This is a genomic window from Streptomyces sp. NPDC050485, assembly GCF_044458185.1.
Taxonomy (GTDB): Bacteria; Actinomycetota; Actinomycetes; order Streptomycetales; family Streptomycetaceae; genus Streptomyces.
Map to the genome: position 1 here is coordinate 55,279 of NZ_JBITHR010000015.1, position 57,671 is coordinate 112,949.

The 57,671-nt window shown below is 71.9% G+C and carries 50 protein-coding genes and 1 tRNA gene (3 of these 51 cut by a window edge); 15 read left to right on the forward strand and 36 right to left on the reverse strand.

All coding sequences use genetic code 11. The features are described 5' to 3' along the window. On the forward strand, positions 1-7 hold the final stretch of the coding sequence (locus tag ACIBK6_RS27450; protein WP_399054047.1) for an AraC family transcriptional regulator. The gene continues 896 nt to the left of window position 1, outside the view; 7 of the gene's 903 nt are visible here — the last part of the coding sequence; its start codon lies off the left edge, out of view; the stop codon is at positions 5-7. On the opposite strand, the gene ACIBK6_RS27455 is transcribed toward ACIBK6_RS27450, so the two are convergent. Continuing rightward, positions 1-905 carry the 5' portion of an NADP-dependent oxidoreductase gene (locus ACIBK6_RS27455; protein ID WP_399054048.1) on the reverse strand. The gene continues 4 nt to the left of window position 1, outside the view, so 905 of the gene's 909 nt are visible here — the first part of the coding sequence; its start codon is at positions 903-905; its stop codon lies off the left edge, out of view. The two genes, ACIBK6_RS27450 and ACIBK6_RS27455, sit on opposite strands and share 11 nt — an antisense overlap. 187 nt (positions 906-1,092) lie before the next feature. On the opposite strand from ACIBK6_RS27455, the gene ACIBK6_RS27460 reads away from it, so the two are divergent. Beyond that, positions 1,093-2,811, forward strand: coding sequence for a bifunctional 3'-5' exonuclease/DNA polymerase (locus tag ACIBK6_RS27460; protein WP_399054049.1), 1,719 nt, complete (start codon positions 1,093-1,095; stop codon positions 2,809-2,811). A gap of 124 nt (positions 2,812-2,935) precedes the next feature. Here ACIBK6_RS27460 and ACIBK6_RS27465 read toward each other — a convergent pair whose 3' ends face one another. Continuing rightward, positions 2,936-3,607, reverse strand: a complete 672-nt coding sequence (locus ACIBK6_RS27465) for a histidine phosphatase family protein (RefSeq protein WP_399054050.1) — start codon at positions 3,605-3,607, stop codon at positions 2,936-2,938. An 83-nt stretch (positions 3,608-3,690) separates the two neighbouring features. On the opposite strand from ACIBK6_RS27465, the gene ACIBK6_RS27470 reads away from it, so the two are divergent. The 3 genes from ACIBK6_RS27470 (at position 3,691) to ACIBK6_RS27480 (ending at position 6,760) form a co-directional block, all read left to right on the forward strand. Next, positions 3,691-5,073, forward strand: coding sequence for a GH1 family beta-glucosidase (locus ACIBK6_RS27470; RefSeq protein WP_399054051.1), 1,383 nt, complete (start codon positions 3,691-3,693; stop codon positions 5,071-5,073). Further along, on the forward strand, positions 5,070-6,329 hold the full coding sequence (locus ACIBK6_RS27475) for an MFS transporter (protein WP_399054052.1): 1,260 nt from the start codon (positions 5,070-5,072) through the stop codon (positions 6,327-6,329). The genes ACIBK6_RS27470 and ACIBK6_RS27475 overlap by 4 nt, the downstream gene beginning before the upstream one ends. Before the next feature lie 134 nt (positions 6,330-6,463). Then, positions 6,464-6,760 (forward strand): hypothetical protein, encoded by a 297-nt coding sequence (locus tag ACIBK6_RS27480; protein ID WP_399054053.1) that lies wholly within the window; start codon positions 6,464-6,466, stop codon positions 6,758-6,760. A gap of 243 nt (positions 6,761-7,003) precedes the next feature. Here the strand turns inward: ACIBK6_RS27480 and ACIBK6_RS27485 are convergent. The 16 genes from ACIBK6_RS27485 to ACIBK6_RS27560 all read right to left on the reverse strand — a co-directional run bounded on the left by ACIBK6_RS27485 (position 7,004) and on the right by ACIBK6_RS27560 (position 27,055). Next, positions 7,004-7,077, reverse strand: a tRNA-Thr gene (locus ACIBK6_RS27485). A gap of 94 nt (positions 7,078-7,171) precedes the next feature. Continuing rightward, positions 7,172-8,734 (reverse strand): alpha/beta hydrolase, encoded by a 1,563-nt coding sequence (locus ACIBK6_RS27490; RefSeq protein ID WP_399054054.1) that lies wholly within the window; start codon positions 8,732-8,734, stop codon positions 7,172-7,174. Positions 8,735-8,872: 138 nt separating this feature from the next. Beyond that, positions 8,873-10,078, reverse strand: a complete 1,206-nt coding sequence (locus ACIBK6_RS27495) for a DNA polymerase III subunit delta' (RefSeq protein ID WP_399054055.1) — start codon at positions 10,076-10,078, stop codon at positions 8,873-8,875. Positions 10,079-10,165: 87 nt separating this feature from the next. Then, entirely contained in the window at positions 10,166-10,453 is a 288-nt protein-coding gene (locus tag ACIBK6_RS27500; protein WP_399054056.1) for a hypothetical protein, read from the reverse strand. 43 nt (positions 10,454-10,496) lie between these two features. After that, the gene (gene tmk, locus ACIBK6_RS27505) at positions 10,497-13,691 is read right to left on the reverse strand and encodes a dTMP kinase (RefSeq protein WP_399054057.1); all 3,195 of its coding nucleotides are present in this window, start codon (positions 13,689-13,691) and stop codon (positions 10,497-10,499) included. A gap of 291 nt (positions 13,692-13,982) precedes the next feature. Further along, a complete protein-coding gene (gene topA / locus ACIBK6_RS27510; RefSeq protein ID WP_399054058.1) occupies positions 13,983-16,808 on the reverse strand; it encodes a type I DNA topoisomerase in 2,826 nt (941 codons plus the stop codon). 188 nt (positions 16,809-16,996) lie between these two features. After that, positions 16,997-17,212, reverse strand: coding sequence for a hypothetical protein (locus ACIBK6_RS27515; protein ID WP_399054060.1), 216 nt, complete (start codon positions 17,210-17,212; stop codon positions 16,997-16,999). A gap of 131 nt (positions 17,213-17,343) precedes the next feature. Further along, positions 17,344-18,135, reverse strand: a complete 792-nt coding sequence (locus ACIBK6_RS27520; RefSeq protein ID WP_399054061.1) for an ABC transporter permease — start codon at positions 18,133-18,135, stop codon at positions 17,344-17,346. A gap of 12 nt (positions 18,136-18,147) precedes the next feature. Continuing rightward, entirely contained in the window at positions 18,148-18,921 is a 774-nt protein-coding gene (locus ACIBK6_RS27525; protein ID WP_399054062.1) for an ABC transporter permease, read from the reverse strand. Continuing rightward, on the reverse strand, positions 18,918-19,928 hold the full coding sequence (locus ACIBK6_RS27530) for an ATP-binding cassette domain-containing protein (RefSeq protein WP_399054063.1): 1,011 nt from the start codon (positions 19,926-19,928) through the stop codon (positions 18,918-18,920). Before ACIBK6_RS27530 ends, ACIBK6_RS27525 begins: the two co-directional genes overlap by 4 nt. 98 nt (positions 19,929-20,026) lie before the next feature. Then, a complete protein-coding gene (locus ACIBK6_RS27535; protein WP_399054064.1) occupies positions 20,027-21,031 on the reverse strand; it encodes an ArsR/SmtB family transcription factor in 1,005 nt (334 codons plus the stop codon). Positions 21,032-21,061: 30 nt separating this feature from the next. After that, a complete protein-coding gene (locus ACIBK6_RS27540) occupies positions 21,062-22,561 on the reverse strand; it encodes a methyltransferase (protein ID WP_399054065.1) in 1,500 nt (499 codons plus the stop codon). Between the two features lie 96 nt (positions 22,562-22,657). Next, positions 22,658-23,326: a small secreted protein gene (locus tag ACIBK6_RS27545; protein WP_399054066.1), complete on the reverse strand. Its 669-nt coding sequence runs from the start codon at positions 23,324-23,326 to the stop codon at positions 22,658-22,660. 168 nt (positions 23,327-23,494) lie between these two features. Next, positions 23,495-25,888: a sodium-translocating pyrophosphatase gene (locus tag ACIBK6_RS27550; RefSeq protein ID WP_399054067.1), complete on the reverse strand. Its 2,394-nt coding sequence runs from the start codon at positions 25,886-25,888 to the stop codon at positions 23,495-23,497. A 262-nt stretch (positions 25,889-26,150) separates the two neighbouring features. Beyond that, positions 26,151-26,597: an ATP-binding protein gene (locus ACIBK6_RS27555; protein ID WP_399054068.1), complete on the reverse strand. Its 447-nt coding sequence runs from the start codon at positions 26,595-26,597 to the stop codon at positions 26,151-26,153. Positions 26,598-26,701: 104 nt separating this feature from the next. Further along, positions 26,702-27,055, reverse strand: a complete 354-nt coding sequence (locus tag ACIBK6_RS27560) for an STAS domain-containing protein (RefSeq protein WP_053728100.1) — start codon at positions 27,053-27,055, stop codon at positions 26,702-26,704. 79 nt (positions 27,056-27,134) lie between these two features. Between ACIBK6_RS27560 and ACIBK6_RS27565 the strand changes: the two genes are divergently transcribed. Beyond that, entirely contained in the window at positions 27,135-29,612 is a 2,478-nt protein-coding gene (locus ACIBK6_RS27565) for a DEAD/DEAH box helicase (RefSeq protein WP_399054069.1), read from the forward strand. Here the strand turns inward: ACIBK6_RS27565 and ACIBK6_RS27570 are convergent. The 7 genes from ACIBK6_RS27570 to ssd form a co-directional block, all read right to left on the reverse strand. Then, on the reverse strand, positions 29,554-29,976 hold the full coding sequence (locus ACIBK6_RS27570) for an Rv3654c family TadE-like protein (RefSeq protein WP_399054070.1): 423 nt from the start codon (positions 29,974-29,976) through the stop codon (positions 29,554-29,556). The genes ACIBK6_RS27565 and ACIBK6_RS27570 overlap by 59 nt on opposite strands. 100 nt (positions 29,977-30,076) lie before the next feature. Then, on the reverse strand, positions 30,077-30,454 hold the full coding sequence (locus ACIBK6_RS27575; RefSeq protein ID WP_399054071.1) for a TadE family type IV pilus minor pilin: 378 nt from the start codon (positions 30,452-30,454) through the stop codon (positions 30,077-30,079). Next, positions 30,441-30,629, reverse strand: a complete 189-nt coding sequence (locus ACIBK6_RS27580) for a DUF4244 domain-containing protein (RefSeq protein ID WP_399054194.1) — start codon at positions 30,627-30,629, stop codon at positions 30,441-30,443. The genes ACIBK6_RS27575 and ACIBK6_RS27580 overlap by 14 nt, the downstream gene beginning before the upstream one ends. A gap of 219 nt (positions 30,630-30,848) precedes the next feature. Then, a complete protein-coding gene (locus ACIBK6_RS27585) occupies positions 30,849-31,673 on the reverse strand; it encodes a type II secretion system F family protein (RefSeq protein WP_399054072.1) in 825 nt (274 codons plus the stop codon). After that, positions 31,670-32,584, reverse strand: a complete 915-nt coding sequence (locus ACIBK6_RS27590) for a type II secretion system F family protein (RefSeq protein ID WP_399054195.1) — start codon at positions 32,582-32,584, stop codon at positions 31,670-31,672. The genes ACIBK6_RS27585 and ACIBK6_RS27590 overlap by 4 nt, the downstream gene beginning before the upstream one ends. Positions 32,585-32,595: 11 nt before the next feature. Further along, entirely contained in the window at positions 32,596-33,774 is a 1,179-nt protein-coding gene (locus ACIBK6_RS27595; RefSeq protein ID WP_399054196.1) for a TadA family conjugal transfer-associated ATPase, read from the reverse strand. Positions 33,775-33,833: 59 nt separating this feature from the next. Then, positions 33,834-34,937, reverse strand: coding sequence for a septum site-determining protein Ssd (gene ssd / locus ACIBK6_RS27600; protein WP_399054073.1), 1,104 nt, complete (start codon positions 34,935-34,937; stop codon positions 33,834-33,836). 456 nt (positions 34,938-35,393) lie between these two features. Between ssd and ACIBK6_RS27605 the strand changes: the two genes are divergently transcribed. Beyond that, positions 35,394-36,230, forward strand: coding sequence for an HAD family hydrolase (locus ACIBK6_RS27605; protein ID WP_399054074.1), 837 nt, complete (start codon positions 35,394-35,396; stop codon positions 36,228-36,230). Positions 36,231-36,647: 417 nt separating this feature from the next. Here the strand turns inward: ACIBK6_RS27605 and ACIBK6_RS27610 are convergent, their stop codons facing one another. Next, positions 36,648-37,466 carry an oxidoreductase gene (locus ACIBK6_RS27610; RefSeq protein WP_399054075.1) on the reverse strand — a complete coding sequence of 273 codons (819 nt, stop codon included), beginning with the start codon at positions 37,464-37,466 and terminating at the stop codon, positions 36,648-36,650. Positions 37,467-37,568: 102 nt separating this feature from the next. Between ACIBK6_RS27610 and ACIBK6_RS27615 the strand changes: the two genes are divergently transcribed. Further along, the gene (locus tag ACIBK6_RS27615) at positions 37,569-38,567 is read left to right on the forward strand and encodes an ATP-binding protein (RefSeq protein WP_399054076.1); all 999 of its coding nucleotides are present in this window, start codon (positions 37,569-37,571) and stop codon (positions 38,565-38,567) included. On the opposite strand, the gene ACIBK6_RS27620 is transcribed toward ACIBK6_RS27615, so the two are convergent. Then, entirely contained in the window at positions 38,545-39,846 is a 1,302-nt protein-coding gene (locus tag ACIBK6_RS27620) for a hypothetical protein (RefSeq protein ID WP_399054077.1), read from the reverse strand. The two genes, ACIBK6_RS27615 and ACIBK6_RS27620, sit on opposite strands and share 23 nt — an antisense overlap. 281 nt (positions 39,847-40,127) lie before the next feature. Between ACIBK6_RS27620 and ACIBK6_RS27625 the strand changes: the two genes are divergently transcribed. The 6 genes from ACIBK6_RS27625 to ACIBK6_RS27650 all read left to right on the forward strand — a co-directional run bounded on the left by ACIBK6_RS27625 (position 40,128) and on the right by ACIBK6_RS27650 (position 48,123). Then, complete coding sequence (locus ACIBK6_RS27625) at positions 40,128-42,485, forward strand: bifunctional SulP family inorganic anion transporter/carbonic anhydrase (protein ID WP_399054078.1); 2,358 nt, start codon at positions 40,128-40,130, stop codon at positions 42,483-42,485. A 245-nt stretch (positions 42,486-42,730) separates the two neighbouring features. Then, positions 42,731-44,686: an acetate--CoA ligase gene (gene acs / locus ACIBK6_RS27630; protein ID WP_399054079.1), complete on the forward strand. Its 1,956-nt coding sequence runs from the start codon at positions 42,731-42,733 to the stop codon at positions 44,684-44,686. A 241-nt stretch (positions 44,687-44,927) separates the two neighbouring features. After that, entirely contained in the window at positions 44,928-46,322 is a 1,395-nt protein-coding gene (gene nhaA / locus ACIBK6_RS27635) for a Na+/H+ antiporter NhaA (RefSeq protein WP_399054080.1), read from the forward strand. Positions 46,323-46,388: 66 nt separating this feature from the next. Next, entirely contained in the window at positions 46,389-46,865 is a 477-nt protein-coding gene (locus ACIBK6_RS27640) for a phage holin family protein (RefSeq protein WP_399054081.1), read from the forward strand. Then, on the forward strand, positions 46,862-47,809 hold the full coding sequence (locus ACIBK6_RS27645; protein WP_399054082.1) for an alpha/beta fold hydrolase: 948 nt from the start codon (positions 46,862-46,864) through the stop codon (positions 47,807-47,809). Before ACIBK6_RS27640 ends, ACIBK6_RS27645 begins: the two co-directional genes overlap by 4 nt. Positions 47,810-47,925: 116 nt before the next feature. After that, entirely contained in the window at positions 47,926-48,123 is a 198-nt protein-coding gene (locus ACIBK6_RS27650) for a hypothetical protein (protein WP_261714600.1), read from the forward strand. A gap of 41 nt (positions 48,124-48,164) precedes the next feature. Here ACIBK6_RS27650 and ACIBK6_RS27655 read toward each other — a convergent pair whose 3' ends face one another. From ACIBK6_RS27655 to nth, 4 genes are all read right to left on the reverse strand, one after another. After that, entirely contained in the window at positions 48,165-49,517 is a 1,353-nt protein-coding gene (locus ACIBK6_RS27655) for a 6-phospho-beta-glucosidase (protein ID WP_399054083.1), read from the reverse strand. A gap of 32 nt (positions 49,518-49,549) precedes the next feature. Continuing rightward, positions 49,550-50,749 carry a MarP family serine protease gene (locus ACIBK6_RS27660; protein ID WP_399054084.1) on the reverse strand — a complete coding sequence of 400 codons (1,200 nt, stop codon included), beginning with the start codon at positions 50,747-50,749 and terminating at the stop codon, positions 49,550-49,552. A 13-nt stretch (positions 50,750-50,762) separates the two neighbouring features. After that, the gene (locus tag ACIBK6_RS27665) at positions 50,763-51,392 is read right to left on the reverse strand and encodes an NUDIX hydrolase (RefSeq protein WP_399054197.1); all 630 of its coding nucleotides are present in this window, start codon (positions 51,390-51,392) and stop codon (positions 50,763-50,765) included. A 710-nt stretch (positions 51,393-52,102) separates the two neighbouring features. After that, positions 52,103-53,215 carry an endonuclease III gene (gene nth / locus ACIBK6_RS27670; protein WP_399054085.1) on the reverse strand — a complete coding sequence of 371 codons (1,113 nt, stop codon included), beginning with the start codon at positions 53,213-53,215 and terminating at the stop codon, positions 52,103-52,105. A 251-nt stretch (positions 53,216-53,466) separates the two neighbouring features. On the opposite strand from nth, the gene ACIBK6_RS27675 reads away from it, so the two are divergent. Then, a complete protein-coding gene (locus ACIBK6_RS27675) occupies positions 53,467-54,141 on the forward strand; it encodes a Crp/Fnr family transcriptional regulator (protein ID WP_017947815.1) in 675 nt (224 codons plus the stop codon). A 535-nt stretch (positions 54,142-54,676) separates the two neighbouring features. On the opposite strand, the gene ACIBK6_RS27680 is transcribed toward ACIBK6_RS27675, so the two are convergent. The 5 genes from ACIBK6_RS27680 to ACIBK6_RS27700 form a co-directional block, all read right to left on the reverse strand. After that, on the reverse strand, positions 54,677-55,507 hold the full coding sequence (locus ACIBK6_RS27680; RefSeq protein WP_399054086.1) for an MBL fold metallo-hydrolase: 831 nt from the start codon (positions 55,505-55,507) through the stop codon (positions 54,677-54,679). Continuing rightward, positions 55,504-55,770 carry a hypothetical protein gene (locus ACIBK6_RS27685; protein WP_399054087.1) on the reverse strand — a complete coding sequence of 89 codons (267 nt, stop codon included), beginning with the start codon at positions 55,768-55,770 and terminating at the stop codon, positions 55,504-55,506. Before ACIBK6_RS27685 ends, ACIBK6_RS27680 begins: the two co-directional genes overlap by 4 nt. After that, a complete protein-coding gene (locus ACIBK6_RS27690; protein ID WP_399054088.1) occupies positions 55,770-56,648 on the reverse strand; it encodes an NUDIX hydrolase in 879 nt (292 codons plus the stop codon). Before ACIBK6_RS27690 ends, ACIBK6_RS27685 begins: the two co-directional genes overlap by 1 nt. Before the next feature lie 444 nt (positions 56,649-57,092). After that, positions 57,093-57,560, reverse strand: coding sequence for a RidA family protein (locus tag ACIBK6_RS27695; protein WP_399054089.1), 468 nt, complete (start codon positions 57,558-57,560; stop codon positions 57,093-57,095). Next, positions 57,557-57,671, reverse strand: partial view of a DUF4177 domain-containing protein gene (locus ACIBK6_RS27700; protein WP_003975360.1) — the 3' portion only. It continues 47 nt past the right edge of the window; 115 of the gene's 162 nt are visible here — the last part of the coding sequence; its start codon lies beyond the right edge, outside the window — the gene reads right to left on this strand; its stop codon occupies positions 57,557-57,559. Before ACIBK6_RS27700 ends, ACIBK6_RS27695 begins: the two co-directional genes overlap by 4 nt.

Below are 57,671 nucleotides of genomic sequence, written 5' to 3' on the forward strand. Positions count from 1 at the left end.
GGCGTGATGACCAGCTTGCCCCTGGGGTGGCCGGTCTCGCTCAGCGCCAGGGCCTTCGCCGCGTCGGAGAGCGGGAAGGCCTCCGCGACGCGGACCCGCAGCCGGCCCTCGGCGGCGAGCCGGGCGTGCGCCGCGTAGAGGGGCGCGGGGGCCGCTGTGCCGCCGCCGCTGAAGACGACGCCGAGTGCGGCGGCCGCCGGGTCGGCGATGGTGACGATGCGGGAGGTGGTGCCGCCGCGCAGCGCGATCGAGTCGGGCAGCGCGCCCCGGCCCGCCGCGTCGTACACCGCGTCGACGCCCTGCGGGGCGAGGGCGCGCACCCGCTCGGCCAGGCCCTCCCCGTACGCCACCGGGACCGCGCCCAGCTCGCGCAGGAAGGCGTGGTTGTCCGGGGCGGCGGTGCCGATCACCGTGGCGCCCCGGGCCACCGCGAGCTGCACCCCGACCGAGCCGACGACACCCGCCGCGCCGTGCACCAACAGGGTCTCGCCCGCACGGAGTTGGAGCAGGTCGAGGACGCGCTCGGAGGTCTCGCCCGCGACGGGCAGCGCCACGGCCTGCGCCCAGCTCAGCCCGGCCGGCTTGGGCACGACATGGGTGGCCAGGGCGTACTCGGCGTACGCGCCGGTGTCGGACTGCCCGAACACCTCGTCGCCGACCGCCAACTCCGTTACGCCGTCGCCCAGTTCATCCACGACGCCCGCCAGCTCCAGGCCCGGGACCGCGGGGAGCGGGGTCGGGAACTGGCCCCGCATCCAGCCGTTGCGGATCTTGTAGTCGACCGGGTTGACGCCCGCCGCGACCACCTTGACCCGCACCTGCCCCGGTCCGGGCCGCGGCTTCGCGATCTCGGCCAGGCCCAGCACCTCGGGGCCGCCGAACCGCTCGAACACGATCGCTTCCATCGCAGCACTCCTCGTATCGCCCACCGCGCGGGGACGGCCGCGCCGACCGTACGGTGCAGCGGTGGAGCCGCGCTCGACAGTACGGCGATGTCCTGGGAGCCCCGCAGGAGCCGCGGTACGCCCAGGACGGCGCGGGGTCGCCCGAGGCGGCGGGCCGTTGTCAGTGGTGGGTGCCAGACTCGATCACGTGGACGAACGGTGGCTCATCGAGGCGACCGAGGGCGGCGGGGCACGGCTCGCACCCCTCGGTGACGACGGGCTGCCCACGGGCCCGGTGCGCGCGGAGGCGGACCTGGCCGAGGCCGTCCGGAGCCGCCCCGGCGTCGGCCGCTGGGTGTGGCGGTCCACCGCCGAGATCTACCCCCGGCTGCTGGCCGCCGGGGTGCGGGTCGAGCGGTGCTACGACATCGAGGACGCCGAGCTGCTGCTGCTCGGCCACGAGGGCCGGCTCGGCGAACCCCGCTCGGCGGCGGCCGCCTGGGCCCGCCTGCACCACAGACCCGTACCGGCCGACCCGCCGCCCCGCGCGGCCGAACCGGGCTCGCAGTCGTCCCTCTTCGAGCCCCGGAGCGCGGCCGGGCCGCCCTTCGAGGCGCTCCTGGAGGTGTACGCGGAGCAGCAGCGCCGGCACGACCGCACCGAGCATCCGGGGCGGATGCGGCTGCTCACCGCGTCGGAGTCGGCGGGGATGCTGGTCGCCGCCGAGATGAACCGGGCGGGGCTGCCGTGGCGGGCCGATGTGCACCGCGAGGTGCTGCACGGACTGCTCGGCGAACGGTACGCGAGCGGCTCGCCCCGCACGGGGGCCGGGGGCGAGCCGCGCCGCCTGGCCGAGCTGGCGGACCAGGTGTCGGCCGCGTTCGGGCGCCGGGTCAGACCGGATCTGCCCGCCGATGTGGTGAAGGCCTTCGGCGAGGCCGGGATCCGCATCAGGTCGACCAGGAGATGGGAGCTGGCCGAGCTCGACCATCCGGCGGTGGAGCCGCTGATCGAGCACAAGAAGCTGTACCGGATCTGGACCGCGCACGGCTGGAGCTGGTTGCAGGACTGGGTGCGCGAGGGCCGCTTCCGGCCCGAGTACACCCCGGGCGGCACGGTCAGCGGACGCTGGACGACCAACGGCGGGGGCGCGCTGCAGATCCCCAAGGTGATACGGCAGGCGGTCGTCGCCGACGAGGGCTGGCGCCTGGTGGTCGCCGACGCCGACCAGATGGAACCGAGGGTGCTCGCCGCGATCTCCCGCGACCCCGGCCTGATGGAGGTCGCGGGCCACGACGGCGACCTGTACACCTCACTGTCCGACCGGGCCTTCTCCGGCGACCGCGAACACGCCAAGCTGGCGCTGCTCGGCGCGATCTACGGCCAGACCTCGGGCGACGGCCTGAAGAACCTCGCCGCGCTGCGAAGACGCTTCCCCCTCGCGGTGGCGTACGTGGACGACGCGGCGAAGGCGGGCGAGGAGGGGCGCCTGGTGCGCACCTGGCTCGGCCGGACCAGCCCGCCCGCGGCCGGGGCCGGGGACGACGACGAGGCCGGCATCCCGCAGGAGCCGGACGCCCAACTCGCCACGGGAGCTGGTGGGTTCATGCCTGGCTACGCCTCCAGCGACGCCCGGGCGCGCGGCCGGTTCACACGGAACTTCGTGGTGCAGGGCAGCGCCGCCGACTGGGCCCTGCTGCTGCTCGCCGCACTGCGTCAGGCGCTCTTCACGGCCGGGTTCCGGGCCGAGCTGGTCTTCTTCCAGCACGACGAGGTGATCGTGCACTGCCCCGCCGAGGAGGCCGAGGCCGTGGCGAAGGCGATCCGCGAGGCCGGCGAACGGGCCGGACGGATCGCCTTCGGGGACACACCGGTGCGGTTCCCGTTCACGACGGCGGTGGTGGAGCGGTACTCGGACGCCAAATAGGCCGGAGCCTCGGCGAACCCGAGCGGCCCACAGCCCGCCCCGCCCGTTTCTCGTCCCGCCCCCACACCCCACTGACGCGCCGGGACCCCGGCGATGTTTCACCCGCTCTGAGCAGACCCGGGGCTCACACCCTCAACTCGGCGAATTCCGGCGGGAATCCGGTCCACTTCAGCTCGGCCGGCAGGTGTGCCATGTCGTTGTAGAGCAGCACGGATGCCGGGCGGTCGGGGGCGTAGCGGATGACGGTCAGGGCGGCATTGCAGTGGTTGAGGCCGATCCAGCGCCAGTCGGGGGCGTCGAGCGCGGCCCGCACCAGCCAGCCGATGAGGAAGTTGTGGGTGACGACGAGTTCGTGGCGCGGGGCGGTACCGGTGGCGGGGCCGGTGCAGCGGGCCATCGCCTCGCGGGCGAGCCGGGGCCCGAGCGCCCGCTCCCGCGGGTCCGCGGCACCGAGGAAGCCGAGGATGCGGTCGGCATCGGCGGCCGGGAGCTCGGCCCGCTCCGGCCAGTACGGAACGTGGTCCCCCGCCCACTCGGCCTCCCGCGCCACCACGCCGGCCAGTTCGGTCGCGATCAGGCGGGCCGTCTCGGCGGCCCGACACAGCGGGCCGTGGTGCACGGCGGTCAGCGGTGCCCCGGCGAGCCGCCGCCCGAGCAGCACGGCCTGCCGCCGCCCCGCCTCGGTCAGTTCGGAACCCTCTCCTCCGGCGTCGCCGTGCCGGGCCAGGTAGAGGTAACGGGTTGCCAGGACCGGGGTGTTGGCAGCGAGGTGGTGCTGCGCGTACTGCTCCGTCACGCGTACTGCTCCCTCGTACGAAGAAGTTGAGAATTGCTCAGTTTCTATTGACAGGACACACGCGCCGACCCAAAGGTTCCCCCATGACGCCGCCGCCGCTGCCGCTGCCCTCGTTCCCGCCCGGATTCCTGTGGGGGGTCTCCGCCTCCGCGTTCCAGATCGAGGGGGCGGTGGACATCGATGGCCGGGGGCCGTCGGCGTGGGACGCGTTCACCAAGGAGCCCGGCCGGATCAAGGACGGTTCGCACGCGGACGTGGCCACCGACCACTACCACCGCTACCGCGAGGACGTGGCACTGATGGCCCGACTGGGCGTCGGCGCCTACCGGTTCTCCATCTCCTGGTCACGGGTCCAGCCCACCGGGACGGGCCCGGTCAACCAGCAGGGCCTCGACTTCTACGACCGCCTCGTCGACGAACTGTGCGCCGCCGGGATCGCCCCCGTCCCCACCCTGTTCCACTGGGACACCCCGCTCGCCCTTGAGGAGCGCGGCGGCTGGCTGAGCCGGGACACGGCCGGGCGGTTCGCCGCGTACGCCTCGATCGTCGCGGAGCGGCTCGCCGACCGGGTGCCGCGCTGGATCACGCTGAACGAACCCGCCGAGATCACGCTGCTCGGCCACGGGCTCGGCGAGCACGCCCCCGGCAAACGGCTGGTGTTCGACGCGCTGCCGGTCGCCCACCACCAACTCCTCGCGCACGGCCTGGGTGTTGAGGCGCTGCGCGCCGCCGGGGCGCGCGAGATCGGCATCGCGGCCTCGCACAGTCCGGTGTGGACGGCCGGGGCCACGGACGAGGACCGCGCGGCCGCCGAGCTGTACGACACCCTGATGAACCGCCTCTTCGCCGACCCGATCCTCACCGGCGCCTACCCGGACGAGGGCCTGGCCGCCCTGATGCCGGGCCCGGTGGCCGAGGACCTGGAGATCATCTCGGCGCCCCTCGACTGGTACGGGATCAACTACTACAACCCCGCGCTGGTCGGCGCCCCGAGGCCGGACGCCGTCACCAGCCTCGCCGGAATCGCCCTTCCGCCGGACCTCCCGTTCGGCCTGTACGAGATCGAGGGCCACGACCGGACCGACTTCGGCTGGCCGGTGGTGCCGGACGGCCTGTACGAGTTGCTCGTCAACTTCCGTACGCATTACGGCACTTCGCTGCCCCCGCTCGTCATCACCGAGAACGGCTGCTCGTACGGGGACGGTCCCGACCCGACCGACGGACGGGTGGCCGACACCCGGCGGATCGCGTACCACGACGGTCATCTGCGGGCGCTGCACCGGGCGATGGCGGAAGGCGTCGACGTACGCGGCTACTTCATCTGGTCGATCCTGGACAACTTCGAGTGGGCGGAGGGGTATCGGCAGCGTTTCGGGCTCGTCCACGTCGACTACGAGACGCTGACGCGCACGCCGAAGGACTCGTACGCCTGGTACCGGGACGTCATACGGGGCGGCGGCCGATGACGGCCGAGCCCGGGGCCGACGCCCTGGGCTCGCCCCCGGAAGGCGGTGACGAGCGGGCCGGCGGCCGCTGGGTGGGGGCGCTGTCGCTGGCCAACCTCGGGGTGTGGGTGGGATGGTTCGGCCCGCTGCAACTGCTCCTCGCCCGCCAGGCGGAACGCTTCGCCCCCGACCACAAGGCGTCGACTCTCGCCCTGGTGACCGGACTTGGGGCCGCCGTGTCGATGGTGGCGAACCCGGTGTTCGGTGCGCTGTCCGACCGTACGACGGCTCGGGTGGGGCGCCGGATCCCCTGGGTCGTGGCGGGCGGCGCGGGCGGGGTCGCGGGGCTGCTGATCCTCGCGTGGGCGCCGGGCGTGGCCGTGATGGCGGCGGGCTGGTGCCTGGTGCAGCTGGCGCTCAACGCCTCGTTCGCCGCGCTGACGGCCGCCGTGCCGGACCAGGTTCCGCGCCGGCAGCGCGGCCTGGTCGGCGGCTGGCTGGGGGTGTCGCAGGTCGGCGGCATCCTGGTCGGCACGGCGCTGGCGACGGTGGCGGGCGGAATCACGGCGGGGTACCTGGCGTGCGCGGCCTTCTCGCTCCTGGCGGTCGTACCGTACGTGCTGATGCGCCGCGACGCCGTGCTGGACGTACGCGATCAACCACCCTTCCGGTGGCGGGAGTTCGTGTCCGGATTCTGGATCGATCCGCGCCGCTTCCCGGACTTCGGGTGGGCGTGGCTGACCAGGTTCCTGATGAACCTCTCGTACTCCATCAGCACGATGTACCTGCTGTACTACCTCACCGACGCGGTCCACTACCGGGGCGACGCGGACACCGGGGTGCTCGTCCTCACCGCGCTCGACGCGATCACGCTGCTCGGCACGGTGGTGATCAGCGGCATCTGGTCGGACCGCACGGGCCGGCGCAAGGTCTTCGTCGTCTGGTCCGGCCTCGTCATCTCGGCGGCGACGACGCTGCTCGCGGTGTGGCAGACCTGGACTGGCGCGGTGGTGGCCTCGCTGGTGCTCGGGGTGGGGTACGGGGTGTACACCTCCGTCGACTTCGCCCTGCTCACCGACGTCCTGCCGGCCGCCGCGGACCGCGGCAAGGACCTCGGCGTGATCAACATCGCCAACGCCCTGCCGCAGGTGCTGGCCCCGGCGATCGCGGCGCCGATCGTCACCCACCTGGGCGGCTACGGGGCGCTGTACGCGCTGGCGGGGGCGATCGGGGTGGCGGGGTCGGTCCTGGTGCGGCGGATCCGGTCGGTGGCGTAGCCCAACCGTCCAACGGTCCACTGGCCACACGCCGGTGCGGCGGGTTCGACCTGGCCGGGGTCACCGCGGCGGCCAAGGACGCGAGGACGCCGGCGCGGGACGCCGGCCAGCAGGAGATCGAGGACGCCTGGGCGGTGTACGAATCGAACGCCCGGGTGCTCGACGGCCTGGTGCTGAGCTCACCCGACGGGCTGCCGGTGCGCATCCTGCAGGGCGACACGGGCGGCGAGATCGACTACAGCCGCCGCGGGCCGACCACCGTCACGGTCGACGCCAACCGGCCATGGACCGGCGGACAGGCCATCGGCCAGTGGCGGGACATCCTCCCGGACAACGCCGTGGACCGCCTGTCGATCGACCACTTCGCCCTGCTCGAATCCCCCAACGACGAACTGGTCCGTGACTGGCTCGCGACCCAGTCACGGTGCTGACGCGGTGGCCTTGAGGGTGTGATGCGGTCCGGGTTCCACGGGTGGCCGGAGCGGAGCGCATGAAGCGCTCGGGTTCCACGGATGCTCGGAAAGCGGCCCGGCCCCGCAACAAGCGGGGCTGGGCACGCACCGGCCATCCGCGGAGACCACCGACAGCAGAACGGCGCGCCCATAACGGCGCCGACACATCCGGAAATAGCAAAAGCCCCAGGTCACGGCGAGTGAGTCCTGGGGCTTTTACAGAGCCGCCTTCGGGATTCGAACCCGAGACCTACGCATTACGAGTGCGTTGCTCTGGCCAACTGAGCTAAGGCGGCACCGCCCTGCGCACCATGGTGCGAGCAGCAGCGTCGCCAAGTTTACACAGTTTCTGGAGTGGTCCTGACCAGGCCGTAGCGGGGCCCGCCCGGGCTACGAGCAGCGCTTGCCCTTGGCCGGCGGGGTGCCGTCGAGGAGGTAGGTGTTGATCGCGGTGTCGATGCATTCGCTGCCCCGGCCGTACGCGGTGTGGCCGTCGCCCTCGTAGGTGAGCAGGGTGCCGGAGGAGAGCTGGGCGGCGAGGGACTGGGCCCACTTGTAGGGGGTCGCGGGGTCGCGGGTGGTGCCGACGACCAGGATCGGGGCGGCGCCCCTCGCCTCGATGCGGTGCGCGGCGCCGGTGGCCTTGACCGGCCAGTACGCACAGTTCAGGCTCGACCAGGCGAAGCCGTCGCCGAACACCGGGGAGGCCTGCTCGAAGGAGGGCAGGGCCGCCGTCACGTCGGTGGGGCCGGCGAAGGACGGTGGCAGGTCCAGGCAGTTCACGGCGGCGTTGGCGTACATCAGGTTCGCGTACTGGCCGCTCTTGTCGCGCTCGTAGTACGAGTCCGCCAATGCCAGCAGGCCCGCGCCGTCGCCCTTCATGGCGCGGGTCAGGGCGGTGCGCAGTTCGGGCCACGCCTCCTGGTCGTACATCGCGGCGATCACGCCCGTGGTGGCGAGGGACTCGCCGAGCGTGCGGCTCTGGCCAGTGGGGATCGGCTTGGCGTCGGCGCCCCTGAAGAACTTCTTCATGCGGGCCGAGGCGTCCTCCACCGAGTCGGTGCCGAGCGGGCAGCCGCCCTTCTGTTCGATGCAGTCCGCCGCGAAGGACTTGAAGGCCGTCTCGAAGCCCGCGGTCTGGTCCCGGTTCATCTCCAGGGACGACAGCGAGGGGTCCATCGCCCCGTCGAGGACCAGCCGGCCGGTGCGGGAGGGGAAGAGTTCGGCGTACGTCGCCCCGAGGAACGTGCCGTACGAGGCGCCGACGTAGTACAGCTTCTCGTCGCCAAGCACCGCCCTGAGGATGTCCATGTCACGGGCCGCCTCGACCGTCGAGACATGGGGCAGGATCTTGCCGGACTTGGCCTGGCAGCCGTTCGCGAAATCCTTGAACGCCTTGGTCAGGGCGGCCTGTTCGGTCGCGTCGTGGGGGGTCTGGTCGACCTCCGTGTAGGCGTCCATCTCCTTGCCGGTGAGGCACTCGACGGGCTCGCTTCGGGCCACGCCGCGCGGGTCGACGGCCACCATGTCGTAGCGGGCCCGGACCGGTGCGGGGTAGCCGATGCCCGCGTACGACTGGAGGTAGCCGACCGCCGAGCCGCCCGGGCCGCCCGGGTTGACCAGGAGCGAGCCGATCCGCTTGCCGGGCGCGGTTGCCTTCACCCGGGCGACCGCGAGCTTGACGGATTCACCGGCGGGTTTGGCGTAGTCGAGCGGCGCCTTCATCGTGGCGCACTCGAACTTGGCGACACCGCACGCCCGCCAGCTCAGCTTCTGCGTGTAGTACGAGTTGAGGGCCTCCCTGCTCGGCGCGTCGGCCGGGGCCGCGTTCGCCGCGCCGTGCGGGGAGGCGGTCGCGGAGGTGGACGAACTGCCCGACGAACAGCCGGAGATGAGCAGGCCGACGGTCGCGGCGGCGATGGCTGAGGTGTGGAGCAGGCGCCTTGAGTCCATCTCCGGAGCGTAGCCGCCCCATGACGTGATGTATGCCGTGCGCGGCTGCGCGGCTCGTACGGGTGATCCCGTCAACCCGACCGGCTCCGCCAAGCTCTCCTCGCAGCCCCCTCCTCTGAGCCCCCCTCCTCAGCCGCTTCAGCCCGCTCGCAGGGCCAGCGTCATCGATTCCACCGCTAGCAGTGGGGCCACATTGCGGTCCAGGGCCTCGCGGCAGGCCAGGATGGACTCGATACGGCGCAGGGTGCGCTCCGGGCCGGACGCGCGGGCGATCCGGTCCACCGTGTCCCGTACGTCCTCGTTGGCGATCGCCACCCCCGTGCCCAGTTGCAGCGCGAGGACATCGCGGTAGAAGCCGGTCAGCTCGGTCAGCGCGAGGTCCAGGCTGTCGCGCTGGGTGCGGGTCTTGCGGCGCTTCTGCTTGTCCTCCAGCTCCTTCATGACCCCGGCGGTGCCGCGCGGCATGCGGCCGCCGGCCACCCCGCCCATCGCGGCCTTGAGGTCCTCCGTCTCCTTGACGTCGACCTCGTCGGCCACCTGCTTGGCGTCCTCGGCCGCGGTGTCGACCAGCTCCTGTGCGGCCTTGAGGCAGCCGCCGACGTCGTCGACGCGCAGCGGCAGCTTCAGGACGGCGGCGCGCCTGGCCCGGGCCGCGGCGTCGGTGGCCAGACGGCGGGCCCGGCCGATGTGGCCCTGGGTGGCGCGCGCCGCGGCGTACGCGGCCTCCGGCTCGATGCCGTCGCGCCGGATCAGGACGTCGGCGACCGCCTCGACCGGCGGGGTGCGCAGGGTGAGGTGGCGGCAGCGGGACTTGATGGTGGGGAGCACGTCCTCCAAAGAAGGCGCGCAGAGCAGCCACACCGTGCGGGGCGCGGGTTCCTCGACGGCCTTCAGGACGGCGTTGGCCGCCTGCTCGGTGAACCGGTCGGCGTCCTCGACGATGATCACCTGCCAGCGGCCGCCGGACGGCGACATCTGAGCGCCCCGGACCAGCTCGCGGGTCTGCTTGACGCCGATGGTGAGACCCTCGGTGGTGACGACCATGACATCGGCGTGCGTACCGATCAGGGCCGTATGGCATCCGTCGCAGAAGCCGCAGCCCGGCTGGCCGCCGAGCGCGCGGTCGGGGCTGACGCACTGCAGCGCGGCGGCGAAGGCGCGGGCGGCGGCGGGGCCGCCGGAGCCGGGGGGCCCGGTGAACAGCCAGGCGTGCGTCATCTTCGACGCCTCGGGGCGCGGCTGACCGGAACGCTCGGCGGTGACCAGCGCATCGGCATCCCGGGCGGCGGCGCCCAATTGCTCCTGCACCCGCTCCTGGCCCACCAGGTCGTCCCATACGGTCATCGACTGCCCCTCCGTACCTCCGTCACTGCTGCGCCCCATTGTGCGCCACCCCACTGACAACGGCCGCCGACGGACAAATCCCGCAGGTCAGGCGAGTGCGGTCGTCAGCGGGACCGGGAACACGTCGTCGGCCACCGCGTCCCGCATGCCCGGCACCGAACACGGCAGCCGAACCGTGCCGTTCGGCACCCGCACCCGCTCGGTGAGCGCCGCCTCGGCCGTCTCGGGCTCGCTGTCCCAGGGCTTCGTCGGGTACGTCGTCGACTGCTTGCCCGCGACCACCGGGGGTGCCGCCGCGTACCGGTCGACCCGGACCTGCCCGAGCGCCGACGATCCGATGGCCGGCGCGAGGGGGCCGAGCAGCGTGGAGGTCATGGCCAGCCCCACCCCCGGCGGTCCCGCCCAGGATCTGCGCAGGTCAGCGGCGGCGCCCGCCCCGCGGGTTGTCGTCATCGTCGTCGCGCGGGCCGAGGAGTTCGTCGGCGAGCGTCGGCAGATCGTCCAGCGGGGTCTCCTCCGCCCAGTCCGATCGCCGGCGCGGCCGCTCCTGGCTCGTCACCGGGTCGATCTGCGGCAGTTCGCGGGTGCGCTCGTTGCCGCCGTCGGCCGCGTGCCCGGCCCCCGGGCCGTCGCGGAAGATGCCGGGCGGCACCCGGTCCGCCGGATCGGCGGACCGGACGGGCGGCAGCACGGCCGTCTCCTCGACGTCCCGAGCGGCATCCCGGGAGCTGCTCCGGCCGGTCTTCCGGGCCGCGTCCGGAACCGACGGCAGCACCGTCGTCTCCTCGGCGTCGGCCCCGCGGCCGGACGGGCTGTCCGTGTCCGGCTTGGCGACCGGCACCGGCTGGGTGACGTCGTTCGGCTCGGCGACCGGCACCGACTGGGTCACTTCGTTGGGGCTGACGACCGGAGTCGGGACGGTGATCTCCGAGGCGGAAACGCCGCCCGAACCGGCCGGTTTCGCGGAAGTCCCCGGCGTCGGGGCCGCAGCCGCAGTCGCCGACTTGGCGGCTGCCTCGGCCGCGGCGGCAGCGGCGGCCGCCTCCGCGAGGCGGCGGGCCTCCTCGGCACGCAGCAACGCCTCCTCGGCCTTGCGCTGCTTTTCCAGGCGGCGCTCCTCGGCCTCGGCCCGCAGCCGGGCCTCCTCCTCGGCCTGCTTGCGCAGCCGTTCCTGCTCGGCCGCGTGCGCCTTCTCCTCGGCCTCGCGCCGCTTGCGCTCCTCCTCGGCGAGCCGCCTGGCCTCCTCGGCCCGCTGCCGGGCCTCCTCGGCCTGGCGCTCCTCCTCGCGGCGGCGCGCGTCTTCCAGCTCGCGCCGCTTGCGCTCTTCCTCCTCGGCGCGGAGCTTGGCGAGCTGCTCCTGCCGCTCTCGCTCCAGGCGCTCCTCCTCCGCCTTGCGCGCGGCCTCTTCTTCCGCGCGCTTCCTGGCCTCTTCCTCAGCCTTCTTGCGCGCCTCCTCCTGGGCCCTGACCTCGGCCCCGGAGAGCGGCAGCATCTGGTCGAGCCGGTGGCGTACGACCGTCGTGACCGCTTCCGGCTCCTGGCCCGCGTCGACCACCAGGTAGCGCGAAGGGTCGGCGGCGGCCAGCGTGAGGAACCCGGACCTGACCCGCCCGTGGAACTCCGGCGGCTCCGACTCCAGCCGGTCCGGCGCCTCGGTGAACCGCTCCCGGGCCGTCTCGGGCGAAACGTCGAGCAGAACGGTCAGATTCGGTACGAGTCCGCCAGTTGCCCACCGGTTGATTCGGGCAATTTCGGTCGGGGAGAGATCACGACCGGCGCCCTGATACGCCACCGAGGAGTCGATGTAGCGGTCCGAGATGACGATCGCGCCGCGCTCCAGGGCGGGGCGTACCAACGAGTCGACGTGCTCGGCGCGGTCGGCGGCGTACAGCAGCGCCTCCGCGCGGTTGGAGAGACCGGCGGACGACACGTCGAGCAGGATCGACCGCAGCCGCTTGCCCATCGGTGTCGCGCCGGGTTCACGCGTCACCACGACCTCGTGGCCCTTGGCCCTGATCCACTGGGCGAGCGCCTCCGCCTGGGTGGACTTGCCCGCTCCGTCGCCGCCCTCCAGGGCGATGAAGAAGCCGGTCGCGGCAGGTGCCTGCGCCGGGTCGGCACCGCGCAGCGCATCGGCCAGATCGCGCCGCAGCGGTACGCCCTGGCGGTCGTCGGCCTTGGCGAGCACCACGGCGGCCATGGGCAGCAGCAGCGCGCCCACCAGCATCAACGTGAATCCGGCGCCGCCGTGCGCGAAGACGAACGCGCCCGACTCGACCCGGTGGCTGCCGATGGCCGCGGCCAGCAGCGGCGCGACGATGGCGCCGAGCCCTATCGAGACCCGTACCACCGCCTGGAGGTGCTCGGCGGTGCGGGCCCTGCGGTACTCCTCGGTCTCCTGGTCGATCAGTACGTGCCCGGTGTTGGCCGCGACACCGGCGGCGACACCGCCGACCAGCGCGATCAGCAGAACGGTCGCCAGGTCGGGCACCAGGCCCATGGCGAGCAGCGCGACGCCGGTGACGGCGATGGCGAGCGACAGCAGACGGCGCCGGGAGAGCACCGGAAGGATCTTGGCGGCGGCGCGGATGCCGAGCACCGTGCCGCCGGTCAGCGCGAGGATCAGCAGCGCGAAGGCGGCCGGGCCGCCGCCCAGGTCCACGGCGTGCAGCACGGCGACGGCCGCGGCGGTCGCGATCGCCCCGGCGACCGAGGCGCAGGCGAGCACGAGCAGCGGAATGGCGCCGGTACGCCCCCTCTCGGGGCCGTTGCCGGTGCTGGGCCTGCGCAGCCCCTCCAGCGGCGAACGGGCCCGCGGCGTCTGCGTGTCCGGCAGTTCGAGCAGGGCGACCACGGAGATGGAGGCGGCGAAGAGGCCGGCCGCGACGTACGAGCCGAGCGCGGCCTGGTGCAGCTTGAACCAGTCGACGCCCGTGCCGAGCAGATTGCTGACGAGCGCGGCGACGAGCAGGGCGGCGGCGCCCAGGGGGACCGCCACGAAGGTGGTACGCAGCGAGAGCCTGCGCAGCGCGTCCAGGTGGTCCGGCAACGGCCGCACGGCCGCGCCCTCCAGGGGCGGCGCGGGCAGCAGCGCGGGCGCCGCGCTCTCCTTGGCGACGGTCCAGAACCGTTCGGCGACGCCGGCGAGGAACGCGGTGACCAGGATGAGGAGCAGCGCGTTGGCCGGGGTCCAGTCGATCCAGAGCGGCGCGACGATCAGCAGCGCGGCCCGTACGCCGTCGGCGCCGACCATCGTCCAGCGCCGGTCGAGCGGGCCGCCCGGCGCGGTGAGCGCGGAGACCGGGCCGAGCAGCGCCGCCCCGAAGAGCACCGTCGCGAACACCCGGGCGCCGAGCACCGCGGCGATCGCGAACGCGGCCCCCCGGTATCCGCCCCCGAAGGACTGCTGCTCCACCGCGGCCTGCAACGCCAGCAGCAGAGTGACGAGTACGGCGAGCGCATCGCCGATCCCGCCGACGAGCTGCGCGCTCCACAACCGCCGCAGCGGGGGGATGCGCAGCAGGGCGCGCACGGCGCGCTCGCGTGAGTCTGCGGCTAGGGCGTCGGAGGCGGGACTCCCGACCGTCGTTGGCTGCTCGGCTCCTCGCGTCATCCGCCCAGCCTATCCGGAGCGACCGGGTCCCCGCGGGGGTGCCCGAACATATGGACGGACAGAACCGCCCGCAATCCACCGGGACTCCACCGCGGCGGGGGTCAGCGCCGGGCCCCGAACTCGCCGGGGCTCCCTTGCGGACCCTGTTCCGGACCGGCACCGACCGCGCCGCTGCGGACTGGGGCCGGGGCTGAATCCCCGGCCCCGATACGGCCGGTCCAGCCCGCGCCCCGGGCCCAAACGCGGACGGGGGCCGAGGGAACAACCCCCGGCCCCCGTCCGCATACGGGCCTACTCCGAAGCCGCTGTCTTCTTGGCGGCGGTCTTCTTCGCCGGGGCCTTCTTGGCCGCCGTCGTCTTGGCCGCCGCGGTCTTCTTCGCCGCCGCCGTCTTCTTGGCGGGCGCCTTCTTCGCGGTGGCGGCCTTCTTGGCGGGGGCCTTCTTCGCCGTCTTCTTGGCCGGGGCCTTAGCCCGCTTCTCGGCGAGCAGCTCGAAGCCCCGCTCCGGCGTGATCTCCTCCACGCTGTCGGCGGTCCTGAGCGTCGCGTTGGTCTCGCCGTCGGTGACGTACGGACCGAAGCGGCCGTCCTTCACCACGACCGGCTTCTCGCTGACCGGGTCGACCCCGAGCTCCTTGAGCGGCGGCTTGGCGGCCGCGCGGCCACGCTGCTTGGGCTGGGCGTAGATCGCCAGCGCCTCCTCCAGCGTGATGGCGAAGAGCTGGTCCTCGGTCTCCAGGGAGCGCGAGTCCGTGCCCTTCTTCAGGTACGGCCCGTAGCGCCCGTTCTGCGCGGTGATCTCGACGCCCTCGGCGTCCGTGCCGACCACCCGCGGCAGCGACATGAGCTTCAGCGCGTCGTCCAGCGTCACCGTGTCGAGGGACATCGACTTGAAGAGCGAGGCGGTGCGCGGCTTGACCGCGTTCTTGCCGGTCTTCGGCGTGCCCTCGGGCAGGATCTCGGTGACGTACGGCCCGTAGCGCCCGTCCCTGGCGATGATCTGGTTGCCGCTCACCGGGTCCGCGCCCAGCTCGAAGTCGCCGCTCGGCTTGGCGAGCAGTTCCTCCGCGTACTCGACGGTCAGCTCATCGGGCGCCAGGTCGTCCGGAACGTCCGCGCGCTGGTGGCTCTCGGAGTCCTTCTCGCCGCGCTCCACGTAGGGGCCGTAGCGTCCGACGCGGAGCACGATCCCCTCGCCGACAGGGAACGAGGAGATCTCGCGGGCGTCGATCGCGCCGAGGTCCGTGACGAGCTCCTTGAGCCCGCCCAGGTGGTCCCCGTCGCCGTTTCCGGCGGCGGAGGCGGAGCCGGCCGTCGTGGAGTCGCCCTCGCCGAAGTAGAAGCGCTTCAGCCACGGCACCGACTGGGCCTCGCCCCGCGCGATGCGGTCGAGGTCGTCCTCCATCTTGGCGGTGAAGTCGTAGTCGACGAGCCGTCCGAAGTGCTTCTCCAGGAGGTTGACCACGGCGAAGCTCAGGAACGACGGGACGAGCGCCGTGCCCTTCTTGAACACATAGCCGCGGTCCAGGATGGTCCCGATGATCGAGGCGTACGTCGAAGGACGCCCGATCTCGCGCTCTTCCAGCTCCTTGACCAGCGAGGCCTCGGTGTAGCGGGCCGGCGGCTTGGTCGCGTGGCCGTCCACCGAGATCTCCTGGGACGACAGCGCGTCGCCCTCGGCGACCTGCGGCAGCCTGCGCTCGCGGTCGTCGAGCTCGGCGTTCGGGTCGTCCGCGCCCTCGACGTACGCCTTCATGAAGCCGTGGAAGGTGATCGTCTTGCCGGACGCGCTGAACTCGGCCTCCCGGCCGTCGCTCGCCCGTCCCGCGATCTTCACGGTCACCGAGTTGCCGACCGCGTCCTTCATCTGGGAGGCGACGGTCCGCTTCCAGATCAGCTCGTAGAGCCGGAACTGGTCGCCGGTCAGACCGGTCTCGGCCGGAGTGCGGAAACGATCACCCGAAGGGCGGATCGCCTCGTGCGCCTCCTGCGCGTTCTTGACCTTCCCGGCGTACGTGCGCGGCTTGTCCGGCAGGTAGTCGGCGCCGTACAGCTGCGTCACCTGGGCCCGGGCGGCCGCGACGGCCGTGTCGGACAGCGTCGTGGAGTCCGTACGCATATAGGTGATGAAGCCGTTCTCGTACAGCTTCTGGGCGACCTGCATGGTCGCCTTCGCACCGAAGCCCAGCTTGCGCGAGGCCTCCTGCTGGAGCGTCGTCGTGCGGAACGGGGCGTACGGCGAGCGGCGGTACGGCTTGGACTCCACCGAGCGCACGGCGAAGGAGGACTCGGCGAGGGCTGCGGCCAGGGCCCGCGCGTTGGCCTCGTCCAGGTGCAGGATATCGCTCTTGAGTTGTCCGTCGGGGCCGAAGTCGCGGCCCTGCGCCACGCGCCGGCCGTCGACCGTGTTGAGCCGTGCCACCAGCGTGGACGGGTCGGAGGCGTCGCCCGCCCGGCCGGTGGAGAACGTCCCGGTCAGGTCCCAGTACTCAGCAGAACGAAACGCGATGCGCTCGCGTTCCCGCTCCACGACGAGCCGGGTGGCGACGGACTGGACGCGCCCGGCGGACAGCCGCGGCATGACCTTCTTCCACAGCACCGGCGAGACCTCGTAGCCGTAGAGGCGGTCGAGGATGCGGCGGGTCTCCTGGGCGTCGACCATGCGCTGGTTGAGCTCGCGCGGGTTGGCGACGGCGTCCCTGATGGCGTCCTTGGTGATCTCGTGGAAGACCATCCGGTGGACCGGGACCTTGGGCTTCAGGACTTCCTGGAGGTGCCACGCGATGGCTTCGCCCTCGCGGTCCTCATCGGTGGCGAGGAAGAGTTCGTCGGACTCGGCGAGGAGCTCCTTGAGCTTCCTGACCTGGGCTTTCTTGTCGGCGTTGACGACGTAGATCGGCTGGAAGTCGTGTTCGACGTCCACACCGAGGCGGCGCACCTCGCCGGTGTACTTCTCGGGCACCTCGGCGGCGCCGTTCGGCAGGTCGCGGATGTGCCCGACGCTCGCCTCGACGACATAACCGGGGCCGAGGTAGCCCTTGATCGTCTTCGCCTTGGCAGGAGACTCGACGATGACGAGTCGGCGGCCGCCCTTTGCGGTCTCGCTGGTCGGGGACAACTTCGCTCTTCTCTCCGGTCGGCTCTCGGGTGTCAGTACGTGACGCTGCGGAGTGTGACGGTACAACCCGCCCCCGTGTCAAACAGCAAAAGCCCGCAGCGGCCACTCGAACGGTAACCCGACTTACCGCGATCCTGCCGCCCGGACCGTCCCGAAGCCTTCCGAAAAGCGTTTCATCCCCTTTCGGGCTAGATCTGGGCGAAGCACCACAGGCCGAGCAGCAGGAACCCGGTGCCGAAGACGCTCGCGAGCACCGCGGAGGCGACCGGTCCGGCCCCCTGCGCGACCGGCGTACGGCGGCGCACACAGGACGCCGTCCACAGCAGCAGAGCGCCCCCGAACAGCACGAACACCGCCCCCGCGAAGATGGCCGGCTCCGTTTCGGTCCCACCCATTGCGTTCATGCGCGGGATCCTGGCGACCGCGGCGCACCCCGGAGCAGAGCGGGGGCCGCATCCCGGGGAACTCCGGGTGAACGGTCACCCGATCATGCACATTTCAGCCAGATCCCCCCACCTCCTGAACGCGTCCAGCGTCACATCACATCGAGCGTGGCCCGCCGCCTGCTGCCCCGCTCGAACACGGCGAGCAGCGCCACGGCCAGCAGCGCGTACCCCGCGCCGACCGCGAACTCCGCCCCGACCCGGCCCCAGGCGATGCCGCCGCCGCCCGCGAGCAGCCGGGCCGCGTCCGCCGCATGCGTCAGCGGCAGTACGTCACCCGCCGTACGCATCCACCCGGGCAGCGACGGCCGCGGCACATTGGCTCCGGTAAGCAGCAGGAGCGCGGAACTCGCCACATTCGATACGAGGAACACGTCCCGGAAGCGCAGGCCGAGGGCGCCGAGCGCGAGGCCGAAGGCCGAGCAGGCGATGGCGGCCGCGACCAGCACCAGGGCGAGCCCCGGCAGTGCTCCGACGGGCAGGCTCAGACCGAGCACCAGGCACGCGGCGGTGAGCGTGAAGGCACTGACGACCAGGCCGTTGAGGACGTACGGCAGGGCGCGGCCGAACCAGAGGGGCGCGCGGCGACGCGGCGAGAGCAGCACGGCGCCGAGCGTGCCGTACCGCCGTTCGTTCGCGACGGCCATCGTGCCGCCGTACACGCATGCGGTGGAGGATGCGAGGACGGCGTTTCCCACAAGATAGAAACGGTCGTCGGCCACGCCGAGTTCCCGTCCGAGGAAGACGAAGAAGAGGAGTTGGAGGACCGGTCCGACCAGGAGCGTCCCGATGAACATGGGCGGGGTCGTCCAGTTGAACAGGGCCCGGTACGAGATCGCGCCGCCGACGACGACCAGCCGTCCGGTACGGATGAGTTGACGCATGTCGGTGGTCTCCTAGGCGAGTGCGAGCGTGGCGGCGGCACGGGCGCGGTGCTCGACCCGGCCGAGGACGGCGACCGCCAGAGTTGCGTAGGCCGCGCCGAGGGCGAGCGCGAGCCCCATCGGGGTCAGCACGTCACCGCCGGAGGTGGCGGCGTGCACGGCCCGCGAGCCCCAAGTGGTGGGCAGCGCCCAGGAGATGGGGCGGGTCCACTGCGGCAGGACGGTGACCGGAACCAGCATTCCGGAGAGCAGCCACACCGGCGCGTCCAGCGGATTCGCGAGGGCGTTGGCATTGCGCAGCAGCACGAAGGTGGCCGCGAGCAGCAGCCCCATCATGCCGAGCGCCAGCACGCACACCGGCACGGCGACCAGGAAGAGCAGCGGGTGCGCGAAGTCCAGCGGCACCCCGAACAGGAGCCTGCCCCAGAGCACGGTCGCCGCCATCGAGTACGTGCCGACGACCGCCGTGGCCAGGGTGATCGGCAGCAGGACCAGCGGCAGCCGGGTCGGCGAGACGACCAGCATCTCCAGCGTGCCGAGCCAGCGCTGGTTCTGCACCGCGCCGCCGGAACCGAACAGGACCGATGACCAGATGCCCATGAGCCCGGCCCCGACCGAGGCCGTGAGCAGCCGGTCCGGATCGCCGGCCGCGCGGAACAGATAGACGGCGAGCGTGGCGTAGACGAGCGGCACGAGCACCGCGAAGGTGATTTCCAGCGGCGACCGGGACATGTACGTGACATGCGTGCGCACTCCGACCCGGACCAGCCGCAGCGCCCGCCTCATGCGCCGACCTCCTCGGCGGGCACGGAAGCGGCAGCCGAGCCGCTTGCCTCCACGATCGCCACGTAGGCGTCCTCCAGGGTCGGTTCGCGGCTGCCGATCCGCCCCACCCGGATGCCGTCGAGCGCGGCGAGCACCTGTCCGTGCAGGTCGGCACCCCGGTCGGTCTGCACGGTGAGGCTCTGCGCGGCGCCGCGCTCCTCGGCCGCGACCCCGCGCACGCCGGGCAGGCCCCGCAGCCGTTCGAGAGCGGCTTCGTCGGCCCCGTACACCTCGATTTCGAGGATGTCGCGTTCCTGGACACGGGACTTGAGCTCCTCGGGGGTGCCGAGCGCCCGGATGGTGCCACCGGCGATGACCGCGATCCGGTCGCACAGTTCGTCGGCCTCGGCCATGTAGTGCGTGGTGAGGAGCACGGTCGTGCCGTCGGCCCGCAGGTCGGCGACGGTGCGCCGCAGATCGCGCGCAGCGACCGGGTCGACGCCGATCGACGGCTCGTCGAGGAAGAGCACATCGGGCTTGTGCAGCAGTCCGCGCGCGATGTGCAGCCGCTGGCGCATGCCGCGCGAGTACCCCTCGACCCGCTCGCGCTCCCGGCCCAAGAGCCCGACCAGTTCGAGGAGTTCGGCGATCCGCGCCTTCTGCTCGCGCGGCTCGACGGCGTACAGCTCGGCGAAGTAGCGCAGGTTGTCGAGGGCGGACAGCCGCTCGTACAGACCCCGGTCGCCGCCGAAGACGTAGCCGATGCGACGGCGTACGGCGACGGGCTCGCGCGCCACGTCGTGGCCGAGGACGCGGGCCGTGCCGGAGGTCGGCAGGAGCAGGGTGTTGAGCATCTTGATGGTGGTGGTCTTGCCCGCGCCATTGGGCCCGAGCAGGCCGAAGAGCTCTCCCCGCCCGACGTCGAAACCGATCCCGCGCACCGCCTCGGTGACCACCCGCCGGGGCCGCAGCCAGCCGGTCCGCGAGGTGTAGGTGCGGCGCAGTTCCCGTACTTCGATCGCTGTCATGCCCACGACGCTAGGAGCCCGCGCGGGCCGGGGCCATCGATTCGGGACGCCCCGAATCCTCGGACCGCCCGGCCGTTCCCGACGATCGGGTGCCCCGATCAGCCGACCGCCCGCAGCACGTCCTGCCCGGAGAGCAGTGCGAGGAGCGACCGGCCGGTGTCCGTGAGCTGGTAGTAGACGCTGCGGCCCACCCGGTGCCGGGTCACCACCCCTGCCTCCGCGAGCACCGACAGGTGTTCGGAGACGGTGCTCGGGGCGAGCGACAGCCGGTCCGCGAGCCCGGCCGTGGTCAGCGGGCCGCCCAACTGCCGTAGGACGGCGGCCCGTCCGCGCCCGAGCAGCAGCCCGAGCCGGTCGTCACCCGCCGCCCTCTCCGGCCGCTCCCGCAGCGCTCCCGCGCCCCTCGCCTGGAAGGAGACCGTGAGCACCTCGGGGTGGTCCGTCGAGTACAGCCGGCAGCCCTCGGCGAACACCAGCGGCACCAGGAGCAACCGCCGCTCGCCCGCCGCGTACTCGGCGTCGATGTGCTTGGTCAGCTCCAGCACCGGCGGCGTCCACTTGGCGCGCGACTCCAGCCCGGTGAACAGCGCGTCCACCCCCTCGGTCGCGAACGTCCGTGCCCTGACCAGGACTTCGTCCTCGACGAGCCGTCGCATCGTCGGCCACAGCTCGGCCAGCGCACCGTCCCAGTAGGCCTGGTAGGCATCCGCGAGCGCCGCGCACGCCGCCTGCGGATCCTCCCGGTAGGGGCGAACGAGCGGATGGTCCGCCAGGCCCGGGTAGTGCTCGGTGAGCTGCTGCCGCACGACCTCCGGCGCGGTCGCCCGCACCACGGCCAGCTCCTCCTCGACCGACGTCGTGCCGAAGGGCATCGGCAGGATGAAGTCGGGGAAGTTGAAAGGGCCGTTGAGGAGCCGGCGCAGCGGCTCCACCCGCTCGTCCTGGCTGAGCACCTCGCGGGCCCGCACCGCCCATTCCTGGTAGGGCCACGACGGCCTGCGGTGCTCGGCCAGCAGATGCAGGCTGCAGAAGGCGTCCCAGAGGGGGCTGACGGTTATTCGGGTCGACCCCAGCGCCGCCTCGTCCAGCTCGATCCTGATCACTTGTCCCCCTCCCCCGTCTCCCTCATGGGACTACTCCCCCACCGGCTCCAGGAAGCCCTGCTCCACCAGGAGGCGGATGGCCTCCGGGGTGCGGTCCCGCAGCCGGACCGGGTCCTCGTCGATCAGCTGCGCGATGGCGTCCAGGATCCGTCCGGCCGTCAACTGCCCGTCGCAGACGCCCGCGAACCCGGCGCCCACGGTGTCCACCTTGGTGGCCCGGCGCATGCCCCGGTTCTGCCGCAGCACCACGTGCTCCGGGTCCTCGGCACCCGGCAGCCCCACTTGCTCCTGCACCACCTCGTCGGCGAGGCGGAACCGGTCGGCGAGCAGCGCCGCGTCGTCGTGGCGGCGCAGATAGTCCTGCCGCTCGAAGTGCGCCCGCACGGCGTCGCCCAGCGGCTGCTCGACCGGATGCGGCCACTCCTCGGCCACGATGGACGGCTGCTCGCTGTCCGTGCGCCGCAGGGTGATCCAGCCGAAGCCGACCGCCTTGGTCTTGCGCGACTCGAACTCGTCCAGCCATGCCTCGTAGCGCTCCGCGTACTGCGCCGGGTCGGTGCGGTGGTCCCCGGCGTCGCGCAGCCACAGCTCGGCGTACTGCGTGATGTCCTGAACCTCGCGCTGCACGATCCAGGCGTCGCAGCCGCGCGGCACCCAGGAGCGCAGCCGGTCCTGCCACTCCTCGCCCTCGACGTGCTGCCAGTTGGCCAGGAACTGGGCGTATCCGCCGGGGTTGAGCCGCTCCCCCGCCTGCTGAACGAGCGTGCGGCACAGATCGTCCCCGCCCATCGCGCCGTCCCGGTAGGTCAGCCGGGCGCCGGGCGAGATCACGAACGGCGGGTTGGACACGATCAGGTCGTACGTCTCGGTGCCCACCGGCTCGTACAGCGAGCCCGTCCTCAGCTCGGCCTCCGGCGCGCCGGACAGGGCCAGCGTGAGCCGGGTGAAGTCGAGGGCGCGCGGGTTCAGGTCGGTGGCGGTGACCCGCGTCGCGTGCTGGGCGGCGTGCAGTGCCTGGATGCCGGAGCCGGTGCCGAGGTCGAGGGCCGAGGCCACGGGCGTACGGACCGTGAGGCCGGCCAGGGTCGTGGACGCGCCGCCGACGCCGAGCACCATCGCTTCGTCGCGGCCGCTCGCCCCGCCCGCGCCGCCGACCGCGCAGCCCAGGTCGGAGACGATGAACCAGTCCTGCCCCTCGGGTCCGCCGTACGGCCGCACGTCCACCGTGGCCCGCACCTCGTCGCCGGAGCGGAGCACCCAGCCGTCCACGAGCGCCTCCTCCAGCGGCAGAGCCGCGCGGGCGCTCTCGTACGGAACCGGCTGCTGCAGCAGGAACAGCCGCACCAGCGTGTCGAGCGGCGCCTGCCCGCGGGTGGCGCGCAGTGCGGGAACGGTCTCGCTGCGGGCCAGCGCGGCGTACGCGGGCGCGCCGAGCAGGTCGAGCAGGCCGTCGGCGGTGAAGGCGGCGGCGAGCAGGGCGTCGCGCAGGCGGGCTGCGTGACCGGGCGCGGGAAGACTGGTCGTACTCACCCGGCCATTGTGGCCGCTGCCACTGACATTCACCCCATCACGGCCGCGGCCCGGACCCGCTCGGGGGTCCGGGCCGCGGTCGCGGGCGGGTACGGGCTACGGCTTGCTGCTCTGCGAGGCCGAGGGCGACGCGGAGCCGGAGGGCGAGGCCGACTGGGACGGCGCGGCCGACTTGGCGGGCGGTGCGCCCGCGCCCGACGCCGAGGGCGCGGGAGAGGACGGCGTCTGCTTCTGACAGCCGGGCTGCTTCTGCATGGCCTTGCCGACGTCGCCGGACTCCAGCTTCTTCAACGAGGCGTCACCCGTCGAGCTGATCTTGCCGAGCTCGGTCGCGATGTCCTCCAGGCCCTTGGCGAAGGCCGCCTGGTCGCCCGCGTTGAGCGCGTCGACCTTCTTCTTGAGGCCCGCGTACGACACGGAGGAGGCGTTCAGTTCCTTGACGGCCTCCTGCTGGGTGGTGGCGCCGTCCTTGACCGGCGGTGCCCCCGCCTTGTCGACGGCCGCGCCCAGCGCCTTGTAGGCGTCCGAGATCTGCTGGAAGGCGGCCGAGTCGGTCTTCTGCACATCGGCCGGCTTGCTGTCGTCCTTCGTCTGCGCCTGAATGGCGGCGTTGGCGTCAGTGATCTTCTTGAACTGGGGCTGGGCCGTGTTGCAGAAGGTCTTCGCCCAGTCGTCGACCTTCTTGTTGGAGTCGTCGCTGCAGCCCGACAACGTCAGCATCAGTACCGCACCGCCGGACAGTGCGGCTGCAAGCTTCTTGTTCACCGGTTTGGTCCCTTCCAAGGCTCTCGGCCCCGGAACATACACGCCAAGTGGGCGACAAACGCTTGCCGCCCGAGTGATCTGCACCCTATTGCAGCCATTTGCACCAAGCAGAGCGGGCGGACGGTGTGTCAAACCACACCGTCCGCCCGCCCTTTGTGCGACCTGCGGCTACGAAACCACCGCCGGGTCCGGTGACTTCACGACCCGCTCGTTGCTGCCGTCGTCACCCACGGCCACACTGCGCCGCTTCGACACGTACACCGCGCCGATGATGACGAGGGCGGCGAGCGCCGCCACGATCCCCCGAACGGCTGGGTTTGCGGCGTCGCCGTAACTGAACTTGACGATGGCCGGTGCGATCAGGAGCGCCACCAGGTTCATCACCTTGAGCAGCGGGTTGATCGCGGGCCCCGCGGTGTCCTTGAAGGGGTCGCCGACCGTGTCGCCGATGACGGTGGCGGCGTGCGCCTCGCTGCCCTTGCCGCCGAAGTGGCCGTCCTCGACCAGCTTCTTGGCGTTGTCCCAGGCACCGCCCGAGTTGGCGAGGAAGACCGCCATCAGGGTGCCGGTGCCGATCGCGCCCGCCAGGTACGAGCCGAGCGCGCCGACGCCGAGGGTGAAGCCGACCGCGATGGGGGCGAGCACCGCGAGCAGGCCGGGGGTGGCCAGCTCGCGCAGCGCGTCCTTGGTACAGATGTCGACGACTCGCCCGTACTCCGGCTGCTCGGTGTAGTCCATGATCCCGGGGTGCTCGCGGAACTGCCGCCGCACCTCGAAGACCACGGATCCGGCCGACCGGGACACGGCGTTGATCGCGAGCCCCGAGAAGAGGAAGACGACCGCCGCGCCCAGCATCAGCCCGACCAGGTTGTTGGGCTGTGAGATGTCCATGCTCAAGGTCAGCTCGCCGGCCTTGGCGTGGACGTCGCTGACGGCCGTGCCGATGGCGTCCTTGAACGAGCCGTAGAGCGCCGAGGCCGCGAGCACGGCGGTGGCGATCGCGATGCCCTTGGTGATGGCCTTCGTGGTGTTGCCCACCGCGTCCAGGTCGGTGAGCACCTGGGCGCCGACGCCCTGGACGTCGCCGGACATCTCCGCGATGCCCTGGGCGTTGTCGGAGACCGGCCCGAAGGTGTCCATGGCGACGATCACGCCGACCGTGGTGAGCAGACCGGTGCCGGCCAGCGCCACCGCGAACAGCGCGAGCATGACCGAGGTGCCGCCGAGCAGGAAGGCCCCGTACACGCCGAGACCGATCAACAGGGCGGTGTAGACGGCCGATTCGAGGCCGATGGAGATCCCGGCCAGGACGACGGTGGCAGGCCCAGTGAGCGAGGACTTGCCGATGTCCCTGACAGGGCGCCGGGTGGTCTCGGTGAAGTACCCCGTCAACTGCTGGATCAGCGCCGCCAGGACGATGCCGATGGCCACGGCGACGAGCGCCAGGACCCTCGGATCGCCGTTGTGGTTCTTGATCACGTCGTCCGTCACGCCGTTCAACTTGGCATACGTGGACGGCAGGTAGACGAAGACCGCGATAGCCACCAGGGCGAGCGAGATCACCGCGGAGATGAAGAAGCCGCGGTTGATCGCCGACATTCCGCTGCGGTCGGCGCGCCGCGGGGCGACCGCGAAGATACCGATCATCGCGGTGACCACGCCGATCGCCGGGACGATCAGCGGGAAGGCGAGGCCCGAGTCGCCGAACGCCGCCTTGCCGAGGATCAGTGCCGCGACCAGGGTCACGGCGTACGACTCGAACAGGTCGGCCGCCATGCCGGCGCAGTCGCCGACGTTGTCGCCCACGTTGTCCGCGATGGTGGCGGCGTTGCGCGGGTCGTCCTCGGGGATGCCCTGTTCGACCTTGCCGACCAGGTCGGCGCCGACGTCGGCGGCCTTGGTGAAGATGCCGCCGCCGACTCGCATGAACATGGCGATCAGCGCGGCGCCGAGGCCGAAGCCCTCCAGGACCTTGGGTGCGTCGGCCGCGTACACGAGCACGACGCAGGAAGCGCCGAGCAGGCCGAGGCCCACCGTGAACATGCCGACCACACCACCGGTGCGGAAAGCGATCTTCATGGCCTTGTGGGAAACCGAGGTGAGATCTTTTTCGGGTTCGCCTTCCGCGGGAGTTGCCTCTCGGGCGGCGGCCGCGACGCGCACATTCGCGCGCACGGCGAGACGCATGCCGATGTATCCCGTCGTCGCCGAGAAGACGGCGCCGATCAGGAAGAACACCGAACGGCCTACGCGCTGCGACCAGTTGTCGGACGGCAGCAGGAACAGCAGGAAGAACACCACGACGGCGAAGATGCCGAGGGTGCGCAACTGCCGGGTCAGATAGGCATTTGCGCCTTCCTGTACGGCCGCCGCGATCTTCTTCATCGAGTCGGTGCCCTCGCCGGCCGCGAGGACCTGGCGCACCAGCAACTGCGCCACGATCAGGGCCGCCAGCGCGACCGCCGCGATGACGATCACGATCAGCCGGTTGCCGTCGGTCAGTACCGCGGCCGCGAGAGATGTGGGGTGGTCGAGTTCCGTTGGGTTGAAGAGCCCCGCCATTCGTCCTCCTTGACGCTCAGAGCTCAAGATGTGGACGGATTGTAGGTAGCGGAACACGATCAAAACAGGGCGCCGCAAATGGAATTGACCTTGACCGGCTCACCAGAGAGAGATCCGGTCACGAAAATGTCCCCGAAAGCGGTAACGGGGCAAAAGCATTGACGCTTGATCAACGATCAAGCGACGGGGGCCGGAATCTGGATCAAGGAATGAAAAAAGGCCCTGCTCAGCAGGGCCAGTCCTCATATCGAAAAGCAGTGGATCAGGGAAGCATCGTGGCCGGTGTGGTCGGCCAGCTCATCCGGATGACGCCGCCGGACTCGCCGGAGCTGACCTCCACATCGTCCACAAGCCCACTGATGACAGCGAGGCCCATTTCATCCTCCCCGCCGTCGTCGAGCTCCTCGTAGGGCACCGAGCCGCGCGCACCCGGCACCACCGTGCCGGGACCTCCCGGGCCCGGCACCTCGTCGCCGACCTCGATGGAGAACGACTTCTCCTCCTCGGTCAGGACGACACGCACGGGGGCGTCTACGCCGTGCGAGCGGTGCAGCCCGACAGCGCGGCTGCACGCCTCGCCGACGGCGAGTCTGACCTCGTCGAGCACTGCCTCGTCGACCCCGGCCCGGCGCGCCACGGCGGCGGCCACCAGACGGGCCGTCCTGACATGCTCGGGCTGGGCACTGAAACGGAGTTCAACGGTGGGCATGGCGATCCCCCTCGAACGTACGGGCGTACCTCTCAGGGGCCCCGGGCCAACATGCCACCCGGTGCCCCTGTCCTTCCTCCGGAGCCGTCCGTGGACGGCCGCCGTCAGTCGGTCGCGTTGACGGCCTCGTCGACCGAGCCGTGGATCGGGAACACCTTGGTGAGCCCCGTGATCCGGAAGATCTTCAAAATTCGCTCCTGATTGCAGACCAGGCGCAGCGAGCCCTCGTGCGCGCGCACGCGCTTGAGCCCGCCCACGAGCACGCCGAGGCCGGTGGAGTCGAGGAAGTCCACGCCCTCCATGTCGACAACCAGGTGGTAGCTGCCGTCGTTCACCAACTCGACCAACTGCTCGCGCAGCTTGGGCGCGGTATACACATCAATCTCGCCACCGACCTCGACGACCGTACGGTCGCCACCAGGGCCGGACACATTGCGAGTCGACAGGGACAGGTCCACGGATCCTCCAGCACCTTGCTATCGAGCGGCCGCCCCCTGAGTCTCCCCGGCGGAGCCAGAGAACGGATCGCCAGCCGCGATGGCATTCAATCACTTACCAGCAGCCATGCACGACGCCTTGGGACCATTGTCCGCTACGCCAGTGACACACTCGGTGCCGATGGCCAGGAATCACCGCCCCAGAACACCCGCCGACAGCACGGGTGAACGACCCGACCCCGGCACGGTCCTCGACCGGCTCGCCGCAGGGGCGGGCCGGGCTGCGCGCATCACTCATACGGAGCACTTGCCCCCGCGCGAGGGACGTCATGCCGTCTGGCCGCACCTCATCCGCCCGGAAGTGATCAACGCCATTCAGGACGCCGGCATCGAGCACCCCTGGGCCCACCAGGCCACCGCCGCCGAGCACGCCCTGAACGGCGAGTCGGTGGTGATCGCCACCGGCACCGCGTCCGGCAAGTCGCTGGCCTACCTGGCGCCGGTCCTCAGCACCCTCCTGGACGGCTCCGAGGCCCCGAACGGCCGCGGCGCGACCGCCCTCTACCTCGCCCCGACCAAGGCCCTGGCCGCCGACCAGCGCCGCTCGGTGAAGGCCCTGGCTGCCCCGCTGGGCAACGCGATCCGGCCCGCCGCGTACGACGGCGACACCCCGGTCGAGGAACGCGAGTGGGTGCGCCAGTACGCGAACTACGTCCTCACCAATCCGGACATGCTGCACCTGGGCATACTTCCCTCCCACCCCAGGTGGTCCTCCTTCCTGCGCGCCCTGCGCTATGTCGTCATCGACGAGTGCCACACCTACCGCGGCGTCTTCGGCTCCCACGTCGCCCAGGTGCTGCGCCGACTGCGCCGCCTGTGCGCCCGCTACGGCGCCGACCCGGTCTTCCTGCTCGCCTCCGCCACCGCAGCCGAGCCGTCGGTCGCGGCGGGCCGCCTGACCGGCCTGCCCGTGGTCGAGGTCGCCGACGACGCCTCCCCACGCGGCGAACTGGTGTTCGCCCTGTGGGAGCCCCCGCTCACCGAACTGCCCGGCGAGAAGGGCGCCCCGGTCCGCCGCACCGCCATCGCCGAGACCGCCGACCTGCTCGCCGACCTGACCGTGCAGGGGGTCCGCACGGTCGCCTTCGTCCGCTCCCGGCGCGGCGCCGAGCTCATCTCCGTCATCACCCAGGAGCGCCTGTACGAGGTCGACCGCAGCCTCGCCCGCCGGGTCGCCGCCTACCGGGGCGGCTACCTGCCCGAGGAGCGCCGCGCCCTGGAACAGGCCCTGCACTCCGGCGAGCTCCTCGGCCTGGCCGCCACCACCGCCCTGGAGCTCGGCATCGACGTCTCGGGCCTGGACGCGGTACTGATCGCGGGCTACCCGGGCACCCGGGCATCGCTGTGGCAGCAGGCGGGCCGGGCCGGGCGCTCGGGCCAGGGCGCCCTGGCCGTTCTGATCGCCCGCGACGACCCGCTGGACACCTACCTCGTCCACCACCCCGAGGCGCTGTTCCAGCAGCCCGTCGAGTCCACCGTGCTCGACCCGGACAACCCGTACGTCCTGGCCCCCCATCTGTGCGCGGCGGCGGCCGAGCACCCGCTCACCGAGGCCGACCTCGAACTGTTCGGCCCGGCGAGCCCGGGGCTCATGCCGCAGCTGGAGCAGGCGGGACTGCTCCGGCGCCGCAGCAACGGATGGTTCTGGACCCGCCGCGAGCGGGCCGCCGACCTCACCGACATCCGGGGCGGTGGCGGCCGCCCGGTCCAGGTCGTGGAGGCCTCCACGGGACGGCTGCTCGGCACGGTCGACGCGTCCGCCGCCCACACCGCCGTCCACGCCGGCGCCGTCCACCTCCACCAGGGCCGTACGTACCTGGTGAACCACCTGGACCTGGAGGATTCCGCCGCCCTCGTGGAGGAGGCCAGCCCGCCCTATTCGACCGTCGCCCGGGACATCACCTCCATCTCCGTCCTGGAAACCGACACCGAGATCCCCTGGGGAGCCGGGCGCCTGTGCTACGGCTCCGTCGAAGTCACCAACCAGGTCGTCTCCTTCCTGCGCCGCAAACTCATCACCGGCGAGGTGCTGGGCGAGACCAAGCTCGACCTGCCGCCCCGCACCCTGCGCACCCGGGCCGTGTGGTGGACGGTCACCGAGGACCAGCTGGATGCCGCCCGCATCAATCCGGAGATCCTCGGCGGCGCCCTGCACGCCGCCGAGCACGCCTCCATCGGGATGCTGCCGCTCTTCGCCACCTGCGACCGCTGGGACATAGGCGGTGTCTCCGTACCGCTGCACCCGGACACCCTGCTGCCGACGGTCTTCGTGTACGACGGCAACCCGGGCGGCGCCGGATTCGCCGAACGCGCCTTCCACACCGCAGCGCGGTGGCTGACCGCGACCCGCGAGGCGATCGCGTCCTGCGAGTGCGAGGCCGGCTGCCCCTCCTGCATCCAGTCGCCCAAGTGCGGCAACGGCAACGACCCCCTGCACAAGCGGGGCGCCGTCCGCCTCCTCACGGAACTGCTGCGGGGAGCCCCGGCAGAGCCCGCGACGGCCCCGCCCGTGACCTGACCGACGGTGTGTACGGGCCGAACCTCGCCCGCACCCGTACGTCCGCGATCTCCCCGGCCACCGAACAGCGCACCAGCTCCGCGCCCTGGGCCCGGGCCACCTCGGCGGCCTTGGCGCAGGCGTCCGGCGCGCCCCACAGGGCCCGGTCGGCCGCCGCGAGCGCGGCCAGGTCGGCGGCCCCGCCGGCCCGGTGCCGGGCGGCCACCGCCTGTCCGAGACCGAGCACGGCGGCGAACACCGCGCACATGGTGGCGGCCGTCAGCGCCACCCACACCGTGGCGGAACCCCGGTCGGCACACCGTGCACCCCTCAGCCACGGATCCACGAGACCTCTGCCCCACCAGCTCACGAGGCCCTCACCCACCGGTTCACGAGACTTCTGACCCACCGGCCCACGGAGCCGCTCTCCCGCCGGTTCATGAGACCTCTGCCCCACCGGCCCACGAAGTCGGCCTCCCGCCGGTTCACGAGGGCTCCCCCACCGTGTCCTCCGCCAGCGCCGCCGCCTCGGCACTGAGCCTCAGCGCCAAGTGGTGCGGCCCGGGCGTGGCGGACTCGACCCGGACCCGCCACAGTTCCCCGGCCCGCCGCACCGTGACCGTGGCGCCCTTCGGCGCCGCCGACCGGGCCGCCGCCAGCGCCACGGCCTCCGGCTCGGAGCGGGCCGCCGCACGCGCCCCGGCCCTGGCCGCGTCCACGCAGCGGATCTCCGCCGAGGCGGCCATCAGCGCCCAGAGCAGCGCCAGCGCGAACCCGACCAGCGCCGGGATCGCCACGGCGGTCTCGGCCGTCACGAAACCCCGGTCACCGCGCCGGCGCCGACCGCCCTCAGAACTGCACATCGAGCGCCCTGGTGATCAGCTGGGTCAACGCCGTCACGACCCCGCCGCTGGTGACGACCTTGTACAAGATCGCCGCGAAGGCACAGGCCGCGAGTGTGCCCACGGCGTACTCCGAGGTGGACATCCCGGCGTCGCCCCGCACCCGGCGCCGCAGCGCCAGACCCCAGAGCCGCATCCGCCGATTCGCTCCCGCCGCCCGCTGATTCATGCCACCGTTCATTTCTTCCAACTCCCTTGAGTGATACGTACGTTGATGGGCACCCAAGCCGTCCGAGGCATAGGGCGAATTGACGGGCAGGCTGATCCATGCGCGTGTTGATCCACGCGCAGGCCGAACGACCCGCCCGTGCACTGCCATCCCGGGACGCGCCCGATGCGCCCCTGCTGTTCGCGCTCAGCGCTTGAGCAGCCCGCCTGCCAGACCGATCACCACCGGGGCGACGCCCGCCGCGAGGAAGGCGGGCAGGAAGCACAGGCCCAGCGGGCCGGTGATCAGCACGCCCGCGCGCCTGGCCCGCGCCGAGGCGTCCCTGGTCCGTTCGGCCCGGCAGCGCTCGGCCACCCGGGCGACCGGCCCCGCCGCGGGAGCCCCCGAGGAGGCGGCCCGTTCCAGACAGCGAGCCAGCTCGGCCGCGCCCGGTATCGTCCCCAACCTCCCCCACGTGGCGGCCGGTTCACCGCCCATCCGCAGTTCCGCCGCGACCCGGCCCAGCCGCGCGCCGACCGGCCCTTCAAGAGAGGCTCCGACCGCCCCCGCCGCCTCGCGCGGCCCCGCCCCGGCCGCAAGGCAGGCGGCCAACAGGTCGGCGGCAAGGGGGAGTTCGCGGGCCGCTTTGCGCGCATCGCCCTCGTCACCCCGCGCTCGACGCCGACGGCCCCATTTCCAGGTCCCGTACGCCGCCGCCAAGCCGGCCAGCACTCCCCCGACACCGCCGATCAGCACATAGCAGGCGCCCAACGCCCCCAACGGAGCGGCCCAGTTCTTCGCCCGGGCCGTCTGCGCCGGCCCCCAGCGCCTGCGCGAGGGCCGGGCCGACGCCTCAAGGGCCAGCAGCGCGGCCATCCTGCGCCGCACCCCGCGTTCCTCCCGCCGGCGCGCGACCTCCAGGGCCGTCCACAGGGCGAGGGCGAGCACCCCCGCAACAACCCCCAGCCTGTGGACAACCTCCGGCGCGAACATGCCCGTCCCCGCTCCCCAGCCGGTCGCGAACGGGCTCATCGCCCCTCCCCGGCCCGTACGATCCGCGCCGCCCAGCACACCCCGGCGGTCTCCAGGACGGCGGCCACCAACAGGCATCCGAACCCGGCCGGGCTGTGCAGCAGCACCCGCAGCGGGCCCGCGCCCATCGCCGTGCCGAGCACCAGCCCCAGGGCCGGCAGCAGCGCCAGCAGGAGTACGGTCGTGCGCGGCCCCGCCAACTCGGACCGCAGTGCGTCCTGTTGCTCCCGGTCCGCCCGCAGCGCGCTCTCCAGGCGTTCAAGGCCCGATGCGAGCCCCGCCCCTCCGTCCACCGCCACCTGCCAGCAGGCGGCCACCCCGGCGAGCCCCTCGGCGCCCGGCTCCCTGGCCGCCTCGCGCAGCGCCGCCGGCACATCGCCGCCGAACTTGGCGGCTGCCACCACCGGGGCCGCCGCCGCGCCCAGTGCCGCCGTGTCCCGGGCGGCGGCGGCCAGCGCCTGGCCGGGCTGGCGGCCCGCCCGCAGCTCTCCGGCCACCGCGGCGCACCAGGCGATCACCTCATCGGCCCGCCGCGCCCTGGCCCGCTCGCGCTCCCGGGCCCGCAGTCGCCGCCCCACCAAGGGCACCGCCACCGCCCCGGCGACCAGGGGCAGCACCGACCCGCCCAGTACCGCGAGCACCAGCGCCACCGGCAGGCACAGCCACTCCAGCCGCCACCGCGCCCGGTCCCGCGTTCCCGCGAGAAAACGTCCGAAAGGCGACGCCATGAATGACGCGATGAACGCGGATCCCTCCCCTGTCGCACCGGGGGCGCCACCGGCCGCCCCGGTCCCCGCTCCGGTCCCCGCTCCCGCGAACATCAGCCGGGCCCGCCGCATCCCCTGGTCCTGCCCGGCCCACAGCCACGCGGCCGTCCCCGCGCACATCGCCGCCCAGGCGGGCAGCCCCATCCGAAGATCTGTCACAACGCACCCCCGATCAGCGCCCGGAGCCGCTCCCAGCCCGAGTCGCGCACAAATCCCGCCGCGCCCCACCGCAGCGCGGGCACCGTCACCACCAGTCCCGCCGCATCCCGCTCCAGGACGCGCACCTCCGCGATCCGGCGCCGCCCGGCCCGGTCCCGTACGAGGTGGACCACCACCGACAGGGCGGCCGCCAACTGGCTGTGCAGCGCGGCCCGGTCGAGCCCGGCCGCCGTCCCGAGCGCTTCGAGGCGGGCCGGAACGTCGGCGGCGGAATTGGCGTGAACCGTTCCACAGCCGCCTTCGTGGCCGGTATTCAAAGCGCTGAGCAGATCGGTCACTTCGGCGCCTCGCACCTCGCCCACGACCAGGCGGTCCGGCCGCATGCGCAGCGCTTGGCGCACCAGGTCCCGCAGGGTCACAAGACCGGCGCCCTCCTGGTTGGCGGGCCGCGATTCGAGGCGTACGACATGCGGATGGTCGGGCCTCAACTCGGCTGAGTCCTCGGCCAGTACGATCCGTTCGCCCGCGCCGACCAGGCCGAGCAGGGTCGACAGCAAGGTGGTCTTGCCGGTGCCGGTTCCGCCGCTCACCAGGAACGAGACCCGGGCCTCGATCAGCGCCCGCAGCAGCTGTTCACCGTCGGGCGGCACCGTCCCCGCCGCGGTGAGCTCGGCCAGCGCGAACGCCCTCGGCCGCACCACCCGCAGCGAGAGGCAGGCTGAGCCGACGGCGACCGGCTCCAGAACGGCATGCATCCGGGTGCCGTCCGGCAGCCGGGCGTCCACCCAGGGCCGGGCGTCGTCCAGTCGGCGGCCCGCCACCGCGGCCAGCCGCTGAGCGAGGCGGCGCACCGCCGCCGGGTCGGCGAACCGGACCCCGGTCAGTTCGAGACCGCCGCCCCGGTCCACCCAGACCCGGTCGGGCGCGGAGACCAGCACATCCGTCACCTCCGGATCGGCGAGCAGCGGCTCCAGCGGTCCGGTCCCCACCAGTTCGGACCGCAACTCCTCTGCTCCGCCCAGCACTTCGGCATCCCCGAGCAGTCGGCCCTGGGCGCGCAGCGCCGCCGCGACCCTGGCCGGTGTGGGCTCGGCCCCGCTCTCCGCCAGGCGCTGGCGCACCGCGTCGAGCAGCGGCGCTCCGGCGCCCCGCACCGGCAGCCCCCGAGGTCGCACCCCGCCACCGGTCGGGGGAGACGCACCGGAGGAGGACGTGCTCGAATCCCGTACCGCGTTCACGAGACCGCTCCCCCGGTGCGGCCGCCCGCCAGCGACTGGTCCCAGAAGGCCGTACAGAATCGGGCCAGCGGCCCCCGGGGCGCACTGCCCGGCGGCGACCCGCTCTCCTGAGCCTCCAACAGACCGGGTTCCCACGGCAGTTCGCCCGCCAGGGGCAGGCCCAGCGCGCTGGCCACCCACTGTTCGTCAAGGCCGGACGCGTACGGACCCCGTACCACCGCGCGAAGATCGCGCAGCACCATGCCGACCGACGACGCGACCCGGTTGGCCGCCGCGACCGCGCGCAGCTCGGCCGGGACCACAAGGAGACCCAGGTCCAGCTGGGCGAGCGCCTCGACCACCGCGTCGTCGACCCGGCGCGGGAGGTCCACGACGACCACCCCGCCCCGCCTGCGGGCCGCCGCGAGCACCGCGCGCATCGCCTCGCCCGGGACCACCACCGAGTCCCCGCGGTCCCAGCTCAGCACCCTCAACTGATGCAGGCGCGGCAGCGATTCCTCCAGGGCGCCTCCGGCGACCCGCCCGCGCGAAGCGGCGAAATCCGGCCATCGTCGGCCGTCGGTCTGCTCGCCGCCGAGCAGCACATCGAGGCCGCCGCCGAGCGGGTCGCCGTCGATCAGCATGGTGCGCTGCCCGGACCGGGCGGCGGTCACCGCGAGGGCGCAGGCCAGCGTCGACGCCCCGGCGCCGCCGCGCCCGCCGATCACGCCGACGGTCAGGGCGGGGCGCCCCACGCCTTCGGCGGCGTCCGCGATGCGGTCCACGAGCCACGGTTCCGCGTCGGGCAGCCGCAGCACGTGATCCGCGCCGAGCTCGACCGCGGCCTGCCAGACTCCGGGGTCGTCCTGATCCCGGCCCACCAGCAACACCCCGCGCCTGCGCGCCGAACCGAGCAGCCTGGGCGCGGCGTCGTCGCCGACCAGAACCAGCGGCGCGCTCTCCCAGCCGCCCCTGCGCTCGGGCACCCCGTGGCACACCTCGGGCTCGGCCCCGGCCGCGGCGCACAGCCGCAGCAGATCGTCGAGCAGTTCCTCGTCCTCGGTCACGATCAGCGGTCCGCCGCGCCGCCCCTCCGCGCCCGACGACCGGTCGGATGCCATGACTCCGTCCACGATTTCCGCCCCTCTCACTGCGATTCCTGCGTCCGCGGACTTCGCGAACTGGAATCACGGTGGAGGGAGACTCGAAATAATGTGGATCTTGATCAAAAGCTGTGGACAACTATCCCCGTTGTGAATATCCCGTTCACCTATACCAGTGACTTCCGGAGCGCAGCGCAACCACTACGCACAGTGACGAATCACGGCAGACGGGGAGCGCCACAAGCGAGGCGGGAAGAGGGGGACGACGATCGGCTCCAAGGGCCGAAAACGCGTCCGGACATGCGACGACCCCCGCCGGGGGGGAGAGCGGGGGTCGTCCCCACGGCCGACTCGGGGGGGGAGGAGTCGGACCGGGTTAGCACGGTCGCGAACGATCCGTGACTTCCATGGTGTACCCGAGAGCCTTCTCAGGCAAACCCACGCGCCCCAGCTTACGCCGAATGGTGGGCGCCTATGCTCGGGCTCGTGGAAAACCACTCGCTGCCGCGTACCGCCGCCTTCTTCGACTTGGACAAGACAGTCATTGCCAAGTCGTCGACGCTGACCTTCAGCAAGTCCTTCTATCAAGGAGGACTGATCAACCGCCGAGCCGTACTGCGCACCGCGTACGCGCAGTTCGTATTCCTCGCCGGCGGTGCCGACCACGACCAGATGGAGCGGATGCGCGAGTACCTGTCCGCGCTCTGCAAGGGCTGGAACGTGCAGCAGGTCAAGGAGATCGTCGCCGAGACGCTGCACGATCTGATCGACCCGATCATCTACGACGAGGCCGCCTCCCTCATCGAGGAGCACCACGCCGCGGGCCGCGATGTGGTCATCGTGTCGACCTCCGGCGCCGAGGTCGTCGAGCCGATCGGCGAACTCCTTGGCGCCGACCGGGTGGTGGCCACCAGGATGGTCGTCGGCGACGACGGCTGTTTCACGGGTGAGGTCGAGTACTACGCCTACGGGCCGACGAAGGCCGAGGCCGTCAGGGAGCTGGCCGCGTCCGAGGGGTACGACCTGGCGCGCTGCTACGCGTACAGCGACTCGGCGACCGACGTCCCGATGCTGGAGGCGGTCGGACACCCCCACGCCGTCAATCCGGACCGGGCCCTGCGGCGCGAGGCGAACGCCAGAAAATGGCCGGTTCTCGTCTTCAGTCGTCCGGTCCGCCTCAAGCAAAGGCTGCCCGTCATCAAGATGCCACCGCGCCCGGCGCTGGTGGCCGCCGCGGCGGTCGGCGCGGCCGCGGCGACCGCCGGTCTCGTCTGGTACGCCAGCCGACGACGGGCCGCCGAATCGGGCTGAGGTGCCGAGGGAACGCCCGGACGGATACGCCTGAAAACAGACGTCCCCTTTGCCCCTGTTTGAAGCTAAAAGTAAAGAACTGTGGCCAGGGGTTTCGCTTCCCGCCGGACGGGAGTAGAAAGGACTCAACGGCCCGCGAGACCCGGGACATCCGAGAGGATCACCTTCTACGCAAAAAAGGCCCCACGGACCGAGCATGAAAATCGAGCACCCACGCGACGTCGACCCGTCGATTACGGGCCAGCCGCACCAGGTGAACGGGCAGAGAATCCCGGCCTGATGGGCAACATTCGAGGACGCTTGGTAACCCGGTGGACATGCCAGCGGCGGTATCGGACATCGATACCGCCGCAACCCTTTTCCGGACAGGGCGGGCCGACGAAGCCCGCCGCTCCCCACTGAGCCGACGGGAAGCCTCTACGCGGCGCCCCGCTGGAGCGCCTCGCACACGGCCGTCGACTCGCGTACGCCCAGCTCGACCGCCTTCCCGCAGTGAGTGATCCAGGCCGCCATGCCCTCAGGAGTCCCCGAGGCGTAGCCGTCGAGTGCCGCGGCGTAGGCCGCCCGCCCCAGTTCTGCGTGGCCGACCTCGGCCGGGCAGATCGCCTTGGGGTCGAGCCCGCTGCCGACCAGCACGATCCGCTCGGCGGTCCGCGCGACGAGCCCGTTGCAGGAGGTGAAGGGCCGCAGCGCGAGCAGCTCGCCGTGCACAATGGCGGCGGTCACCAGGGCGGGAGCGGAGCTGCCCGCGATGATCAGCTGGGAGAGGCCTTCGAGGCGGCCCGCCACCTCGTCCGCATCCGGCAGCGGGAGCTCGATCAAGGGCTCGTCGACACCTTCGCCGCGCTGCCGCGGCCGGCCCACCGCGTCACCGGCGTCGGCGGCCGCGACCAGGTGCAGCCGGGCGAGCACCCGCAGCGGCGACTGCCGCCAGATCGACAGCAGTTGGCCCGCCTCGGCGGTCAGCCGCAGGGCGGCGCCGACCGTGCGCGCCTCGGGCTCGCTGCCGAAGTCGGTACGCCGCCGCACCTCTTCCAGCGCCCAGTCGGCGCCGGACAGCGCGGCACTGCCGCGGGCCCCGCGCAGCGCCGCCTCCGAGGTGATCTCGTTGCTGCGGCGCCGCATCACGCGGTGCCCGTAAGCCCGGTCCACGGCCTTGCGCATGGAGTCCACGGCGTCCGGGACGCCGGGCAGCCCGCCGAGGGCGACAAGAGGGTCAGCGGCGTTCGTACTCATAAGTAGGGAGGCTACGCGTCCGCAAGCCGCGCCCCACCTTCGAGTGGTCTTCTTCACTGACGGCGCACACTTACAGACACGGTGCGATTACCGTTGGTGAACATGAAGATCGCTTTCGTGGGGAAGGGCGGCAGCGGCAAGACCACGCTGTCCTCGCTCTTCATCCGCCACCTCACCGCCAACGAGGCCGCCGTCGTCGCGGTCGACGCAGACATCAACCAGCACCTCGGGGCCGCGCTCGGGCTCGACGAGGAGGAGGCCGCCGCGCTGCCCGCGATGGGCGCGCACCTTCCGCTCATCAAGGAGTACCTGCGCGGCACCAACCCACGGATCGCCTCCACCGAGACGATGATCAAGACGACACCGCCGGGCCAGGGCTCCCGGCTGCTGCGGGTGCGCGAGGCGAACCCGGTGTACGAGGCGTGCGCGCGCCGGGTCGTCCTGGACGACGGGGACATCCGGCTGATGGCGACCGGCCCGTTCACCGAGTCCGACCTGGGGGTCGCCTGCTACCACTCCAAGGTCGGCGCGGTCGAGCTCTGCCTGAACCACCTGGTGGACGGCGCGGACGAGTATGTCGTCGTGGACATGACGGCGGGCTCCGACTCGTTCGCCTCGGGCATGTTCACGCGCTTCGACATGACCTTCCTGGTGGCCGAGCCGACCAGGAAGGGCGTCTCGGTCTACCGCCAGTACAAGGAGTACGCCCGGGACTACGGGGTCGCCCTCAAGGTCGTCGGCAACAAGGTGCAGGGCCAGGACGACGTGGAGTTCCTGCGCGCGGAGGTCGGCGAGGACCTCCTGGTCACGATGGGCCACTCCGACTGGGTCCGCGCGATGGAGAAGGGCCGCCCGCCCCGCTTCGAGCTCCTGGAGGCCGACAACCGGCTCGCCCTGCAGGCGCTTCAGAACGCCGCGGACGACTCGTACGCCCACCGGGACTGGGAGCGCTACACGCGGCAGATGGTCCACTTCCACCTGAAGAACGCGGAGAGCTGGGGCAACGCGAAGACCGGGGCCGACCTGGCGGCGCAGGTCGACCCCGGGTTCGTGCTGAGCGAGCAGTTGGCCGCCGAGGTCAGTGAGCCGCAGCCTGCTTGATACCGGGCTGGGGCGCCGCGGGCTTGAGCGGTGCGACCGGCTTCGCCGGGGCCGCGGGCTGGGCGGCCTCCAGGGCTGCCCAGCCGCCCTTCGGGGCCTCGCCCACCTTGAGCATGCCGAACTTGGCGAGCACGGCCGGGTCCTGGGCGTCGAGCCAGTCGGCGAGCTGGCGGAACGAGACGCAGTGGACGTCGCGCTTCCCGCACACCGCCTTGATGGTGTCCTCGATCGCGCGCATATAGGTGCCGCCGTTCCAGGACTCGAAGTGGTTGCCGATGATGAGCGGGGCGCGGTTGCCGTCGTAGGAGCGGTCGAAGGCCTGGAGCAGGCCGTCGCGCATCTGGTTGCCCCAGTACTCGTGCTGATCGGCGTCACCGGCCTTCGCGTCGGACTGGTTCATGTAGAAGTTGTAGTCCATGGACAGGGTCTCGAAGCCCCGGCCCGGGATGGGCACCAGCTGCATCGACAGGTCCCAGATGCCGTTGGGGTTCTTCTTCGGCCACACCTGGTCGTTGACGCCGCTGGTGTCGTAGCGCCAGCCCAGTTCGCCCGCGGCCTTGACGAAGTTCTTCTGGCCCTCCAGGCAGGGGGTGCGGCCGCCCACGAGCTCCTTGTCGTAGTCGAAGGGGAGCGGCGCTTCTCCCTTCATTCCCGCGTTTGTCTTCCAGTTCTTCACAAAGGACTTGGCCTGGGCGATCTCGCTCTTCCACTCGGGCACCGACCAGGTGCCGACCCCGCCGTCGGGGCCGCAGTAGTGGCCGTTGAAGTGGGTGCCGATCTCGTTGCCCTCCTCCCACGCGGCGCGCAGCTGGGTGACGGTGTCCTTGATCCCCTTGAGGTCGTTGAAGCCGATGTCCGAGCGGCCCGGAGCGTGCTTGGGCGCGGTGTACAGGTTCGCCTTGTCCTCCGGGAGCATGTACACGCCGCTCAGGAAGTACGTCATGGTCGCGTTGTTCTCCTTGGCGACCTTCCGGAAGTGGGAGAAGAGCTGCTGGCTGTCCTCGCCGGCGCCGTCCCAGGAGAACACCACGAACTGCGGCGGCCGCTCCCCCGGTTTCAGCTTCAGGGGCTTGAGCAGGTGCGGCTGGAGTCCGGTGTACGCGGTGGAGCCGTCGCCGATGAGGTGTACGGCGCTCTTGGGGGCGGCGGCGCCCTGGCCGCCGGGGGCGCCCGGCTTGGTCTGGGCGGGGTCCGCGGAGCAGCCCGCGGCTCCGGCGGCCAGTGCCGCGGCGATGGCACCGACAGCGATCCTCTTCGTGGCGTGCGTGGCGTCGATCATCCGCCCACCTCTTCCTTGCGGTTATGTGCGTTGAATGCCGTCACGGCGCCGCAAAAGTCGCACGCACGGTCAGGGGGCGCAGTACGACAAGCCGAACGATAAGCTGATTATTCACCCTTGAGAGTGAATCATTGCCCTATTTGCCCCGCGTGTGAAGTGTTGACCTTTACTCTGCATTACGATTCATTTACCGAGTATTGAGAATCCCGCCACTGCACTGCCGTGACCCACGGCCGCGACCCACGTTCCGCGACCGCGCTGCCCCGGAGGAGACGGGAACCATGCCTGCCTGCCTACCCAGTCGCACCCAGCCCTCAGCTCGCACCCCCCGCTTCCGGCGACCCGCCGGCCCGTCTCCCTCGGGAGGCGGCCCCAGGCGTCGCCGCTTCACGGTCCCCGGCGCCGACCTCTCGGCGTCCATCACCGTCTTCCTGCTCGCCGTCCCGATGTCGCTCGGCCTCGCCGTCGCCATCGACGCACCGCTGGAGGCCGGCCTCATCGCCGCCGGCATCGGCGGAATCGTCGCCGGACTGCTCGGCGGCTCGCCCCTGCTCGTCAGCGGTCCGTCCGCCGGACTGACCGTGGTGTCGGCCGAGTTGATCCAGACCTACGGCTGGCGCACCACCTGTGCCATCACCGTGTGCGCGGGCCTGCTCCAAGTCGCCCTGGGTTCCCTGAAGACGGCGCGCTCCGCGCTCGCGGTCAGCCCCGCCATCGTGCACGGCACCCTCGCCGGCATCGGGGCCGCCATCGCACTCGCCCAGCTGCACATCGTCCTCGGCGGCTCCCCGCAGAGCTCGGCCGTCGACAACGCACTTGCCCTGCCGGGCCAGTTGGCCAGGGTCGGCCCCGCCGCGCCCCTCGTCGGCGCACTGACCATCGCCGTACTACTGTTGTGGCCGCGCATCCCCGGGCGTACCGGAAGGGCACTGCGCAGAGTCCCCGCCGCGCTCGCCTGTGTGGTGGTCGCCACCGGGGCCGCCGCGCTCGCCGCGCCGCGCATCGCCCGGGTCGTACTGCCCTCCTGGGACGCGCACGTCCTGCCCGAACTGCCGCACGGGCCGCTGCTCGGGCTCGCCACCGCGGTGCTCACGGTGACGCTGGTCGCCAGCCTGGAGTCGCTGCTCTCCGCGGTCGCCGTGGACAGACTGGCCGCCGAACGGCCGGGGTCGGCGCACCCGCCGCGCGCCGACCTCGACCGTGAGCTGCGCGGTCAGGGCATCGCCAACGCCCTCTCCGGGCTGCTCGGCGGCATGCCCGTCTCCGGCGGCGCGGTGCGCGGCAGCGCCAATGTGCGCGCGGGCGCCACCGGCCGCGCCTCGACCGTGCTGCACGGCGTGTGGGTGCTGCTCGCCGCCGGGCTGCTCGTCTCCGAACTGGAGTGGATCCCGCTGGCCGCGCTCGCCGCGCTGGTGATGATGGTCGGCATCCAGATGGTGAACTTCGCGCACATCCGCAACGTCCACAAGAACCGCGAATTCCTGGTTTACGTGGCGACCGTCGCCGGAGTGCTCGTCTTCGGCGTGCTCCAGGGGGTGGTCATCGGGATCGCGGTGGCCGTGGTCGTCGCGCTGCACCGGCTCGCCCGCACCCGGATCACCGCCCAGGAGGAGGCAGACGGCAGGTATCTGCTGTGCGTACGGGGGCAGTTGACGTTCCTGGCGGTGCCCCGGCTGACGCGGGCGCTTGCCCAGATGCCCCAAGGAGCCGAGGTCGTGGTCGAGTTGGACGGTTCGTTCATGGACCACGCCGCCTTCGAAGCGCTGCAGGGCTGGCAGGACGCGCACACCGCGCGCGGCGGCCTGATGCGGATCACGGGGCGGGCGGGGGCCGGGGTCGCCGCCGCGAAACGGGGAGCCCCGGGAGGAGCCGCCGAGCCCGTTTCCGCCGCGCACACCTGCTGCCGGCCCTGGACGCCGTGGCGCAACCACCACTGCCAGGAGCAGCCGTCGCAGCGCGCGCTCGGGCACCAACTGGCCAGCGGGCTCAGCTCGTTCCAGCGGAACACCGCCCCGCTGGTGCGCGACGAGCTGGCGCGGCTCGCGCGCGAGGGTCAGCGTCCTCACCAGCTCTTCATCACCTGCGCGGACTCCCGCCTGGTCACCAGCATGATCACCGCCAGTGGGCCGGGCGACCTGTTCACCGTGCGCAACGTCGGCAATCTGGTGCCCCCGCCGGGTGCCGAGGGCGCGGACGACTCGGTGGCGGCGGCGATCGAGTACGCGGTGGATGTGCTCCAGGTCGAGTCGATCACCGTCTGCGGGCACTCCGGCTGCGGCGCGATGCAGGCGCTGCTGAACAGCAGTCCGGGCGCGCCGATGACTCCGCTGCGCCGCTGGCTGCGGCACGGGATGCCGAGCCTGGAGCGGATGGCGAGCCGGCGGCACTCCTGGGCGCGGATCGCCGGGCGGCTGCCCGCCGACGCCGTGGAGCAGCTCTGCCTGACCAATGTCGTACAGCAGCTGGAGCATCTGCGGCGGCACGAATCGGTGGCGCGCGCGCTGGCCGAGGGCACCCTCGCCCTGCACGGCATGTACTTCCATGTCGGCGAGGCGCAGGCCTACTTGCTCGTCCCGGACGACGCGGCGGAGGTCTTCGAGGGGGTCGGCGGCACCGCCATGGAGGAATCGCCCGCCTGACCGGACGGGCGCCCCGCCGAGCCGCGTGTCCGAAAACGGCCGCCCGAACCGGCCCCGTCCCCCGCTCGTGAGAACGTATGGCCTCCCCTGTTGCAGGGGAGGCCATACCTGCGCCACGCCGATGACCAGGAGCCTCTACAGGTCTAAACCAATTCCCTGGAGACTCTTGTCACCCGGGCCCTGGCCTGATGAGCTATGGCCCGGGACACATAGGCACATAGGACGCCCTGGGAAAGGGAGATGTCGTGAGCAACGAAAGCCTGGCCAACCTGCTCAAGGAGGAGCGGCGGTTCGCGCCGCCCGCCGAGCTGGCCGCGAACGCCAACGTGACGGCGGAGGCGTACGAGCGGGCCGAGGCGGACAGGCTGGGCTTCTGGGCCGAGCAGGCCCGGCGCCTGACCTGGGACACCGAGCCGACCGAGACCCTCGACTGGTCGAACCCGCCCTTCGCGAAGTGGTTCGCCGACGGCAAGCTGAACGTCGCGTACAACTGCGTCGACCGGCACGTCGAGGCCGGTAACGGCGACCGGGTCGCCATCCACTTCGAGGGCGAGCCCGGCGACAGCCGCGCCCTCACCTATGCCGAGCTCAAGGACGAGGTGTCAAGGGCCGCCAACGCCCTTGTCGAGCTGGGGGTCCAGGCCGGAGACCGGGTCGCGGTGTATCTGCCGATGATCCCCGAGGCGGCCGTCGCGATGCTCGCCTGCGCCCGGATCGGCGCCGCGCACTCCGTCGTCTTCGGCGGCTTCTCGGCCGACGCCGTCGCCTCCCGCATCCAGGACGCCGACGCCAAACTGGTCATCACCGCCGACGGCGGCTACCGGCGCGGCAAGCCGTCCGCTCTGAAGCCCGCGATCGACGAGGCCGTCGCCAAGTGCCCCCAGGTCGAGCATGTGCTCGTCGTACGCCGCACGGGTCAGGACACCGCTTTCGACGACACCCGCGATGTGTGGTGGCACGACATCGTCGCCCGCCAGTCGGCAGAGCACACACCCACCGCCTTCGACGCCGAGCACCCACTGTTCATCCTCTACACCTCGGGTACGACGGGTAAGCCCAAGGGCATCCTGCACACCTCCGGCGGCTACCTCACCCAGGCCGCGTACACCCACAACGCGGTGTTCGACCTGAAGCCGGAGAGCGACGTCTACTGGTGCACCGCCGACATCGGCTGGGTCACCGGGCACTCGTACATCGTCTACGGGCCGCTCGCCAACGGCGCGACCCAGGTCATGTACGAGGGCACCCCGGACAGCCCGCACCAGGGGCGGTTCTGGGAGATCGTGCAGAAGTACGGCGTGACCATCCTCTACACCGCGCCGACCGCGATCCGTACGTTCATGAAGTGGGGCGACGACATCCCCGCCAAGTTCGACCTGTCGTCGCTGCGGGTCCTCGGCTCGGTCGGTGAGCCGATCAACCCCGAGGCGTGGATGTGGTACCGCAAGCACATCGGCGCCGACAAGTGCCCGATCGTGGACACCTGGTGGCAGACCGAGACCGGCGCGATGATGATCTCGCCGCTGCCCGGAGTCACCGAGACCAAGCCCGGTTCCGCCCAGCGCGCACTGCCGGGAATCTCCGCCACCGTCGTGGACGACGAGGCGCGCGAGGTGCCCAACGGCGGGGGCGGCTACCTGGTCCTGACCGAGCCGTGGCCGTCGATGCTGCGCACCATCTGGGGCGACGACCAGCGGTTCATCGACACCTACTGGTCCCGGTTCGAGGGCAAGTACTTCGCCGGCGACGGCGCCAAGAAGGACGACGACGGCGACATCTGGCTGCTCGGCCGGGTGGACGACGTGATGCTGGTGTCCGGCCACAACATCTCCACCACCGAGGTCGAGTCGGCGCTCGTCTCGCACCCGTCGGTCGCCGAGGCCGCCGTGGTCGGCGCGGCCGACGAGACGACCGGGCAGGCGATCGTGGCCTTCGTGATCCTGCGCGGCAGCGCCGCCGAGTCCGACGGCCTGGTGGAGGAGCTCCGCGCCCACGTGGGCTCGGCGCTCGGCCCGATCGCCAAGCCGAAGCGGGTGCTGCCGGTGGCTGAGCTGCCCAAGACCCGCTCGGGCAAGATCATGCGCCGGCTGCTCCGCGATGTCGCCGAGAACCGTGAGCTGGGCGATGTCACGACGCTCACCGACTCCTCGGTGATGGCCCTGATCCAGACCCAGCTGCCGACCGCGGCCAGCGAGGACTGAGCAGCGGAAGTACACCGACGAGGGGCCCGGCCGGGGTTGCGGCCGGGCCTCTTTTCGCGCGCCTTATGTCTGCTATGCCCCTAAAGTGATGATCACCGGATCCACCCCGACGCACACCAGTTCGTAAAGTTAGGTAAAGTAAGGAAAGCGTCAACGATGCGACAAGAAAGTCAGGTGCGCCGGGAAGTCTGGTCGGCAACGTGCTGAGTCATGCCCGCCGAACCGACCGGAGGTCGCCCTCGTGGCCATACCCACCCCCAGCAGCCGCAAGTTCCTCGGACGCCTCTCGCTCCCCGAGCGGAACTTCGTCGCGGACGCGCTGCGTGCCGAGACGGTCGGCGGCGTCCTGCTGCTGGTGGCCGCGATCATCGCCCTGATCTGGGCGAACACCTTCGGATCCAGCTACGAGTCGGTCCGCGGCTTCCATCTGGGGATCAGCTCCCTCGGGCTCGACCTCGCCCTTCAGCACTGGGCGGCCGACGGCCTGCTCGCGATCTTCTTCTTTGTCGCCGGCATCGAACTCAAACGTGAACTCGTCGCCGGAGAACTGCGCGACCCCAAGGCGGCGGCCCTGCCCGTGATCGCGGCGGTCTGCGGCATGGCCGTGCCCGCGCTCGTCTACACGCTGGTGAACGTCGTCGGCCACGGCGCTCTTGACGGCTGGGCCGTACCGACCGCTACGGACATCGCCTTCGCGCTCGCCGTCCTCGCGGTCATCGGCACCTCCCTGCCGTCCGCGCTCCGCGCCTTCCTGCTCACCCTCGCCGTCGTCGACGACCTCTTCGCGATCCTGATCATCGCCGTCTTCTTCACCAACAGCATCAATTTCGCCGCACTCGGCGGAGCCGTCCTCGGGCTCGCCGTCTTCTGGCTGCTGCTCAGGAAGGGCGTGCGCGGCTGGTACGTCTACATCCCGCTCGCGCTGGTCATCTGGGGGCTGATGTACAACAGCGGCGTCCACGCCACCATCGCCGGTGTCGCGATGGGCCTGATGCTCCGCTGCCACCGCTCCGACGGCGAGGAGCACTCCCCCGGCGAGCACATCGAGCACCTGGTGCGCCCGGTGTCGGCCGGGCTCGCGGTGCCGCTGTTCGCGCTCTTCTCGGCCGGCGTCTCCATCAGCGGCGGCGCGATCGCCGATGTCTTCACCCGGCCCGAGACGCTCGGTGTGGTGCTCGGCCTGGTCGTCGGCAAGGCCCTCGGCATCTTCGGCGGTACCTGGCTCGCCGCCCGCTTCACCAAGGCCGAGCTCAATGACGACCTGGCCTGGCCCGATGTCTTCGCCGTCGCCTCGCTCGCCGGGATCGGCTTCACGGTCTCGCTGCTCATCGGGGAGCTCGCCTTCACCGGCCAGAACAAGCTGGCCGACGAGGTCAAGGCGGCCGTCCTCATGGGCTCGCTGATAGCCGCCGTGCTGTCCTCCGTCCTGCTCAAGATGCGCGTGCGCAAGTACAAGGTGCTCGTCGAGGACGAGGAACGGGACGACGACCAGGACGGCATCCCCGACGTGTACGAGATGGACAAGCCGGACTACCACCTGCGGATGGCCGCGATCTATGAGAACAAGGCGGCCGAGCACCGCAGGCTGGCACAACTGGCGGGGGCGGGGCGCGACGACGGCGACAGTGCGACATGATCTGACCACGGCCCTGTTGGCCCTGTTGGACCCGTCGGTAACCGAGAAGAGAAGAGGGAGTCAGCGATGAGCGACCCCAGCCACAACGCCGGCAGCGCCGAGCGCAGCCTCGGCCAGCTGGTCGCCTCCGCGACCGCCGAGATGTCCGCGCTGGTGCACGACGAGATCGCGCTGGCCAAGGCCGAGCTGCGGCAGGACGTCAAGCGCGGGGCGATCGGTGGCCTCGCCATCAGTACGGCGGGCGTGTTCGTCCTGTTCTCCCTGCCGGTGCTGAGCTTCGCGGCGGCGTACGGAATCCACAATCTGGGGCTCGGGCTCGCCTGGTCGTTCCTGATCGTGGGCGGGGCGTTCCTGCTGCTCGCGGCGGTGCTCGGGCTGCTTGCCGTGGCCAAGTTCAAGAAGGTCAAGCCGCCGGAGAAGTCCATCGCGTCGGCCAAGGCGACGGCCGCCACCCTCCAGGGTGTGAAGCCGCATCCGCGCCCGGCCACCCTCCAGGGGACGGTCACCGACGCCGCCCCCGCTGTGGCACGCTCGTCTGCATGACCGCACCCGATCCCGGTACCGGAAGCCCTGGCGGCACCGGCAGCCCCGTCCGCATCGATGGTCCCTGGACCCATAGGGACGTGGCGGCCAACGGTGCGCGCTTCCACATCGCCGAACTCGGCGACGGGCCACTGGTGTTGCTCCTGCACGGCTTTCCGCAGTTCTGGTGGACCTGGCGCCATCAGCTGACCGCGCTGGCCGACGCCGGGTTCCGTGCGGTCGCGATGGACCTGCGCGGCGTGGGCGGCAGCGACCGCACCCCGCGCGGGTACGACCCGGCCAACCTCGCGCTCGACATCACCGGAGTCGTACGGTCGCTCGGCGAGCCCGACGCGGCCCTCGTCGGGCACGACCTGGGCGGCTACCTGGCGTGGACGGCAGCCGTGATGCGCCCCAAGCTGGTGCGCCGGCTCGTGGTGTCCTCGATGCCGCACCCCCGGCGCTGGCGCTCGGCGATGCTCGCCGACATGAAGCAGACCTCGGCCGGCTCCTACGTCTGGGGCTTCCAGCGGCCGTGGCTGCCGGAGCGCCAGCTGGTCGCGGACGAGGGCGCGTTGGTCGGCAGGCTCGTACGGGACTGGTCGGGCCCGCGCCAGCCCGAGGACGAGGCCGTGGAGACCTACCGGCGCGCCATGTGCATCCCCTCCACGGCGCACTGCTCGATCGAGCCGTACCGGTGGATGGTGCGGTCGATGGCGCGGCCCGACGGCATCCAGTTCAACCGGCGGATGAAGCGGCCGGTCCGGGTTCCGACGCTGCATCTGCACGGCTCGCTCGACCCGGTGATGCGGACCCGCAGCGCGGCGGGCTCCGGGGAGTACGTCGAAGCCCCGTACCGCTGGCGGCTGTTCGTCGGTCTGGGCCACTTCCCGCACGAGGAGGACCCGGTGGCGTTCTCGACCGAACTCGTCAACTGGCTGAAGGATCCTGAACCGGACCGCTGAGTTCCGGTGTCGCCGCGGGAACTGTTGTCCTACGAACAGCCAAATGCCTGGCGCATAGGCCAATTGGCCCCCTCTGGCGCGGTTACCGACCATGGGCCCCGGGCACACGTCGGGGTATGGGCTGGACGCACGACTACGGTGACGCAGCACGCAACCGCCGAACGGCCGCAGGGCCGGTCTCGTACGAGAGGGGCGGCCCGCAGGGGCAGGGGCTGCAACACCCCTCCCCCGACTCCCAGGAGGTGGGCATTCCGCGCATCCTGCGGCGCCGGGCCCGCTGGGTCTCGGCCCGGCTGCGGCATACGCGCACCTAGCCGTACCCGGCGGCGCATCCGGTTGCCGGCCGGGTAGTCGGCTAGTCGGCTCTGAGGTAGCCGAGGCCGGGGTGCACGCCCCGGTAGCCGTCCAGGAGCCTTCGGGCGACGTGGACGGAGTCGACCAGCGGATGCAGGGCGAAGGCCTTCACCGCCGCCCGCGCCGACCCGCTCTCGACCGCCTCCAGGACACACCGCTCGACCGCCTTCACCGCGCTGACCAGGCCTGCCTCATGGCCCGTCAGCTGTGAGACGGGCAGCGGGCGGGGGCCCGCGGCGTCGACGCGGCACGGGATCTCGATGACGGCCTGCTCGTCGAGCACGCGCAGCGAACTGCCGTTGCGCACGTTCAGGATGAGCGTCGCCACCTCGTTCCTCGCGATGGCCCGCATCAGGGCGAGCGCGACGGTCTCGTACCCGCCGGACTCCAGGTCGTCGGCCATGCGCTCACCGGCGCCCGCCACGTCCCGGTTCTTCGCCATGTACGTGGCCTCGCGCTCGGCTCTCGTACGGTCCCAGGCGGCCCACACCGACGCGTCGGGCACCGTCTCGGCCGTGGCGTAGAAGCGTGCCTGCTGGTCCCTGAGGAAGGCGCCGCGGGTCTGCTCGGCCTGCCGGTAGGCGGCCACCGCCTCGCGGTTGAAGTAGTAGTAGTGCAGGTACTCGTTGGGTACGCAGCCGAGCGAGCGCAGCCAGTCGGCGCCGAAGAGCTTGCCCTCCTCGAAGGAGGTCAGCAGTTCGTCACCCTGCTCGAACAGGCGCGGCAGAACGTTCTGCTCGCCGTCGTACAGGCCGTGCAGCCAGCCCAGGTGGTTGAGGCCCGCGTAGTCGAGACGCAGGGTCCCGGGGTCGGCGCCGACCGCGCGCGCGACCCGGCGGGCCAGGCCCACCGGCGAGTCGCAGATGCCGATGACCCGGTCGCCGAGGTGCTCGGCCATCGCCTCGGTGACCAGGCCCGCCGGGTTGGTGAAGTTGATGACCCAGGCCTCGGGGGCGAGTGCCCGGACCCTGCGGGCGATGTCGACGGCGACCGGCACGGTCCGCAGCCCGTAGGCGATGCCGCCCGCACCGACCGTCTCCTGGCCGAGCACGCCCTCGGCGAGCGCGATCCGCTCGTCGGCGGCCCGGCCCTCCAGACCGCCGACCCGGATCGCGGAGAACACGAAGTCCGTGCCGCGCAGCGCCTCGTCGAGATCGGTGGTGGTACGCACCCGGGGGGCGTCCTCGATTCCGTACCCCTGGTCGGCGAGCACCCGGCCCATCGCGTGCAGCCGGGCCGCGTCCAGGTCGTACAGGACCACCTCGGTGACACGCCCGGGCGCGTGGTCGCGCAGCAGGGCGCCGTACACCAGCGGGACGCGGAAGCCGCCGCCGCCGAGGATCGTCAGTCGCATCGGAGCCTTCTCGTCGGGGAGTCGTCAACGGGTCATAGGGCGCACTGCTGGCTGTCGACCTGCTGACTTGCGGTGCGGCCCTGGTGGATGTCGGCCTGGATCTCGCCGGCGGTCAGCGCGTATCCGGTGTCCGGATCGTCCAGCGACTTTGCGAAGACCACCCCGTACACCTTGCCCTCGGTGGTCAGCAGCGGGCCACCGGAGTTGCCGGGGCGGACCGTGGTGAACAGCGAGTAGACATCGCGGCGGACGGTGCCGCGGTGGTAGATGTCCGGGCCGTTGGCGCTGATCCGGCCGCGGATCCGGGCGGAGCGTACGTCGTACGGGTGGTCCTCGGGGAAGCCCGCGACGATCGCGCTGTTGCCGCTGTGGGCTTCGGCGGAGGTGAACTGGAGCGGGGGCGCCTTCAGATCCGGCACGTCAAGGACCGCGATGTCGCGGCGCCAGTCGTAGAGCACGACCTTGGCGTCGTACGTACGCCCCTGACCGCCTATCTGGATGGTCGGCTCGTCGACGCCGCCCACCACGTGCGCATTGGTCATGACGCGGCGGTCGGCGAAGACGAAGCCGGTGCCTTCGAGGCGCTTTCCGCAGCTCGGGGCCATGCCGACGACCTTGACGATGGACTTCTTGGCGGCGGCCGCGACCGGGCTGCCCACGAGCTTCGGGTCGGGCGCCTGGACGTCGGTGATCGACTCGTTCGAGAACGGGGTGAAGACCTGCGGGAAGCCGTTCTGCGCGAGGACCGAGGAGAAGTCGCTGAACCAGGTCGACGCCTGCTGGGGCATCACATTGGAGACGCCGAGCAGGATCTTGGAGCTGCGGACCTCCTTGCCCAGGGTCGGCAGCGCGGTCCCGGCGAGCGCGGAACCGATCAGCCACGCCACGAGCAGCATGGCCACGACGTTCACCAGGGCGCCACCGGTGGCGTCCACGGCTCTCGCGGGCGACCAAGTGATGTACCGGCGCAGCTTGTTGCCCAGATGTGTGGTGAAGGCCTGGCCCACGGAGGCGCAGACGATCACGATGACGACCGCGACGACGGCCGCTGTCGTCGAGACCTGGGACTCGTTGGTGATGTGGTCCCAGATGACCGGGAGCAGATACACGGCGATGAGGCCACCGCCGAGGAACCCGATCACCGACAGGATGCCGACGACGAAGCCCTGGCGGTAGCCGACGATCGCGAACCATACGGCGGCGACCAGCAACAGGATGTCCAGCACGTTCACGGGCCCCAGCCTGTCACGCGTGCCAGTCGAGCGGCACCTGCTTGGCGCGGTCCCACGGGCGCTCCCACCCCGCGTAGTGCACGATCCGGTCGATCACACCGGCCGTAAAGCCCCAGACGAGTGCCGATTCGACCAGGAATGCCGGACCTGTGTGGCCGCGTGGGTGGACCGCGGTCGCCCGGTTGGCCGGGTCCGTGAGATCCGCCACGGGCACCGTGAAGACGCGGGCCGTCTCGCCGCTGTCGACCGCCCGTACCGGGGTCGGCTCGCGCCACCAGCCGAGGACGGGCGTCACCACGAAGCCGCTCACCGGGATGTAGAGCCTGGGCAGCACACCGAAGAGCTGGACGCCGGCCGGATCGAGGCCGGTCTCCTCCTCGGCCTCGCGCAGGGCGGCCCGCAGCGGTCCCGTGGTGCGCGGGTCGCCGTCCTCGGGGTCGAGGGCACCGCCGGGGAAGGAGGGCTGGCCGCCGTGCGAACGGAGCTGGCTCGCCCGCTCCATGAGGAGCAGCTCGGGGCCACGGGGACCGTCGCCGAAAAGCACGAGCACTGCGGACTGCCGCCCGTCCCCGCTGTCCGGCGGCAGAAACCGACTCATCTGCTCGGGCGCGACGGCCTCCGCGGCCCGCGCGACGGGAGCCAGCCACTCGGGAAGGCCTTGGGTGGTGACGGTGGGGGTGGGCGCCGCATCGCCGCGGGCGGCGGGGGTGGGAGGCGCCGCTTGGCCGCGGGCGGCGGGGGTGGGAGGCGCCGCATCGCCGCGGGCAGCGGGAGTGGGGGGCGCCGCTTGGCTGCGGGCGGTGGGGGTGGCTTGGCTCGTGCTCGGGCGGCCTGCGGCTTGGGCAGCTTGGCCCGTGTCGGGGACGCCTGCGGCCTGGGCAGCTTGGCCGCCGCCGGGGCGGCCTGCCGTTTGGTCGGCTCGGCCCGTGCTGGGGGGCCGGGCAGCGGCTTGGGCGGCTTGGCCTGTGCCGGGGGGCCGGGCGGCGCCAAGCCCCTGGCTCGTACCGGGGCGGTCAGGGGCTTGGGTGGGAGCCTCTATGCCGTTCGTGCCGCGACCCGGCTGCGCCTCGCCGCCGGTTCGGCTCGCGCCCGGGGCGTGGCCTGAGCCACCGACATGGGCGCTCAGGGCGCCGGCGTGGCCGCTCAGGGCGTTACGGCTCCCGGTGTGGCCACCGGCGGGCTCCGTACGGCTGCTCGGGCCGCCGGTGCGGCCCTGCGCGTCGATGCCGCCGAGATCGCCGTCGTACGTCTCGCTCGCGTGCGTCATATGCACCCCCGTCATTCATCGTCCACAACGCCCGCGGCCGTCACATTCGTTCCGGCCGGCCGGAAGCGTCCGTCTTCCGGGTGACGTCAGCCTGCTCCCAGCGGGGGCGCGGGCAGCCCCGGGTAGTCCGGCGGCGGGTTCAGCCGCTGGCCCGGGAAGCCGCCCTTCTCGTACTTCAGGAGCTTCCGCGCCTTCTCGGGATCGGTCTCGCCCTCGCCGTACGACGGGCAGAGCGGGGCGATCGGACAGGCACCGCAGGCAGGCTTGCGGGCGTGGCAGATGCGGCGGCCGTGGAAGACGACCCGGTGCGAGAGCATCGTCCAGTCGCTCTTGGGGAAGATCGCGCAGATCTCCGCCTCGACCTTCTCCGGGTCCTCCTGCTCGGTCCACTTGAAGCGGCGCACCAGCCTGCCGAAGTGGGTGTCGACAGTGATCCCAGGGACCCCAAAAGCATTACCAAGCACAACATTTGCGGTCTTTCGCCCAACTCCCGGCAACTTGACCAGATCCTCCAGACGGCCGGGCACCTCGCCCCCGAACTCGTCCCTGACGGCCACGGCGATCCCCATGATCGACTTGGTCTTTGCCCGGAAGAACCCGGTGGGCCGGATGATCTGCTCGACCTCTTCGGGGTTCGCCGCGGCGAGGTCCTCGGGGGTCGGGTACGCGGCGAACAGTGCGGGCGTCGTCTGGTTGACCCTCAGGTCTGTGGTCTGCGCGGACAGGACGGTCGCGAGGAGCAGCTCGAACGGATTACGGAAGTCCAGTTCGGGATGGGCGTACGGGTAGACCTCGGCGAGCTCGCGATTGATGCGGCGAGCCCGGCGGATCATCGCGAGCCGGGACTCGGGCTTGGAACCGGCGGTCTTGCCCTGGGCCCCGCCCTTGCCCTGGGCGGTCATGCCGCCCTGGACCTTGGGGCCGCCCTTTGCCCGAGTGCCGGGCGCCTTCTTCGGGGGCGCCGCATCCGAGGCGGCGGCCTTCTTGGCGGCGGTCCCCCTGGTGGCGGCGGTCTTGTCAGCGGCCCCCTCGGCGGCGGCACTCTTCTTGGCGGCGGGCTTCACCGCGGCAGCCTCCCTGGTCGGCTTCGCCGACGTATCGGCCCGCGTCGTATCGGCCCGTGTCGAGGAGGCGGCCTTCGTGGCCCGCGCGGCCCTCTTCACGGGTTCTTTCGGCTTGGACGCGGGCTGTTCGCCCACAGCGGAATCGTTCTCTGCGGACACTCTTCCAGCCCCCCTGGCCTGCGCTCTCACCGGCGAATTGGACACCCGGCCAGCCTAAAGCCCGGCACCGACATCCGCCCCGACCACAGCGAATCAGCGCCCCAATCGGCCCCCTGGCTCACGGTCCGGCACTCCAGTACGTCATCCTTGTGATTGATCGCACTGTTTAGACCGTCCGGCAAAATGGGGAGCACGCTCCCCTGATACCGGTCGACAAGGAGAGATTCGTGGACGACGTTCTGCGGCGCGCCCCGCTCTTCGCGGCGCTCGATGACGAGCAGGCCGCGGAGCTCCGCGCCTCGATGAGTGAGGTGACGCTCGCCCGCGGCGACGCCCTCTTCCACGAGGGCGACCCCGGCGACCGCCTGTACGTGGTCACCGAGGGCAAGGTAAAGCTGCACCGCACCTCACCCGACGGCCGCGAGAACATGCTGGCGGTCCTCGGCCCCGGCGAGCTCATCGGCGAGCTGTCCCTGTTCGACCCGGGCCCGCGCACCGCCACCGCGACCGCGCTGACCGAGGTCAAGCTGCTCGGCCTCGGCCACGGCGACCTGCAGCCGTGGCTGAACGCGCGCCCGGAGGTGGCCACCGCACTGCTGCGGGCCGTCGCCCGCCGACTGCGCAAGACCAACGACCAGATGTCCGACCTGGTCTTCTCCGACGTGCCGGGCCGGGTCGCCCGCGCGCTCCTCGACCTGTCGCGCCGCTTCGGCGTGCAGTCCGAGGAGGGCATCCACGTCGTCCACGACCTCACGCAGGAAGAGCTGGCCCAGTTGGTCGGCGCCTCCCGCGAGACGGTCAACAAGGCACTGGCCGACTTCGCCCAGCGCGGCTGGCTGCGCCTGGAGGCCCGAGCGGTGATCCTGCTGGACGTGGAGCGGCTGGCGAAGCGCTCGCGCTGAGCGCCTTCGATTCGCACGCCGCACACGGCATGCCGTAACGCCTGAGGGGCTGGTCTCGTCCGAGACCGGCCCCTTTCGCATGGACGCGGACGAGTGGCCGGGTAGCGGACGAGTGGTTGCGACGCGGACGAGCGGCCAGGAGAGCCGGACGAGTGGTTGCGACGCGGACAAGTAGCTGGGAAACGAGCGGCCCGGAAGCAGACGAGTAGCCGGGAAGCGGACGAGCGGCCGGGAACCGGCGCGCAGTCGGGGCCCTTGCGCACCACCGTCCCGGGTGGGGCGGGCAGTTGAAAAACCCGGGCGGCCGGGAACCCCGCGGCGAGCCGGGGCGTTCTCGAGATGTACACCGAAGATCCCGGGCCGTGACCCGCCGCCAAACACCTCACGGCCCACGGGGGGCCAAGTCCCAAGCCCCCGCGTCCGTACGAGAGTTGAGGCCTACCTCACCCAACTCTCCTCTACAGACAGGGCAATTAACGCCGTCGTCGGCACCAGGCGACACGCGACGCATGACGCTGCACCAACTGACGTCATGTCAGATAAGGCCGTGCTCGCGCAGGTACTCGAGCTGCGCGCGCACCGAGAGCTCGGCGGCCGGCCACAGCGACCGGTCGACGTCCGAGTAGACCAGGGCCACCACCTGCGCCGCCGTGACGTGGCCGTTCTCCACCGCCGTCTCCACCTGGGCAAGCCGGTGCGCGCGGTGGGCCAGATAGAACTCGACGGCGCCCTGGGCGTCGTCGAGCACCGGACCGTGCCCCGGCAGCACCGTGTGCACACCGTCGTCAACAGTCAGCGAACGCAACCTGCGAAGGGAGTCGAGATAGTCGCCCAGGCGGCCGTCGGGATGGGCCACGACGGTCGTACCGCGCCCGAGGACCGTGTCGCCCGTCAGGACCGCCCGGTCGGCGGGCAGATGGAAGCAGAGTGAGTCCGCGGTGTGGCCGGGGGTTGGCACCACCCTCAGCTCCAGGCCGCCGGTGGTGATGACATCGCCCGCCGCGAGGCCCTCGTCACCCAGGCGCAAGGCCGGATCCAGGGCGCGCACAGGGGTACGGGTCAGCTCGGCGAAGCGGGCCGCGCCCTCGGCGTGGTCGGGATGCCCGTGGGTGAGCAGGGTGAGCGCGACCCGCTTGCCCGCCTGACCGGCCGTCTCGATGACGTGCTTGAGGTGCACGTCGTCGAGCGGCCCGGGGTCGATGACGACGGCCAAGTCGGAATCGGGCTCGGCGACGATCCAGGTGTTGGTGCCGTCCAGGGTCATCGCGGAAGCGTTGGGTGCGAGGACATTGATCGCGCGGTCGGTGGCAGGGCCCGAAAGGACCCCGCCGCGCGGCTGCCCGGGAAGAGCGGAGGCATCACTCATACGGCACCTCCGGGGGTGGCGATGTCGGTGGTCACCGGGGCGGACCACCCCGGCACGGCCAGGGCCACCGGGGCGCGCCCCACGGGACCGGGCGAGGCGGGTCCGAGGGGACGGCGCCTCGGGAGGGCGCCGGTCGCAAGGTCGCCCCGCGCAAGGTCTCGCCACGCGAGGTCGCCCCTAGCAAGGTCGGCGGCACGCGCGAGGGCGCCTCGGATGAGGTCTCCCCACGCGCGGTAGGCGACGGTGTCGGCGGGACGGATCATCAGGCGCCGCCCCCCGCCGGGATGTGTTTGGTGAACTCGTCGTGGCCCGGCCAGCTCAGGACGAGTTCACCGGACTCGGTCAGTCGGGCCCGGGCGAGGACCGGGGTCAGATCGCGGCCGGCCGACCCAGCGAGGGCCTCGGCGGCAGTGGCGTACGGAAGGAGATCACGCAGGGTGGAAACGGTCGGGGGCATCATCAGGAGTTCGCCCTTGTCGTAGCCGGCGGCGGCTTCGGCAGGGCGGATCCAGACGGTGCGGTCGGCCTCGGTCGAGGCGTTCCGGGTGACCTGGCCCACGGGGAGCGCGGCGACGAAGAACCAGGTGTCGTACCGCTTGGGCTCGAATTCGGGGGTGATCCAGCGAGCCCAGGCACCGAGCAGATCGGAGCGGAGCACAAGGCCACGGCGGTCCAGGAACTCGGCGAAGCTCAGGTCGCGGGCGACCAGGGCCTGGCGGTCGGCCTCCCAGTCGTCGCCGGTGGTGTCGCCGACGACGGTGGCGGGGTCGGGGCCCGCGAGGAGGACGCCCGCCTCCTCGTAGGTCTCGCGGACCGCGGCGCAGACGATGGCCTGGGCGGAGGCGGGGTCCGTGCCGAGGCGTTCGGCCCACGTCTCGCGGGTCGGGCCCGCCCAGCCGAGCTGGGCGTCCTCGGCATCGCGGGGGTCCACGCCGCCGCCCGGGTACGCATACGCGCCTCCGGCGAAGGCCATGGAGGCGCGTCTGCGCAGCATGTGCACGGCGGGGCCGTCCGTGCCCGCCCCGTCCCTGAGCAGCATCACGGTGGCGGCCCGCCGCGGTGCCACCGCGGTGAGCTCACCGGCGGCGAGGGCGCGGATGCGGTCCGGCCACTCCGGCGGGTACCACTGACCATTGGGCATGGGCGGATGCTACGGGGTGACGTGCGGATGTTCGAGGGGGTGCGTGTAGGTGACACGCCTTTGTCACGCAGCGCCGGGCGGACCCACGAGGGTGGTGCGTGCTCCACGCCACCCCCGGCCCCGCCAGGGCCAGCCCCCGCCCTCGCCGTCAGCGAGCGGCGCGGCGACGACACCGGGCGCTCGCCGTCGCGTACGGCGCGTAGCTCGCGCCGGTCGACGCCGTCCCACGAGGCTGGTGCGTACCCCACACGCCGCCCCCCGGCCCCGCCAGGGCCAGCTTCGTCGGCCCACGAGGCTGGTGCATGCTCCACGCCACCCCCGGCCCCACCTGGGGCGGGCACAAGCCGTCACGGGCCCGAGCCAGAGCACGAGCTCGGCTCAGAGCCCGGCCCCTGCCGACAGTGCGGCGGATCGCCACCGGCGGCCCGCCACCCGTCAGTCCTCTCAGTCCTCGACGAGCTCCACCTGGATTTCGACCTCGACCGGGGCGTCGAGAGGGAGCACCGTGACGCCCACCGCGCTGCGGGCGTGGACGCCCTTGTCGCCGAGGACGGCGCCGAGGAGTTCGCTGGCGCCGTTGATGACGCCGGGCTGGCCGGTGAAGTCGGGGGCAGAGGCCACGAAGCCGACGACCTTCACGACGCGCGCGATGCGGTCCAGGTCGCCCGCGACGGACTTGACCGCGGCGAGGGCGTTGAGAGCGCAGGTGGCGGCCAGTTTCTTGGCCTCCTCGGCGGTGACCTCGGCGCCGACCTTGCCGGTGACGGGCAGCTTGCCGTCCACCATCGGGAGCTGGCCGGCGGTGTACACGTACACACCGGACCGCACGGCGGGCTGGTACGCGGCGAGCGGGGGGACGACTGACGGCAGGGTCAGGCCCAGTTCGGCGAGCTTGGCTTCGACGGCGCTCATGCCTGCTTCTCCCGCTTCAGGTAGGCCACCAGCTGCTCGGGGTTGTTCGGACCGGGGACGACCTGGACCAGCTCCCAGCCGTCCTCGCCCCAGGTGTCCAGAATCTGCTTG

Bases quoted from the DNA above. Each gene is read 5' to 3' on its own strand.
- ACIBK6_RS27470 (WP_399054051.1), top strand. From the start codon at position 3,691: ATGACGCCGCCGCCGCTGCCGCTGCCCTCGTTCCCGCCCGGATTCCTG.
- ACIBK6_RS27475 (WP_399054052.1), top strand. From the start codon at position 5,070: ATGACGGCCGAGCCCGGGGCCGACGCCCTGGGCTCGCCCCCGGAAGGC.
- ACIBK6_RS27490 (WP_399054054.1), bottom strand. From the start codon at position 8,734: ATGGACTCAAGGCGCCTGCTCCACACCTCAGCCATCGCCGCCGCGACC.
- ACIBK6_RS27495 (WP_399054055.1), bottom strand. From the start codon at position 10,078: ATGACCGTATGGGACGACCTGGTGGGCCAGGAGCGGGTGCAGGAGCAA.
- ACIBK6_RS27500 (WP_399054056.1), bottom strand. From the start codon at position 10,453: ATGACCTCCACGCTGCTCGGCCCCCTCGCGCCGGCCATCGGATCGTCG.
- tmk (WP_399054057.1), bottom strand. From the start codon at position 13,691: ATGACGCGAGGAGCCGAGCAGCCAACGACGGTCGGGAGTCCCGCCTCC.
- ACIBK6_RS27515 (WP_399054060.1), bottom strand. From the start codon at position 17,212: ATGAACGCAATGGGTGGGACCGAAACGGAGCCGGCCATCTTCGCGGGG.
- ACIBK6_RS27520 (WP_399054061.1), bottom strand. From the start codon at position 18,135: ATGCGTCAACTCATCCGTACCGGACGGCTGGTCGTCGTCGGCGGCGCG.
- ACIBK6_RS27525 (WP_399054062.1), bottom strand. From the start codon at position 18,921: ATGAGGCGGGCGCTGCGGCTGGTCCGGGTCGGAGTGCGCACGCATGTC.
- ACIBK6_RS27530 (WP_399054063.1), bottom strand. From the start codon at position 19,928: ATGACAGCGATCGAAGTACGGGAACTGCGCCGCACCTACACCTCGCGG.
- ACIBK6_RS27550 (WP_399054067.1), bottom strand. From the start codon at position 25,888: ATGGCGGGGCTCTTCAACCCAACGGAACTCGACCACCCCACATCTCTC.
- ACIBK6_RS27555 (WP_399054068.1), bottom strand. From the start codon at position 26,597: ATGCCCACCGTTGAACTCCGTTTCAGTGCCCAGCCCGAGCATGTCAGG.
- ACIBK6_RS27565 (WP_399054069.1), top strand. From the start codon at position 27,135: ATGGCATTCAATCACTTACCAGCAGCCATGCACGACGCCTTGGGACCA.
- ACIBK6_RS27575 (WP_399054071.1), bottom strand. From the start codon at position 30,454: ATGTGCAGTTCTGAGGGCGGTCGGCGCCGGCGCGGTGACCGGGGTTTC.
- ACIBK6_RS27580 (WP_399054194.1), bottom strand. From the start codon at position 30,629: ATGCGGCTCTGGGGTCTGGCGCTGCGGCGCCGGGTGCGGGGCGACGCC.
- ACIBK6_RS27585 (WP_399054072.1), bottom strand. From the start codon at position 31,673: ATGAGCCCGTTCGCGACCGGCTGGGGAGCGGGGACGGGCATGTTCGCG.
- ACIBK6_RS27590 (WP_399054195.1), bottom strand. From the start codon at position 32,584: ATGGGGCTGCCCGCCTGGGCGGCGATGTGCGCGGGGACGGCCGCGTGG.
- ssd (WP_399054073.1), bottom strand. From the start codon at position 34,937: ATGGCATCCGACCGGTCGTCGGGCGCGGAGGGGCGGCGCGGCGGACCG.
- ACIBK6_RS27605 (WP_399054074.1), top strand. From the start codon at position 35,394: ATGCTCGGGCTCGTGGAAAACCACTCGCTGCCGCGTACCGCCGCCTTC.
- ACIBK6_RS27610 (WP_399054075.1), bottom strand. From the start codon at position 37,466: ATGAGTACGAACGCCGCTGACCCTCTTGTCGCCCTCGGCGGGCTGCCC.
- ACIBK6_RS27615 (WP_399054076.1), top strand. From the start codon at position 37,569: ATGAAGATCGCTTTCGTGGGGAAGGGCGGCAGCGGCAAGACCACGCTG.
- ACIBK6_RS27620 (WP_399054077.1), bottom strand. From the start codon at position 39,846: ATGATCGACGCCACGCACGCCACGAAGAGGATCGCTGTCGGTGCCATC.
- ACIBK6_RS27625 (WP_399054078.1), top strand. From the start codon at position 40,128: ATGCCTGCCTGCCTACCCAGTCGCACCCAGCCCTCAGCTCGCACCCCC.
- ACIBK6_RS27640 (WP_399054081.1), top strand. From the start codon at position 46,389: ATGAGCGACCCCAGCCACAACGCCGGCAGCGCCGAGCGCAGCCTCGGC.
- ACIBK6_RS27645 (WP_399054082.1), top strand. From the start codon at position 46,862: ATGACCGCACCCGATCCCGGTACCGGAAGCCCTGGCGGCACCGGCAGC.
- ACIBK6_RS27650 (WP_261714600.1), top strand. From the start codon at position 47,926: ATGGGCTGGACGCACGACTACGGTGACGCAGCACGCAACCGCCGAACG.
- ACIBK6_RS27655 (WP_399054083.1), bottom strand. From the start codon at position 49,517: ATGCGACTGACGATCCTCGGCGGCGGCGGCTTCCGCGTCCCGCTGGTG.
- ACIBK6_RS27680 (WP_399054086.1), bottom strand. From the start codon at position 55,507: ATGAGTGATGCCTCCGCTCTTCCCGGGCAGCCGCGCGGCGGGGTCCTT.
- ACIBK6_RS27685 (WP_399054087.1), bottom strand. From the start codon at position 55,770: ATGATCCGTCCCGCCGACACCGTCGCCTACCGCGCGTGGGGAGACCTC.
- ACIBK6_RS27690 (WP_399054088.1), bottom strand. From the start codon at position 56,648: ATGCCCAATGGTCAGTGGTACCCGCCGGAGTGGCCGGACCGCATCCGC.
- ACIBK6_RS27695 (WP_399054089.1), bottom strand. From the start codon at position 57,560: ATGAGCGCCGTCGAAGCCAAGCTCGCCGAACTGGGCCTGACCCTGCCG.